Here is a 43,040-nt window from a genome sequence, read left to right as displayed (position 1 = left end):
TGCCCTGGCTCGCCGAACCGCCCGCATGGCTGGGGCGCCGCGCCCTGGCTGCCGTTCGCGCCCGATGCCGAGGCGCTGGCCGTCGAACGCCAGTACCGCACCGCCGACTCCACCTTCGCCCTCTATCGCCGACTGATCGCTGCGCGCAAGGCCAGCCCGGCCCTGCGTCACGGGCGCTGGGAAGAGCTGCCGTCGCATCCGGAAGTGCTCGCCTATCGCCGCGAGCTGGGCGACGACTGCCGCATCGTCTGCATCAATTTCGCCGAGCAGGCCCATGCCTGTCCGCTCAACGGCGCCTGGCAGCTCCAGGTCGCCAGCGACGGCCAGGGCGAAGGCCGGCCCTATTCCGGCGAACTGGCTCCCGGCCAGGCCGTGCTCCTCTGCCCGAAGGAAACCTGAAGATGCGCCCACTCTGGTATCGCAACGCGGTGATCTATCAGATCGACCCCTCGCTGTTTCGCGACAGCAACGCCGACGGCTGCGGCGACCTGCCCGGCGTCACCGAACGCCTCGACTACGTGCGCGGCCTCGGCGCCACCGCGGTCTGGCTGATGCCCTTCTATCGCTCGCCGTTCCGCGATGCCGGCTACGATGTCAGCGACCACCTGCAGGTCGACCCGCGCTTCGGCGACCTGGCCGACGTGGTCAGCCTGCTGGAGAAGGCCGAGGAACTCGGCCTGCATGTGATCATCGAGCTGGTGGTGCAGCACACCTCGCGCGAGCACCGCTGGTTCCAGCAGGCGCGCAGCGACCGCCACTCACCGTACCGCGACTACTACCTGTGGGCGGACGAGCCGGACGACAGCATCGAGTCGATCTTCCCCACCATCGAGGACAGCGTCTGGACCTGGGACGAGAAGGCCGGGCAGTACTACCGGCACCTGTTCTACAGCCACGAGCCGGACCTCAACCTGGCCAACCCGCGGGTAGTGGAGGAGATCGAGCGGATCATGGCCTTCTGGCTGCGCCTCGGTGTCTCGGGTTTTCGCGTCGACGCCGCCTCGCACCTGATCGAGCAGGCCGGCGCCGGCGACAGCGCCAAGGGCCACTGGCTGCTGGAGCACATGCGCGACTTCGTCACCCTGCGCCGGCCGGAAACCGTACTGCTGGGCGAGGTAGACGTCGAGCCGCAGGAGTACCGCGACTACTTCGGCGAGGGTGACCGGCTGACCCTGCTGCTGAACTTCTGGGCCAACAACCATTTCTTCCTCGCCCTCGCGCGCAACGACGCGCAACCGCTGATGGACGCCCTGAGCCGCCAGCCGGAGCCGCCGGAACGTTCGCAGTACGCCATCTGGCTGCGCAACCACGACGAGCTGGACCTGGAACGGCTCACCGAGGCGGAGCGCGAGGAAGTGATGCAGGCCTTCGCCCCCGATCCGGACATGCGCGCCTATGGCCGCGGCATCCGTCGGCGCCTGGCGCCGATGCTCGACGGCGACGAGCGGCGCCTGGCCATGGCCCATGCCCTGCTGTTCGCCCTGCCCGGCACACCGATCATCCGCTATGGCGAGGAGATCGGCATGGGCGACGACCTGTCACGGCCTGAACGCCTGGCGGTGCGCACACCGATGCAATGGTCCAACGAGCCCAACGCCGGCTTTTCCTGCGCCGAAGCCGAGCAGTTGGCCGCACCGCTGATCGACCAAGGGCCGTTCAGCTACGAACGGCTCAACGTCTATGCGCAGACCCTGCGCGGCGATTCGCTGCTGGCTCGCACCGGCAACATGATCCGCACCCGCATCGGCCTGCGGGAGATCGGCCAGGGCCGGCACACCCCGGTGCAGGTCGGCCCGCCGTCGGTGTTTGCCGTCCGCCACGACGCCGGCTCCACCGTGCTGATGCTGGTCAACCTGTCGCCCGAAGAAGTGACCGTGGAGATCGATGACGAAGACCTGCAGAACATGGTCGACGTGCTCGCCGACAGCGACTACGAACAACCCCGCGGGCATCCGCTGCACCTGCGCCTGGGCGGCTACGGCTATCGCTGGCTGCGGCGCAAGCAGCAGCTGTTCGGCTGAGCGCCGGCTCACCGCCCGTCGACCACCGGCTCCGGCGCAGTTGCCGGTTTTGCACGCGATACGCGATTTGAGCGAGAATGCGCGGCTTTCCAGGCTGCGCGCGAGCGCCAGCGAGCGGATGGCACCGGTGACGAGGCGCGCGAGCCCGGCCCCAGGGCGGTCGCTTGCCGTGCCCGCTGGCGGCCTGGCCCTGGAGTCCGCTTGAGGTAGCGTGTTCGTGGAACAGCTGAAACAGAAAATCCGCCAGCAAGGCATCGTACTTTCCGACCGTGTACTCAAGGTCGACGCATTCCTCAACCACCAGATCGACCCCGCCCTGATGCAGGCCATCGGCCAGGAGTTCGCCCGCCTCTTCCGCGAAGACGGCATCACCAAGATCGTCACCATCGAGGCCTCGGGCATCGCCCCGGCGGTGATGGCCGGGCTGGAGCTGGGCGTACCGGTGATCTTCGCCCGCAAGCATCAGTCGCTGACGCTCACCGACCACCTGCTGACCGCCTCGGTGTATTCCTTCACCAAGCAGGTGGAAAGCACCATCGCGATCTCCACCAACCACCTCTCGGCCAATGACCGGGTGCTGATCATCGACGACTTCCTGGCCAACGGCAAAGCCGCCAAAGGCCTGATCTCGATCATCCAGCAGGCCGGCGCGAGCATCGCCGGGCTCGGCATCGTCATCGAGAAGTCCTTCCAGAATGGCCGCCGGGAGCTGGAAGAAGCCGGTTTCCGGGTCGAGTCGCTGGCCCGGGTGCAGTCGCTGGCCGACGGCCAGGTGCAGTTCATCGACTGAGCGACGCCTCGCGCCATAGCCGCACCAGCGCGCCTTGGGTGCCGGCCAGCGGATCGCTGATCGGCACACCGACCTGCGCGATGCGCTCACGTGCGGCATCGTGGCCAGCCTCATCGGGGCGCAGCAGGTCGTAGTGCTGGCCCGCCGGGTACCCCGCGACGACCTGGAAATCCGCGCTCGCCTGCATGCAGCAATGGCCGGTGCCGGCCGGCAGCACCAGCGCATCGCCGGCGCGCAGCTCGACTTCGCGCCCCCGCTCGCCACCCAGCATCACCCGCGCCCAGCCACGGCACACACCGAGCACCTCGTGCGCGGTGGAGTGATAGTGCTGGTAATCGTAGATCGACCCGCGCCAGGCAGCCGGCCACAGATGGCTGTCGAACAGGCGCTCGAAGGCGACGGCCAGATCGCCATCGGCCAGCGGCAACTGGCGATAGATCAGCAGCGGATGCGGACTGTTGGGCGTGCGTCCGTCACTGGCGAAACGCAGCTGTTCGGGATGCGGCGCGGAACCGGGCATGACAACCTCTCTGCCTGCGATGACCACGCGGAATGTCGCGTGGAAACAGAATCCGCAACATTCGACCCGGCCCGTCGCGGCTTTGCTCCGCGCAGATACGACAAAGCCGCCCGAAGGCGGCTTTGCAGGTGACGCTCGTGTGCGATCAGAGACCGGACATGTGCTGGATCGCAGCCTTCAGCTCGTCGTCCGAGCAGTCGCCGCAGGTACCCTTCGGCGGCATGGCGTTGATGCCGCTGATGGCATGCTTGAGCAGGCCATCCAGGCCGCCGGCCGCGTCGGCACGGGCGGACCAGGCTGCGGAATCGCCGGTCTTCGGCGAATTGAGCAGGCCGGAACCATGGCAGGCGGTGCAGAACTTGCCATAGATCTCTTCGCCGCTGCGGGCAGCGCCGCCCGCGGCAGCGGCAGCGCCGGCACCCGCCGCTGCGCACTCTTCACCTTGAATACATACTTCACCCACCGGCTTCAGACGCTCGGCGATGGCTTCGTCGGTCGCAGCCTGAGCGCTCATTGCCCACAGGGCCACTACGGCAGTCTGTGCTACCAGGATCTTCTTAATCAGGTTCACCTTACACCCTCATTGTGGCTAGACACGCCCGCGGCCACGGTTACGCAGGCGGGCGGTAGTATAGCGGCAAGCCTTGCTCGCCGAAACAACCGGCTTCGGCCCAAGCGCCAGCAGCGACCCTGTGTCGCATTCCAGCGTGCGCGACCTTTGCTTATGGGGCAGTTGGGATGCCGCCCAGCCCTCGATGAGCGGGCGCCCCGTAGGGTGGCGCTGAGCGGCGCGAAGCCCAACAGATACCAGCCCGAAGGCACTGGTCTCGTCGTGCCCAACCTGGCGCTGCGGATATCACTGCTCAGAAATTCGCCGGCGTCGTTGCGCTGATCAGCCTGGCCGGCTCATCGAACGGATTGCGGAAGCGATGCGGCTTGCTGCTTTCGAAGTAATAGCTGTCGCCGGTTTCCAGCACGTAGATCTGGCCGTTCACGGTCAGCTCCAGGCGCCCGGCCACCAGCATGCCGGCCTCCTCGCCCTGGTGCGCGAGCATCTCCTCGCCGGTGTCGGTGCCCGGCGGATAGGTCTCGTCGAGAAAGGCGATGGCCCGGCTCGGATGCGCCTTGCCCACCAGCTTCATGCTCACCGCACCGTCGGAGATATCGATCAGCTCACCGGCCTTGTAGACCACCTGGGTGTCGCCGTCCTGCTCGAAATCCGGCGAGAAGAACTCCACCAGCGACATGGGAATGCCGCCCAGCACCTTCTTCAGCGAGCTGATCGACGGGCTGACGCTGTTCTTCTCGATCATGGAAATGGTGCTGTTGGTGACGCCTGCGCGCTTGGCCAGTTCGCGCTGGGACAAGCCCTTGAGCTTGCGGATGGTTTGCAGTCGAACGCCGACGTCCAATACGGGAGCCCCCTTTCAAGAGCGATGCGATGAGGGCGCTTATGATGGCAATGGCGTTCAGAATTTACAACACGCCGGCGCGATATCTCGGGCGCGGCGGCGTAGGGTGGATAACGCCGCTTGCGGCTTATCCACCACGGTGGACAAGGCTGCGCCGTTGTCCACCCTACGTGGGATTGGAGCTAGAGCACCGGTCCGGCCAGATCGGGCATGGCGGCGACCACGGTGATCTCCACCCGCACCTGCGGCGCGTACATCAAGGCCTGCACCGTGGTGCGCGCCGGCGCGGTGCCCGGGGCGAGCCAGGCATCCCAGATCTCGTTCATCCCGGCATAGTCGCCGGCGATGTCCTTGAGGTGGATGGTCGCCGAGAGCAGCCGCGCCTTGCTGGTGCCGGCCTCCTCCAGCAGGCGCTCGATGCTGGCCAGCGTCTCGCGGGTCTGCTGGCGGATATCGCCGTCGAGGTCGTCGGCCAGTTGCCCGGAGAGATACACCGCGCCGTTGTGGATGACCGCCTCGCTGTAGCGGGTTTCAGTGTGCAGGCGCCGGATGGGCATGCTTGCGGGTCTCCTTGTGCTTGCCGTAGCGGAAGATGTCCAGCCCCTCGGTGCTGATCTGCGGCCGCTTGGATGCCAGCAGATCGGCGAGTACCCGGCCGGAACCGCAGGCCATGGTCCAGCCCAACGTGCCATGACCGGTATTGAGGAACAGGTTGCGATAGGGTGTTGCGCCGATGATCGGCGTGCCGTCCGGCGTCGCCGGTCGCAGGCCGGTCCAGAATACCGCCTCGGCCGGGTCGCCGCCCAGCGGGAAGAGATCGCTGACGACCATCTCCAGCGTTTCGCGGCGGCGCGGATTGAGCGACAGGTCGTGCCCGGCGATCTCGGCCATGCCGCCGACGCGGATGCGCTGGTCGAAACGGGTGATGGCCACCTTGTAGGTTTCGTCGAGCACGGTCGACTGCGGCGCCATCGCCGGGTCGCTGATCGGCACCGTCAGCGAATAGCCCTTGAGCGGATACACCGGCGCGCGAATGCCCAGCGGCTTGAGCATCTGCGCGCTGTAGCTGCCCAGCGCCAGCACGTAGCGGTCGGCGGTTTCCAGCGTGCCGTCGATCCACACGCCCGCGAGTCGGTCGCCGGCGTACTCGAGGCGCTGGATGTTCTGCTCGAAGCGGAACTCGACGCCCAGCTCGCGGGCCATCTCGGCCAGGCGCGTGGTGAACATCTGGCAGTCGCCGGTCTGGTCGTTGGGCAGGCGCAGGGCGCCGCTGAGCTTGTCCGCCACCTTGGCCAGCGCCGGCTCGGCGCGGGCGATGCCGGCGCGGTCGAGCAATTCGTAGGGCACGCCGGAGCGCTCCAGCACGGCGATGTCCTTGGCCGCGGCGTCGAGCTGCGCCTGGGTACGGAACAGCTGGGTGGTGCCGAGCTGGCGCCCCTCGTAGGCGATGCCGGTCTCGGCGCGCAACTCGTCGAGGCAGTCGCGGCTGTATTCGGACAGCCGCACCATGCGCTCCTTGTTCACCGCATAGCGCGCGGCGGTACAGTTGCGCAGCATCTGCGCCATCCACAGGTACTGCTCGACGTCCCCGGTGAGCTTGATCGCCAGCGGCGCGTGGCGCTGCAGCAGCCATTTGATCGCTTTCAGCGGCACCCCCGGCGCGGCCCATGGCGAGGCATAGCCGGGCGAAACCTGGCCGGCGTTGGCGAAGCTGGTTTCCATGGCCACCGCCGGCTGGCGGTCGACCACCACCACCTCGAACCCGGCCCGGGCCAGATAGTAGGCGCTGGCCGTACCGACCACACCGCTACCCAGTACCAGTACACGCATGACATGCCCTCCCGCCCGTTTCGACCGGGCTTTCACGGATCACTATTGAGGGCAGTATAAAAAGGCCTGAGCAGTGATATTCACTATATAAAAAGCTAAATTTGCCGTTTATTAACGCCATCCTGGCTTTTTATGGAGGGTATTTCCCCATGAGAACCAAGCACCAGACTCGTCGTGAGCTGGACAAGATCGACCGCCAGATCCTGCGCATCCTGCAGGCCGAAGGGCGCCTGCCGTTCACCGAGCTGGGCGAGCGCGTCGGATTGTCCACCACCCCCTGTACCGAGCGCGTGCGTCGGCTGGAGCGCGAGGGCATCATCATGGGCTACTCGGCCCGCCTGAACCCGCAGCATCTCAAGGCCGGCCTGCTGGTCTTCGTCGAGATCAGCCTGGCCTACAAGTCCGGCGACATCTTCGAGGAGTTCCGCCGCGCGGTACTCAAGCTGCCGCATGTGCTGGAGTGCCACCTGGTCTCCGGCGACTTCGACTACCTGGTCAAGGCGCGCATCTCCGAGATGGCCTCCTACCGCAAATTATTGGGCGACATTCTCCTGAAGCTGCCGCACGTGCGCGAATCGAAGAGCTACATCGTGATGGAAGAACTCAAGGAGTCGCTGGACCTGCCGGTACCGGAGTAGAGCATTGCGCACCCCGGCCATGCGACCGTCGACGCCCACCGGGCGCCGCCGTCGGTCAGGCTGGCCTTTGCCCGGCGGTGCCGCTCCGGTCTACCCTAGGCACATGCCTATAGCCAATGACTCTTCGATGAATAGCCGTACATCCGCGCCGAACGCCGGCGTTCATGTCCCTTCCTACTATGCCGCCAGCGTCAATCGCGAGCTCCAGTTCCCACCTCTGCAGGACGAGCAGCAGGCCGATGTCTGTATCGTCGGCGGCGGCTTCTCCGGCCTGAACACCGCCATCGAACTCGCCGAGCGCGGGCTCTCGGTGATCCTGCTGGAGGCCCGGCGCATCGGCTGGGGCGCCAGCGGACGCAACGGCGGGCAGTTGATCCGCGGCGTCGGCCACGATGTCGAGCAGTTCGCGCCGATCCTCGGCGAGGAGGGCGTGGACGAACTCAAGCGCATGGGCTTCGAGGCCGTCGACATCGTCCGCCAGCGCATCGAACGGCATGCGATCGATTGCGACCTGACCTGGGGCTACTGCGACCTGGCGACCAAGCCGCGCCATCTGAAGGGCTTCGACGAGGAATACGCCGACCTGCTGCGCCTCGGCTATCCGCATCCGCTGCAGCGCATCTCGCGGCCGAACATCGGTTCGGTGGTCGGCTCGCAGCGCTACCTCGGCGGCCTGGTCGACATGGGTTCGGGGCACCTGCATCCGCTGAATCTGGCGCTCGGCGAGGCGGCCGCCGCGCAGGCGCTGGGCGTGCGGCTGTACGAGCAGTCCAGCGTCGAGCGCATCGACTACGGGCCACACTTGCGGGTACACACCGCGCAAGGCGTGGTGCGGGCCGACAACCTGGTGCTGGCCTGCAACGCCTACCTGAACGACCTGCAGCCGCAGCTGGCCGGCAAGATACTGCCGGCGGGCAGCTACATCATCGCCACCGAGCGCCTGCCCGAACCGCTGTGCAAGGAGCTGCTGCCGCAGAACATGGCGGTCTGCGACCAGCGCGTGGCGCTCGATTACTTCCGTCTCTCGGCCGATGGCCGGCTGCTGTTCGGCGGCGCCTGCCACTACTCGGGGCGCGATCCGAAGGACATCGCCGCCTACATGCAACCGAAGATGCTTCAGGTGTTCCCACAGCTGATCGGCATCGGCATCGACTACCAGTGGGGCGGCATGATCGGCATCGGCGCCAACCGCCTGCCGCAGATCGGCCGGCTGCCGGAGCAGCCCAACGTGTTCTACGCCCAGGCCTATTCCGGCCACGGCCTGAACGCCACTCACCTGGCCGGCCGACTGCTCGCCGAGGCCATCGCCGGGCAGCACGGCGGCCGTTTCGAGCTGTTCGCCCAGGTCCCGCACCCGACTTTCCCCGGCGGCCGCGCGCTGCGCTCGCCGCTGCTGGCGCTGGGTATGCTGTGGTACCGGCTCAAGGACCGATTCTGAATTCCAAGCCAAGCGCAGCGTCCAAGTTCAGGTAACCAGACGCGTACCGGAGTGACCTTGCGCGCTTATCTGCTGCCCCTGCTGATCCTGGCACTCGCGGGTTGTGCCAGCCAACCGACACCGAGCGAATCGTTCTCGGTGGCGCCGGCCGAATCGCCCCTGGGGCGCCAGGTGCAGCAACTCGCCGCCGCGCAACCCGCCGGCCATTCGGGCTTCCGGCTGCTGCCGGAGAGCACCGAGGCGTTCGCCGCCCGCGCCGAGATGATCCGTGCCGCCCGGCTCAGCCTGGATATCCAGTACTACATCGTGCACGACGGCCTGACCACCCGCGTCCTGGTGGACGAGCTGCTGCAGGCCGCCGATCGCGGCGTGCGCGTACGCCTGCTGCTGGACGACACCACCAGCGACGGCCAGGACTACCGCATCGCCACGCTGGCCGCCCACCCGAACATCCAGATTCGCGTCTTCAATCCCCTGCATCTCGGCCGCAGCACCGGCATCACCCGGGCGATGGGACGGCTGTTGCACCTCTCGCTGCAGCATCGGCGCATGCACAACAAATTGATGCTGGTCGATAGCAGCCTGGCCATCGTCGGCGGCCGCAACCTGGGCGATGAGTATTTCGACGCCAACCAGAAATTCAATTTCACCGATATCGATCTGCTCGGCGCGGGGCCCGTAGCCGAACAGCTCGCGCAGAGCTTCGACCAGTACTGGAACAACCAGCTGAGCGTTCCCATTCAGCATTTCCTCTGGCGCAAGCCGCAGCAGGCCGACCTGGGCAAGGCGCGCCAGCAGCTGCAGGAGTACCTGGCCCGGGCCCAGCGTGAGAATGGCGAGCAGTACCGACGGTTGCTCGCCTACCGGCAGCACTCGCAGTTGCAGCAGTGGCTGGAGCAATTGACCTGGGCCGCGGGCGAAGCGCTGTGGGATGCCCCGGAAAAACTGCTCGCCGACGGCACGCCGGCACCGGCGCTGCTGCTGACCACCCAGCTGGCGCCGACCATGCAGCAGGTGCGCCGCGAACTGACGCTGGTCTCGGCCTATTTCATCCCCACCGACAGCGGCGTCGAATACCTCGCCGGGCGCGCCGATGCCGGCGTGACCATCCGCGTGCTCACCAACTCCCTGGAAGCCACCGACGTGCCCGCCGTGCATGGCGGCTACGCGCCCTACCGACAGCGGCTGCTCGCGCTGGGCACGCGCCTGTTCGAACTGCGCCGGCAACCCGAGGAGCAGACCTCCTACAGCTTCTTCGGCGAGTCGGAATCGAGCCTGCACAGCAAGGCCGCGGTGTTCGACCAGGAGAAGGTCTTCATCGGCTCGCTCAACCTCGACCCCCGCTCGGTGCTGTGGAACAGCGAGGTGGGCATCCTGGTGGAAAGCCCGGCGCTCGCCCGGGAAGTCCAGCGCCTGACCCTGGAAGGCATGGCGCCAGCGATCAGCTACGAGGTGCGCCTGGAAGAACGCGATGGCAGCCCGCGCATGGTCTGGATCGCCGAAGACAACGGCCAGTTGCGCACCCTGGACAAGGAGCCGGGCGGGCTCTGGCGCCGCTTCAATGCCTGGATAGCCGACGTGATCGGCCTGGAGCACATGCTCTAGGGGCTGTTCGGTTAGTCAAGCGGACACTTCGGCCAAGCCTGGCCGCCAATCGGCCCCATGGGGCGAAATCACTCCTTGGGGTGATACCACTTGGCCACGAGTCCGCTAGGGTCTATGGCCACGGGCTGCCGCACCGCTTCTATAAAAACAACAAAGGAGCACGACTATGCATCGTCATACCCGCTTCTGGCTGCTGTTCCTGCTTCTCGGCCTGCTTCCCGGTCTGGTGGAGACGGCCCAGGGCCAACCGTTGACGCCCCTGGAAAGCCTGCAGATCCATGCCAACCGCGCCACCAGCAGCCTCCTGCTCTACCGCGGCGAAGGTTTCAGAAGGCCCATCTGCTGCGCCTGGAAAACGACCTCCTCGCATTGGACGCCGCATTGCAGGGCATTCCCGCTCCGACCACGGCACTGCGCGAAAGCCATCGGCAATTGCAGGAGCGGCTGCGCGAAGGCGCCGGCTTCGGCCGCACAGAAGACGACATGCCCTGGGGCTGGCCGCTGCAGATGAGCAAGGCGCTGCGCGACTTCCTCACCGAGGTGCGCGCCCAGCAGGCCAGTGCCGGCGCGCAGGCCGAGCTGCCGGCGAAGGTCGAGTACCTGGCGGTGCAATACCTCAGCCGCGCCTACATCGGCTCCTTCGAGATCGCCCGCGAGCAACCGGACACCTACCTGGGGCAGGACGAGCGCCAGCTCGTGCCGGCCATCGATGCCCAGATGGCGGCGCTGGACGGCAAACGCGATCCGGCGCTGGCGAGGCTGAAGACCCGCTGGGGCTTCCTCAAGGTGGCCCTGGAGGACATGAACAGCGGCAGCAACAACTTCACCACGGCCTCGGGCCGCCCTTTCGCCCCGATCATGGTCGACCGCCACGCACGCAGCCTCAGCGAGCAATGGATGGCCGTGGCGCCCTGATCGCTGATCGCAGTCGGCAACGGCCGCGCGGTTATGCCTCCGGCCGATAGCCCAGGCGCAGGCCGCCCCAGTGCCGGCCGCGCACCATGATCGGCACCGACAGGTCATGCATCAGCTCGCCGGTGTCGCGGCTGTAGGTCTGCAGCAGCACCTTGCGCTGGTGGCTGCCACAACGGCCGCCCGTACGGTCGTTGAACAGGCGCTTGCTGCGGCTCTTGACCCGGTCGATCTGCGGGTCGCCCACCGGCGGCTGGCTGAATGCGCGGTTGTGGGTCGGCACGTAGCCCTCCGGCGTGGTGGCGATGGCATAGACCACGGCCGAGTGCTTCTCCAGCAGCGGTTCCTGGATCGCCGGCAGCACCTCGTCGGCGTAACGGTCGAAGCGGGTGTGGTACTTCTGCGGATCGGTCCCGGGCTGCGCCTGGTAGTTGCGGTCGAACAGATCGTCCAGGCTGACCCGCCCCGCCTCGATATCGGCCTCGAAGCGCGCGCCGATCGCCGCCGCACCCTCACGGGCGAGGTCGAAGATGAACTGGTGATAGTCGTCGAGCTGCACCTCGGCCAGTTGCTCGCTGGCGCTCTCGGCCTGCGCCACCAGGCGCTCGGCGGCCTGCTCGAGCTGGCGGGTCTGCTGCTCGCTGCCCAGGGCGTCGGCACGCAACTGGTCGAGGGCGACGAACTGCCCGGTGAGGCGTTCGTGATTGCTGGCGGTCCCCGAGCTGATCTGCGCCACCTGGCTCTCGACGTTACCGGCCAGCCCGGCGATGCCGCTGAGCTGCTCGCCGGTGGTGGCGATCTGCCCGGCGGCGGCATCGAGCTCGTCGGCCTGTTTCTGGATGTGGCTCACCACCGCTTCGCTCTGCTGGCGGATGTCGGCGACCATGCGCCCGACTTCCTCGGTGGCGCTGGAAGTGCGCGCGGCGAGGTTGCGTACCTCGTCGGCGACCACCGCGAAGCCGCGCCCGGCCTCGCCAGCACGCGCCGCCTCGATGGCGGCGTTCAACGCGAGCAGGTTGGTCTGGCTGGCGATGGACTGGATTACATCGGTGATCTGGCGGATTTCCTCGGTGCGCAGCGACAACCCGTCGATCAGCGTGCGGCTGGCCTGGGTCTGTGCGCTCAGTTGCTGCATGCGCTCGATCGCCTGCTGCAGTTCGGCCTGCCCGGCATCGCTGCGACGGCGCACGGCTTCGGCCGCCTCCAGCGCCTGGCGCGCCCGCTCGGCGCTTTCCTGTTCGGTGGCGGCGATGCCCTCGGCACCACCGGCGATCTCGCTCACCGCCTGCAGCTGGGACTGCAGGCGGCTGGCCAATTGCTCGGCGCTGTAGGCCACCTGCGCCGCGGCAAGGGCGTTATGGCAGGTGTTGCGCGAAAGGTTCTTGCTGAAGTCGGTGAACGCCTGCTGGCCACCCTCGGCGCTTGCGGCGACGTCACTCGTCGCCGGCCAGCGGACGAACCAAGGCCACAGCGATGCCCCCAGCCACAGCAAGGCCATCACGGGCAACGGCGGCACCAGCCAGTGCTGAAGCAGCAGCAGGCCGATGATCAGCAGCCCCTGGAACAGGACGATCCCGGGCTGACGGCGAAAGGCGGGCTCATGTGCGGCCTCTTGTTCTTGTCGAACGGACAGAGTGTTTTACCTATCCCCGCCACGAAACACAGTAGTTCCTTAGTAGCAACTGGCCTTCATGCGGGACCTTACAGGCTAGCGGCAGGCCCGCCGCAAACTGAAGACCCGCCGGCAGCGCCGTTCGTCCCGGCGGGCGCTCGCGCCGGAGTCGATTCAGGCGCCGGGACGATCGGGCGTGGCCAGCGGTAGCCCCAGCTGCACGCGCCGGCGCAGCCACGGGCTGGGCCGATAGCGCGGCTCCCCGCCGTAGCACAGCTGCAGGCCCTGCAGGATGGTGAGAATCCGCGCCGCGCCGTAGTGCTCGGCGAAACCCAGCGGGCCTTTCGGGTAGCCGAGGGCGAGCTGGACGGCGCGCTCCAGCGTCTGCGGCTCGGCGATGCCCTTCTGCGCGATCTCACAGCCGAGGTTGACGATGCTGGCGATCACCCGCTGGCTGACGAAGCCCGGCGAGTCGTTGATCACTTCGACGGGAACGCCGTCGCCCCCCAGCGCCTGGCACGCCTGTGCCTCCAGCGCCGGGTCGAGGGCCGGCTGGCGCATCAGCACGCGGCGCCTGTCGAAGTCGCTGAACGGGTCGAGGGCGATGCAGCGCGCCGCCGGCAACGCCAGCCGCGCGATCATGCTGCTGGCATCCTCGCCCAGCGGGGTGAGGAGGCAGATGGCCCGCGCCGAAGGCTCCGCATCCGGTTCCAGCAACGCGCCGGCTCCGTGCAGAAGCGCGGCGACACGTCCGCGCAGTTCGGGGTCGCGGCTGTCCAGCCAGAACGGCCGGTCGACAGCGACCGCCTCGCGCTGCGGCGGCGCCGGGCGGATCTGCTGGCTATTTTCGTAGCGGTAGTAGCCCTGGCCGCTCTTGCGCCCGAGCAGGCCGGCGGCGACGCGCTGGGCCGCCTGGTAGGACGGCGTGTAGCGCGGGTCCTGGTAGAACTGCCCGTGGACCGACTCCATCACCGCATGGGAAATGTCCAGCCCGGTCAGGTCGAACAGCTCGAACGGCCCCATGCGAAAACCCGGACCGTCGCGCAGGATGCGGTCGATCTGCTCGGCGCTGGCGATCCCCTCGCTGAGGATGCGCAGGGCCTCGGTGCCGTAGGCGCGGCCGGCATGGTTGACCAGGAAGCCGGGGGTATCCGGGGTGACCGCCGGGAAGTGCCCGGCCTGCTCGGCGAGCCGCACCAGCCGCTCGATCACCTGCGCAGCGGTGCGTTCGCCGCGCACCACCTCGACCAGTTTCATCAGCGGCACCGGGTTGAAGAAATGAAAGCCCGCCACCCGCTCCGGACGGCGGCAGGCGGCGGCGATGCGCGTCACCGAGAGCGACGAGGTATTGCTGGCGAGCACCGCCTCCGCGCCGACCAGCCCTTCCAGCTCGACGAACAGCGCCTGCTTGGCCTCGAGGTTTTCCACGATCGCCTCGATCAGCAGGTCGCAGCCCGCCAGTTCGGCCAGGGCGTGCGCCGGCTGCATGCGCACGAGCGTGGCGGCGAGCTGCTCGGCCGTCATGCGCTCCTTGGCGACGTTGCGCTCGAGCAGCTCGCGGTTGAATGCCAGCGCCTCGGCGACGGCCTCGGGGCGCGCGTCGTACAGCCAGACCTGCTGGCCGGCGGCGGCGAAGAGCTGGGCGATGCCGCGCCCCATGGCGCCGGCGCCGATGATGCCGATACGGGAAAACATGCGGACCTCCTCGATCGCTCTTATTTTTATTTCGCACAGCGGAATGACATTCCACACGATTGACCGAAAGCCTAAAGACTGCCAGGCTGCCGCGCAAGCCATCCGCGAACACAGCCATGCCCGACACTCATTATTCCGACGCCACGCTGCGCCAGGTGGAAGCCACCGTCACCGGCTTCTTCCAGGACCTCGGCTGCCGCCTTGTCGACTACGCGCCCGACCTTGCGGTGGTCGAACTGCTCCTGCTGCCACGCCACCTGAACAATGCCAGCAACCTGCACGGCGGGGTCAGCGCGACGCTGCTCGACGTGGCCATGGGCCTGTGCGGCACCTGGGCCGAGCAGCCGGAGCGGCGCCGCGTCGCCACCACGCTGTCGATGAACGTCAATTTCAGTGCGCCGGCCGCGGCCGGCAGCCGCATCCGCGCGGTGGCCCGCTGCCGCTCCAGCGGCCACAAGGTGTTCATGGCCAGCTGCGACCTGCTCGACGAACAGCAGCGCCTGATCGCCTTCGGCGAGGGCGTCTACAAGCGCGGCCCGTTGCGCAGCGAACTGCCCTGACGCCATGACCGCCCTGCTGCCGCTGGCATTGCTCTGCGAACTGCTGGCCCTGGTGACCCGGCTGCAACCGCTCAGCGTGGCCAGCGGGCTGCTGCTGGGGCTGTTCTTCGCCTGGCACTGGCGCTCGCTGATGCCCTATCCGCGCCGGCTCGGGCTGGTCACCCTGGGTCTGCTCGGCTACTGGCTGCTGCGCGGCGACGCCAGTTGGGTGCAAGGCCAGCGGATGCTCGCCTCGGCGGCGTACTACGGCGCCTTCATCGGCGCGCTGGGCTGATGCACTGCCTGGTCAAGCGCCTGCACCAGCTCGGCGAACTGCACCGGCTGCTGCTCGCCGGGCCGCGCGCGAGCCTCTATCCGAGCTACCTGTTGAGCACCTTCGCGATCAGCTCGATTCTCAGCTTCGGCATGCTCAACCTGGTCTGCGGCTCGCTGGATCGCCATCTGCAGCGCCACCGCTACAGCGAAGCCCAGCGCCGCGAGGGCAGCCGCGGGGTGATGGTGACCGCCCTGCGCGGTTTCGCCCTGGTACCCCTGCTGGCGCCGACCAGCGTGGCGGTGGCGATCCTCACCCGCGAACTGCCGGGGCTGAGCTGGGCCGCGCTACTGCCGTTCGGCCTGCTCGCCGCGGCGATCCTGCTGCTGGTCGGCTGGCCGCTGGAGAATCGCCGGCTGCAACAGCTGCACGGCATGGACGCGTCCGGCACGCTCACGGACGAAGCGCCGCCGGCCGAATTCCGCGGCCTGCTGCTGGGCAGCCTGATCGGTATCCTGTTGATCGCCCTGCTGGCGGCGCTGACCTGGCTGTCGGCGACCCAGGCGGCGATGCTGCTGGTACCGCTGGCGGTGATCGGCCTCCTGTTCCGGCAGGGCGAAAAACCTCGCGCGGTCTACACGGAAGTGCGCGAAACCCTCGCCGGCATGCGCAACGAGACCTTCATCTTCGCCTGCTCGGCGCTGCTCGGCGGACTGACCGCCGCGCTGGTACCGGTGGACACCCTGGCCACCCATTTCAGCGCCACGCCGCTGGCGCTGTTCGGCCTCGGCAGCGCCGGCCTGCTCGCCATCATCGGCCTGGCCCTGCTCGGCGTCGCGCCGATCATCTCGCTGAGCCTGTGCGCCGCGCTGCTGGCGCAACTGGCCGGGCATGGCGTGGCGGTCATGCAGCCGGCGGTGGCGCTGCTCGCCGGCTTCTCGCTGGCGATGCTGCTTTCGCCCTACGGCCCCTCGGCACTGATGCTGGCGCGCCAGGCGCAGCTCTCGCCATGGCGCATCGCCTTCGGCTGGAATGGGCGCTTCGTGCTTCTGGTGCTCGGGCCGTTATTGCTGGTGCCGTTGTTGGCCTAGCTGAGCGAAGCCTGGTCTTGAATAGGCAGGATTGAATATGGGGTGGAAGTCCCGCTTCATGATCGAGGCCGAAGGCCCCAGGCCAATCTCCCTCACACCCACCCATACTCCGCCATCGACAACGGCTCCCCCTCGCCGACGATGAAATGATCCAGCACCCGCACGTCGATCAGCGCCAGCGCCTCCTTCAGACGCAGGGTCAGCCGGCGATCGGCCTCGCTCGGTTCGGCCACGCCGGAGGGATGATTGTGGGTGAGGATCACCGCCGCCGCGTTTTGCGCCAGCGCGCGCTTGACCACCTGCCGCGGGTAGACGCTGGCGCCGTCGATGGTGCCATGGAACAGCACCTCGAAGGCCAGCACGCGATGCTTGGCATCGAGGAACAGGCAGCCGAACAGTTCGTGCGGCTCGTGGCGCAGGCGCGCCTTGAGGTAGTCGCGCACCGCCTGCGGGCTTTCCAGCGCCGAGTCGCGGCGCAGGCGCTCGGCCAGGTGTCGCCGCGCCATCTCCAGCACCGCCTGCAGCTGAGCGAACTTGGCGGGGCCGAGCCCCAGGTGCGCGCCGAATTCGGCGAGATCGGCTTCCAGCAGTGCGCGCAGGCTGCCGAATTCGCTGAGCAGATGCCGCGCCAGATCCACCGCACTCTTGCCGGCCACGCCGGTGCGCAGGAATATCGCCAGCAATTCGGCGTCGGAAAGCGCGGCCGCGCCCTGTTCGAGTAGCTTCTCCCGCGGCCGTTCCGCCGCCGGCCAGTCACGAATGCTCATGTCACCTCCCTGTCGAGCGGGCCCACTTCTCCGCTGTGGGCGCTGTGCTATCTTAGCCCGTCATTTTTTCCGGGGGTCCGGGCAAGTTCCGACGCAGTTCTCACCCCGGCAATTCTTACAAGATAGAAGGCAGGCCTATGCAGCGGCTGTATCGTAAACGCATCGTCCTGGGCGTCGGCGGCGGCATCGCCGCCTACAAGAGCGCCGAACTGGTCCGCCGCCTGCGCGACCACGGCGCCGAGGTCCGGGTGGTGATGACCCAGGGCGGGCGTGAATTCATCACCCCGCTCACCCTGCAGGCGCTGTCCGGCCATCCGGTACATCTGGACCTGCTCGATCCCGCCGCCGAAGCGGCCATGGGGCATATCGAACTGGCCCGCTGGGCCGACCTGGTGCTGGTCGCCCCGGCCACCGCCGACCTCATGGCGCGCCTGGCCCAGGGCACCGCCAACGACCTGCTGACCACCCTGGTGCTGGCGACCAATGCCCCCGTGGCTCTGGCGCCGGCGATGAACCAGGCGATGTGGGCCGACCCGGCGACCCAGGCCAACCGCGAACTGCTGCTCGAACGCGGCATCCGCCTGTTCGGCCCCGGCTCCGGCAGCCAGGCCTGCGGCGACGTCGGCATGGGCCGCATGCTCGAGGCCGAGGAGCTGGCGCAGGCGGCTGCCGACTGCTTCGCCACCGGCACGCTGACCGGCCTGCACCTGCTGATCACCGCCGGGCCGACCCAGGAAAACATCGACCCGGTGCGCTACATCACCAACCACAGCTCGGGCAAGATGGGCTTCGCCCTGGCCGAGGCCGCCGCCGAGGCCGGCGCACGGGTGACGCTGGTCACCGGCCCGGTGTTCCTGCCGACCCCCGATCGCGTGCAGCGCATCGACGTGGTCAGCGCCCGCGACATGCTCGCCGCCTGCGAAGCGGCGATGCCCTGCGACCTGCTGGTCGCCGCCGCCGCGGTGGCCGACTACCGCCCGGAAGTGGTCGCACCGCACAAACTGAAGAAAGACCCCAACAGCGGTGACGGCCTGCTGCTCCAGATGGTGCGCAATCCGGATATCCTCGCCACCCTGGCCAGCCGCCCGGATCGTCCGTTCTGCGTCGGCTTCGCCGCCGAAACCGAGAACCTGCTGGAATACGCCACGCGCAAGCTGCGCGACAAGAACCTCGACCTGATCGTCGCCAATGACGTGGCCAACCCCAGCATCGGCTTCAACAGCGAAGACAACGCCGTCAGCGTGATCGACCGCCAGCAGCACGAAACCCGCTTCGGCCAGGCCAGCAAGGGGCACATTGCCCGCGAGCTGGTGGCCTTCATCGCCGACCGCTACCAGAAACAGGCCTGACCCAACCATGCACGCACTCCAAGCGAAGATTCTCGACCCGCGCCTCGGCCGGGACTTCCCGCTCCCCGAATACGCCACCCCGGGCTCGGCCGGGCTCGACCTGCGCGCCATGCTGCAGAGCGACACCGTCCTACAACCGGGCGAGACCCTGCTGATTCCCACCGGGCTGGCGATCCACATCGCCGATCCGGGCCTCGCGGCGCTGGTGCTGCCACGCTCGGGCCTGGGCCACAAGCACGGCATCGTGCTCGGCAACCTGGTCGGCCTGATCGATTCGGATTACCAGGGCGAACTGATGGTGTCCTGCTGGAACCGCGGCCAGAGCGCCTTTTCCATCGCCGTCGGCGAGCGCATCGCGCAGTTGGTGCTGGTGCCGGTGGTACAGGCCCGCTTCGAGCTGGTCGCCGATTTTGACAGCAGCGACCGCGGCGCCGGCGGCTTCGGGCATTCCGGCAGCCACTGAGCCACTGCCCGCCTTTCAGGATGATTCGAGGAGCTTCATGGCACTCTTCAAACGCACAGCCAAGGATTCAGGCGTACTGAACCCGGCCGCTCCCCGCACCAAGCGCAGCGGCACGACCAGCCTCAAGCCGCTGCTGGCCGGCCTGACGACCAGCCTGATCGGCCTCGGCGCCGCCGCCGCGCTGCTCTGGTTCGGGCTGCAGAACGCGCAGCAACAGCAACAGGCGCTGCTCGCCAATGCCTGGGGCCAGAGCCAGGCGAGCGCCCTGCAGCAGGCACTGCGCCAGTTGCAGGACGATACCCAGGCCAGCGTTGCCCGGCTGCGCCTGCTGGACGCGTTGGACGACGCGCAGCAGATCGACGAGGCCGAGCGCAGCCTGCGCGAGCAGCCGGGCGTGGTCGATGCCTACCTCAACCCACTTGGCCGGATCAGGCCCGACAACAATCGCCCGGGCCCGATGAATTTCGCCGCGATGGATTTGCTGCAGCGCGCCGTGAACGGCCAGACGCCGGCGGCGGAAGCCTACAAGATAGGCAATCGCTGGCTGCTCTACAGCGCCACCGCGCTGCGCGCCGATCCGCAACAGCCGATACGCGGCACGCTGCTGCTGGTGATCGAGCTCGAGCGGCTGCTCGCCGCGTTGCCCAGACTGCCCGCCGAGGCCGGTCAGTTGCGCCTGAGCCAACAGTTCTCCGGCGCACCGGCCCAACTGCTCATCGAGCGCGGCACAGGCGCCCGCGCAGCAACGACGCTGAACCTGTCCGTCGGCAACCCCAACTGGAAGCTGAGTTTCCAGCCGGGCAGCGCCGCCGGCAGCGCGACGATCCCGCCGCTGACGCTGCTGGCCGCCGCGCTGCTGGCGCTGGCCGGCGTGCTGATCGGCCTGCAGCTGGTGCTCGGCGCCCAGCAGCGGCGGCTGCGCGAGGATGTGTTGCAGATCAATCGGCTGCTGCAGGAACTCTCCACCGGCAAGACCATCCAAATACCGGCCTTGAGCCTGCCGGCGCTCGATGCGCTGGCCCGGAACATGGTCCGTCTGCCCATCCGCACCGCCGGATCGGCTCCGACTCACGCATCCGCTGCGGCGGCGCCCGCCGTCCGGCAAGCCAAATCCAGCGAGTACGTCGATCCGCGCGTGCCGGACACCGATATTCTCGACATCGATATTCTCGACGAGGACCAGGATCTTTTCGGCCTCGACAGCAAGGAGCGAGAAAACGCAATGAGCAGCGCCAAAGCCCCGAACTTGCCCGCCAGCATCTTCCGCGCCTACGACATCCGTGGCGTCGTCGGCGACAGCCTGACCAACGAAACCGCCTACTGGGTGGGCCGCGCGATCGGCTCGGAAAGCCTCGCCAAGGGCGAGCCCAACGTTTCCGTGGGCCGCGACGGCCGCCTCTCCGGTCCGGAACTGGTGCAACAGCTGATCCAGGGCCTGCTCGACAGCGGCTGCACTGTCAGCGACATCGGCATGGTGCCGACCCCGGTGCTCTACTACGCGGCCAACATCCTCGCCGGCAAGTCCGGGGTGATGCTCACCGGCAGCCACAACCCGCCGGACTACAACGGCTTCAAGATCGTCATCGCCGGCGACACGCTGGCCAACGAGCAGATTCAGGCGCTGCGCCGGCGCATCGAAACCAACGACCTGGCCGAAGGCGTCGGCAGCGTCGAGCAGGTCGACGTGCTCGAACGCTACTTCCAGCAGATTCGCGGCGACATCGCCATGGCCAAGCCGATGAAGGTGGTGGTCGATTGCGGCAACGGCGTGGCCGGCGTCATCGCCCCCCAACTGATCGAAGCGCTGGGCTGCAAGGTCATCCCACTGTACTGCGAGGTCGACGGCCACTTCCCCAACCACCACCCGGACCCGGGCAAGCCGGAAAACCTGGTCGACCTGATCGCCAAGGTGAAAGCGGAAAAGGCCGACCTGGGCCTGGCCTTCGACGGCGACGGCGACCGCGTCGGCGTGGTGACCAACGCCGGCAGCATGATCTACCCCGACCGCCTGCTGATGCTGTTCGCCAAGGACGTGGTCTCACGCAACCCGGGCGCCGATATCATCTTCGACGTCAAGTGCACCCGCCGCCTCACCCCGTTGATCAGCGGCTACGGCGGCCGCCCGGTGATGTGGAAGACCGGCCACTCGCTGATCAAGAAGAAGATGAAGGAATCCGGCGCACTGCTGGCCGGCGAGATGAGCGGCCACATCTTCTTCAAGGAGCGCTGGTTCGGCTTCGACGATGGCATCTACAGCGCCGCGCGCCTGCTGGAGATCCTCAGCCAGGACAAGCGCGATGCCGAACAGGTATTCGCCGCCTTCCCCGCCGATATCTCCACGCCGGAAATCAACATCACGGTGACAGAAGAAAGCAAATTCACCATCATTGACGCCCTGCAACGCGACGCCCAGTGGGGCGAGGCGAACCTGATCACGCTCGATGGCGTGCGGGTCGACTATCCCAAGGGCTGGGGCCTGATCCGCGCCTCCAACACCACGCCGGTGCTGGTGCTGCGCTTCGAGGCCGACAGCGAGGACGAGCTGAAGCGCATCCAGGGCGTCTTCCGCACCCAGCTGCACAGCGTTGCACCCGACCTCAAACTGCCGTTCTGAATTCTGCGGAGCCCTGCATGACCCTCAGCCGTGAAGCTGCCACCCAATTCGCCCAGGTTCTGTCCGAGGCGCTGCCCTACATCCGCCGCTTCGTCGGCAAGACGCTGGTGATCAAGTACGGCGGCAACGCGATGGAGAGCGAGGAGCTGAAGACCGGCTTCGCCCGCGACATCGTGCTGATGAAGGCGGTGGGCATCAACCCGGTGGTGGTGCACGGCGGCGGCCCGCAGATCGGCGACCTGCTCAAGCGGCTGAACATCGAGAGCCACTTCATCGACGGCATGCGGGTGACCGACAGCCAGACCATGGACGTGGTGGAGATGGTCCTCGGCGGCCAGGTCAACAAGAGCATCGTCAGCCTGATCAACCAGCACGGCGGCAGCGCCATCGGCCTGACCGGCAAGGACGCTGGCTGATCCGCGCGAAGAAGCTCAAGGCCACGCGGCAGACGCCGGAAATGACCAAGCCGGAAATCATCGACATCGGCCACGTCGGCGAAGTCACCGGGGTCAACAGCGAGCTGCTGGAGATGCTGGTGCACGGCGACTTCATTCCGGTGATCGCGCCCATCGGCGTCGGCGCCAACGGCGAGTCGTACAACATCAACGCCGACCTGGTGGCCGGCAAGGTGGCCGAGGCGCTGAAGGCCGAGAAGCTGATGCTGCTGACCAACATCGCCGGCCTGATGGACAAGCAGGGCAACGTGCTCACCGGCCTGTCCACCGCCCAGGTCGATGCACTGATCGCCGACGGCACCATCTACGGCGGCATGCTGCCAAAGATCCGCTGCGCACTGGAGGCGGTGCAGGGTGGGGTCAACAGCGCGCACATCATCGATGGCCGGGTGCCCAACGCGGTGCTGCTGGAAATCTTCACCGACGTCGGCGTCGGCACGCTGATCACCAACAGCCAGCGCTGAATCCGGCGCAACGCAAAAAGGGGAGCCGCGGCTCCCCTTTTTCATGCCCGTCGCCTCAGAGGTCGATGCGCAAGGATTCGAACAGCGCCGGGATGCCCGGGAACATGCCGATACCCAGCATCACGCCGCAGAGCACGACGAACACGATCGTCGGGATCACCCAGCGATGCAGATGGCTCAGCGACTGGCCGCGCTCCTTGTCGCCGATCAGCCCCAGGTTGTCCAGCAGCACCGTCAGCGACCAGCCGAATACCGGGTTCACCAGCGCCGAGGAGAAGATCACGATGGCCGCCGACTGCGAGGTCTTGCCTTCGCGGGTCATCTGCATGCCGGCCTCCAGCAACGGCAGGAACACCCCGACCATCAGCGCCACACTGAGCACCGGCGGCCAGATAGCCAGGTCCATCGGGTAGCCCCACAGCGCCGCCACCACGCAGAGCAGTCCGGTCAGCAGCGCGCCCGCCGGAATCGGCCGCTTGGCGATCGCCGCCGGCACCATGAAGGTCCCCCAGGACGAAGCCAGGTTGCCGCCCCCCAGCGAGGTACCGACGATCTGCCGCGCAGCCGCGATGCACATGGTGTCGTCGATGTTCATCAGCACTTTCTTCGCTTTCGGCGGATAGTTCAGCTGCTGGAATACCCGGTGGCCGAGAAAGTCCGGCGACCACATCGCCACCGCCAGCACGGCGAACGGCGCGACAGCGATGAAGTGATGCAGCTCCGGCAGGCCGAGCTGCCAGCCGGTGGTCTCGCCCCACCAGTACATCGGGTTGAGGTTGGGGATGCCCGGCTCGGTGTTGAACTCGAACGGGGCGCCCATCAGGAAGGCGATCAGCGCGGCCAGTCCGGACCCCAGCGGTATCGCCAGCCAGCGCATGCGGATATGTTCCAGGTAGGCATACATCACGATGGTGGCGAATACCACGACGAAGGCGATGTAGCCCATGTCGAAGCCATCGGCCCAGCCGAACAGCTTCTTGATCTGCGACGTGACGCCGATGAAGCCAGGTAGAGCAGCAAGCCCCCGCACACCCCGTCGCTGGTCAGGCGCGCCAGCAGGCTGCCACCCTTGAACACGCCGAGGGTGAAGCCCAGCACGCCGACCATGATCCCCAGCGCCATCGGGTGCCCGCCCGAAGCGACGATCAGCGGAATCAACGGAATCAACGGCCCATGGGTGCCGGCGAGGTTGGCGGTCGGATTGAGGAAGCCGGAAAACACCACCACGAACAGCAGCGCGGCGATCAGCATCTCGTAGCGGGCGTTCTCGATGACGAACTCGTTGGATAACCCCATCGGCCCGGCGAAAGCGGCGACGACAGCCGCCACCATGACGATCTTGCCGATGGTCGCCGCCATCGCCGGCACCCAGTCCTCGTATTCGAAGCGGTAGTCGCGAAACGGCAGGTTCACCCCCCAGCGTTTCGGCGCCATGATCTCCAGTTCATGCTCGAGATAATCCGAGCGAGTCGCGAAATCTCCCTTTGGCTTGTGAAGCTCCTGGTAACTGCGTAGGTCCCTACCATTCATGACGATCAGCCATACCCAAAAAATTCGCGCCACGGTACAGACTGACCTGCGACAACTCATCACTACCTTGAAACTATTGAGTTAGAGCGGTCTTTGTGATAGCAAGCAAGCTATGCATTAACGCCAACACGACGCCCCAGGGCTGGGCGTGGCCATCGGAAGGCAAGTGAAGGGGTGGCAACGGATCGGACTATTCCGTTCGCCCGAGCAGCTCGGCGATCCGCTGGCGATCCCCGGCGAAACTGACCTCGCGTCGGCCCGCGCCTTCTCGTAGCGCTTGAGGTCCCGCAGCAGGCTGGCCTGCTCCCTTTCGAGGTTGGCGATCTGCGCCAGCAGGTTATCCGGAACCTGGCGCCCCGCCCTTTCGTGGTTGGCGGCCTGCTTCTGCAAAGCGTCGCGCTGGTTGCGCAACGCTTGCAGGTTGCCCTGCGCCAGGCCGATCACGCTGTCCAGCTCGGCGAGCTTGCGCGCCTCGGCCCGTTCCACATCCTCGACACTGGTGTACAGCCGAAGCAACTGGGCATCCGAGGCGGCACGGCGTTTCTGCGCCTGCAGCCGTTCGAACTCCTCGGCGGTCGGTGCCGGCGGGACTTCGCGGATGACGCGCCCTTGCTCGTTGAGCACCTGGTAGCCGCGACCGATGTGCTGCGGCGGTACGCCATGGCGGTCGAGCACCACTACGCCGCGATCGTCGACGTAGCGATACAACTCGGCAGCCATGGCCACGCCCGGGAGCAGGACGCCCAGCATGAACATCGTTCGAATGGCTGCCGATTTGCGCATGGCGGAACACCTATCCCGGGTCAGATTCCATATTGCTCGCGGTAGGCTTGCACCGCGGGCAGGTACTGCTTCAGTTGAATATCGTCGGCGAGATATTCCAGCACTTGCTCGAGGGACACAATACTGATTACCGGCATTCGATAATCACGTTCAACTTCCTGGATCGCCGACAGCTCGCCCTGGCCACGTTCCTGGCGATTGAGCGCGATCAGCACCCCCGCCGCCTCGGCGTTCTGCGCCTGGATGATCTGCATCACCTCGCGGATCGCGGTACCGGCGGTGATCACATCGTCGACGATCAGCACCCGCCCGGCCAGCGGCGCCCCCACCAGGGTGCCGCCCTCGCCATGGTCCTTGGCCTCCTTGCGGTTGAAGCACCAGGGCAGGTCGCGCTGGTGCCGTTCGGCCAAGGCGATGGCGGTCGCCGCGGCGAGTGGGATGCCCTTGTAGGCGGGGCCGAAGATGACCTCGAAATCGAGACCGCTTTCCACCACGGCCGCGGCATAGAAGCGGCCCAATTGGGCCAGGGCGCTGCCGCTGTTGAACAGGCCGGCATTGAAGAAGTACGGACTGGTACGCCCGGATTTCAGAGTGAACTCACCGAAGCGCAGAACCCCGCGCTCGATGGCGAAGCGAATGAACTCGCGCTGGTACGCCTGCATGAAGAAATTTCCCGGAAAGGCACGGATTTAGCTAATTGCGAAGAGCTTGGGTTATCATACACGCACGTGTTTTTAGGGGCCATTTATGCGGATCATCAGCGTCAACGTGAATGGCATTCAAGCGGCGGCACAGCGAGGATTGCTCAGCTGGCTGCAAGCGCAGAATGCCGATGTCATCTGCCTGCAGGATACCCGCGCCTCTGCCTTGGAACTCGACGAGCCCGCCTATCAGCTGGACGGCTACTTCCTCTATGCCTGCGACGCCGAAATCCCCGAACAGGGCGGTGTGGCGCTCTATTCCAGGCTGCAGCCGAAAGCCGTGATCGCCGGGCTGGGCTTCGAGACGGCAGATCGCTACGGGCGCTATCTACAGGCGGACTTCGACAAGGTCAGCATCGCCAGCCTGCTGCTGCCCTCCGGCCAGGGCGGCGACGCCAACCTGAACCAGAAGCTCAAGTTCATGGACGATTTCGCCCACTACCTGGACAAGCAGCGCCGCAAGCGCCGCGAGTACGTGTACTGCGGCTCGCTGTACGTCGCCCATCAGAAGCTGGATGTGAAGAACTGGCGCGATTGCCAGCAGGACCCGGGCTTCCTGGCGCCGGAGCGTGCCTGGCTGGACGAGATCTTCGGCAACATGGGCTACGTCGACGCACTGCGCGAAGTCAACCGCGAGGGGGACCTGTTCAGCTGGTGGCCAGACACCGAGCAGGCGGAAATGCTCAATCTCGGCTGGCGCTTCGACTACCAGATCCTCACCTCCGGCCTGCGCCGTTTCGTGCGCGGCGCCCGCCTGCCACGCCAGCCGCGCTTCTCGCAACATGCGCCGCTGATCGTGGATTACGACTGGACGCTGAGCCTGTAAATCAGCGGTTCGCAACGGCGGCCGGCGCGAACATCGCCGGCCGCCGCTCAGCTATCGACCGAAGATCGAAGCCGCCCTATTTGACCAGCCGCCAGCAGAACGGATAGCGGTAAGGCTTGCCCTCGTTGGCACGGATGCCGGCGATCACCACCAGCACCAGCGCCACCAGGCTGATCAGCACCATCAGCGGAAAGCCGATGAGAATCCAGGCGAGCACGCCGCAGATCATCATCAGGATGCTGAAGGTGATCTGGAAATTCAGCGCCTCCTTGCCCTGCTGATCGACGAAAGGATCGAGGTCCTTCTTCAGCTGCCAGACGATCAGCGGGCCGATGACATTGCCGATCATCGGCGCAAGGAACCAGAAGAACGCCGAATAGTGGCAGAACATGGCCCACTGGCGCGCCTCGCGGCCGGGCAACGGGGCCAGCTGCTGATCACTCATGCGCGCCCCCGCTCAGTCGGCTAGCGCCGCACGCTGCAGTTCGAACAACTGGCGCACGCCATCGTGCGCCAGGGCCAGCATGGCGTTGAGCTCGTCGGGATGGAACGGCGCGCCTTCGGCAGTGCCCTGCACCTCGATGAAGCCGCCAGCATCGGTCATCACCACGTTGAGGTCGGTCTCGGCGGCCGAATCCTCCAGGTAATCCAGGTCCAGTACCGGTTCACCCTGGTAGATGCCGACGGAAACCGCCGCCACCATCTGCTTGACCGGATCGCCAGCCTTGAGACCGCCGCGCTTCTTCAGCAGCTTCAGGGCATCGACCAGCGCGACCATCGCGCCGGTGATGGAAGCCGTGCGGGTACCGCCGTCGGCCTGGATCACGTCGCAATCGATGAACAGCGTGTTCTCGCCGAGCTTGCTCATATCCAGCGCCGCACGCAGCGAACGGCCGATCAGCCGCTGGATCTCCAGGGTCCGTCCGCCTTGCTTGCCGCGGGTCGCCTCGCGCTGGTTACGCTCGCCGGTAGCGCGCGGCAGCATGCCGTATTCCGCAGTCAGCCAGCCCTGGCCCTGGCCCTTGAGGAAGCGCGGCACACCGGTTTCGATGCTGGCGGTGCAGATCACCTTGGTATCGCCGAACTCGACCAGCACCGATCCCTCGGCATGCTTGGTGTAGTTGCGGGTGATCCGGATCGGGCGCAGCTGATCGGCGGCACGGCCACTGGGTCGTTTCATGGGGTGAACGTCCTGCTTGAGAAGAGAGTTGCCCGGCATTATAGAGGCCCCGGGCGGAAAAGGGGCCGGCCGGGCCGATACCGCTCACCGAATACGGGCATCCGGCCGGGAGCCATGCGGGAGCCAGCCGCGTCCACGCGTCGCGCGCATGGCGCGCTCTCAGCGCGCGCTCGACCGACATTGGCCGGCGGCCGCCTGCAGCCGGAGCCCTTTTCCTTTACAATCCTCCGCCTTTCGCAACCGCACCGAGAGGTATCCCCGATGGTCCACAGCATGACGGCCTTTGCCCGCAGCGAACAGGCCGGCACCCATGGCACCCTCAGCTGGGAAATCCGCTCGGTCAACCACCGCTACCTGGAGCCGCACCTGCGCCTGCCGGAAGCGTTCCGCGACCTCGAGGGCGCGGTGCGCGACGCCCTGCGCAAAGGCCTGTCGCGCGGCAAGGTGGAGTGCACCCTGCGCTTCGCCGAAGCCAACGAGCGCACCACGCTGCAGGTCGACCATGATCGCGCCAGCCAGTTGATCGCCGCCGCGAGAGCATCGCCGCATTGATCGCGCAGCCGGCGCCGATCGATCCACTGCAGGTGCTCGGCTGGCCCGGTGTGCTGGTGGGCGACGCGGTCGATCCGCAGGCACTCAACCAGAGCGCGCTGGAGCTGTTCCACCAAGCCCTCGAGCAGCTCAAGGACGGCCGCCGGCGCGAAGGCGACGAGCTGGCCAAGCTGCTCGGCGAGCGCCTGGACAGCATCCTCCAGGAAGTCGCCACGCTGCGCGAACAGGTTCCGCAGATGCTGGCCGCCCAGCGCCAGAAGCTCATCGATCGCTTCGCCGAGATACGGGCCGAACTCGACCCGCAGCGCCTGGAACAGGAAATGGTGCTGCTGGCGCAGAAAAGCGACGTCGCCGAGGAACTCGACCGCCTGAGCACCCACGTGACCGAGGTGCGCCGCGTGCTCAAGGCCGGCGGCGCCGCCGGGCGCCGTCTCGACTTCCTCATGCAGGAACTCAACCGCGAAGCCAACACGCTCGGCTCGAAGGCCTTCGACCCACGCAGCACGCAGGCGGCGGTCAATCTCAAGGTACTGATCGAGCAGATGCGCGAACAGGTGCAGAACATCGAATAACCGCCGGCCGCACGAGCGGCTGGTCTACCTTCTCTAATCAGCAACCACAGCGCTTCCAGGAACCCGTAATGTCCGCCACCACCGGTACGCTCTATATCGTTTCCGCACCTTCCGGGGCCGGCAAGACCAGCCTGGTCAAGGCCCTGATCGATGCACAACCGCAGGTGCGGGTCTCGGTTTCGCACACCACGCGCGCCATGCGCCCGGGCGAGGTCGACGGGGTCAACTACCACTTCGTCAGCCGCGAGGATTTTCTCCAGCGCCTGGAACGCGACGAATTTCTCGAGCATGCCGAGGTGTTCGGCAACCTCTACGGCACCTCGCAGCGCTGGCTGGAAGAAACCCTGGCCGAGGGTTACGACCTGATCCTGGAGATCGACTGGCAGGGTGCCCAGCAAGTGCGCCGGCTGATGCCCCACGCCAAGTCGATCTTCATCCTGCCGCCGACCCAGGAAGCCCTGCGCCAGCGCCTCAACAACCGCGGCCAGGACAGCGACGAGATCATCGAGAAACGCATGCGCGAGGCAGTCAGCGAGATGAGCCACTACGTCGAGTACGACTACCTGGTGATCAACGACGATTTCGCCCACGCGCTGATCGACCTGCAGTCGATCTTCCGCGCCAACCAGCTCAAGCAGCGTACCCAGCAGCAGCGCCACGCCCGCCTGCTCGGCGAGTTGCTGGCGTAGGTTGGGTTGAGGAGCGAAGCGACGAAGCCCAACATGAGCATGCAACCGGCAACGCCTGGGAGTCGTCGTGTTGGGCTTCGCTACGCTCAACCCAACCTACGCTCAACCGACCACGCGCCGCGAAGAAACAGCGCTTCCATTAAGGCTGGTGATTTTTTAAACTAATCCGTCCGCTCGCCCATCCGGGCATGCTCCATCGCTATTGAATCAGAGGAACACCATGGCCCGCGTTACCGTTGAAGACTGCCTGGACAACGTCGATAACCGCTTCGAGCTGGTCATGCTCGCCACCAAGCGCGCGCGCCAGCTGGCTACCGGCGGCAAGGAGCCGAAAGTGGGCTGGGAAAACGACAAGCCGACCGTCGTCGCGCTGCGTGAAATCGCTTCCGGGCTGGTCGACTACGATGTCATTGCCCAGGACGAAATCGTCGATGACGAACCGCTCTTCACCCAGTACGAGGAAGAGCCGAACGAGGCCATCTAACTAAATGCCAGGTCGAAGTCGAACCGCGAACATCGAAGCCCGCCGGCAAGGAGCGCTACCTTGCCAGCCATAGACGCTCTTGCGGATCGCCTGTCGACCTACCTCGCCCCGACCAGGTCAACCTGGTCCGCCGTGCCTATTTCTACGCCGAGCAGGCCCATGACGGCCAGCGCCGGCGCAGCGGCGAAGCCTACGTCACCCACCCCCTGGCAGTCGCCAACATCCTCGCCGACATGCACATGGACCATCAGAGCCTGATGGCCGCGATGCTGCATGACGTCATCGAGGACACCGGCATTCCCAAGGACGCACTGATCGCGCAGTTCGGCGAAACCGTTGCCGAGCTGGTCGACGGGGTCAGCAAGCTGACCCAGATGAACTTCGAGACCAAGGCCGAGGCCCAGGCCGAGAACTTCCAGAAGATGGCCATGGCCATGGCCCGCGATATCCGCGTGATCCTGGTCAAGCTCGCCGACCGCCTGCACAACATGCGCACCCTGGAAGTACTGGCCGGCGAGAAGCGCCGGCGTATCGCCAAGGAAACCCTGGAAATCTACGCGCCCATCGCCAACCGCCTGGGCATGCACTCGATGCGCGTGGAATTCGAGGACCTGGGCTTCAAGGCGATGTATCCGATGCGCTCCGAGCGCATCCGCGCCGCGGTGCGGCGTGCGCGCGGCAACCGCAACGAGATCGTCGAGAAGATCGAGCAGTCGCTGATCCACTGCCTCGAGCGCGAAGGCCTCGAAGGCGAGGTGATGGGCCGCGAGAAACACCTGTACAGCATCTACAAGAAGATGCGCGGCAAGCGCAAGGCGTTCAACGAGATCATGGACGTCTATGCCTTCCGCATCGTGGTGGACAAGGCCGACACCTGCTATCGCGTGCTCGGCGCCGTGCACAGCCTGTACAAGCCGCTGCCGGGCCGCTTCAAGGACTACATCGCGATTCCCAAGGCCAACGGCTACCAGTCGCTGCACACCACGCTGTTCGGCATGCACGGCGTGCCCATCGAAATCCAGATCCGCACCCGCGAAATGGAAGAGATGGCCAACAACGGTATCGCCGCGCACTGGCTGTACAAGTCCGAAGAAGACGAGGTGCCCAAGGGCACCCACGCTCGCGCACGCCAGTGGGTCAAGGGCGTGCTGGAACTGCAGCAACGCGCCGGCAATTCGCTGGAATTCATCGAGAGCGTCAAGATCGACCTGTTCCCCGACGAGGTCTACGTCTTCACTCCCAAGGGCCGCATCATGGAGATGCCCAAGGGCTCGACCGCCGTCGATTTCGCCTACGCGGTGCACACCGACGTCGGCAATACCTGCATCGCCTGTCGCGTCAACCGCCGCCTGGCGCCGCTGTCGCAGCCGCTGGAAAGCGGCTCGACGGTGGAGATCGTCACCGCGCCGGGCGCCCGGCCGAACCCGGCCTGGCTCAACTTCGTCGTCACCGGCAAGGCACGCACGCACATCCGCCACGCGCTCAAGCTGCAGCGCCGCTCGGAGTCGATCAACCTCGGCGAGCGCCTGCTGAGCAAGGCGCTCAGCGGCTTCGAGACCAGCCTCGAGAAGATCGACCCCGAACGTATCCGCCAGGTCCTCACCGAATACCACATGGAATACGTCGAGGACCTGCTGGAGGACATCGGCCTGGGCAACCGCATGGCCTACGTCATCGCCCGCCGCCTGGTCTCGCGTGACGGCGAGCAGGCGCCGGCGCTCGAAGGCCCGCTGGCGATCCGCGGCACCGAGGGCTGGTGCTCAACTACGCCAAGTGCTGCACGCCGATTCCCGGCGACCCGATCGTCGGCCATCTGTCCGCCGGCAAGGGCATGGTGGTGCACCTGGAAAGCTGCCGGAACATCAGCGAGATCCGCCACAACCCGGACAAGTGCATCCAGCTGTCCTGGTCCAAGGATGTCACCGGCGAGTTCAACGTCGAACTGCGCGTCGAGCTGGAACACCAGCGCGGCCTGATCGCCCTGCTCGCCGGCAGCGTCAACGCCGCCGACGGCAACATCGAGAAGATCGGCATGGACGAGCGCGACGGGCGCATCAGCGTAGTCCAGCTGGTGGTCAGCGTGCACGACCGCGTGCATCTGGCGCGGGTGATCAAGAAGCTGCGGGCGATCAAGGGCGTGACGCGGATCACCCGGGTCAAGGCGTAACCGCGGCTGCAACCTGCAAGAAAAGCCCCGCCGGTGAAGACCGTGCGGGGCTTTTTTACACTCCGCTATCGTGCAAGTTCTGGCGCAACCGGCGCCCAGCCGCGAACCAGCCCATAAAAAACCAAACGCCATTTGCACTCACCGCTGCCCATGCGGCAAGGTACCGGCTCGCATACCGATAGGGAGATTGGTCATGTCCGGCAAACCCGCCGCCCGGCTCGGCGACCCCACCGCCTGCCCCAAGACCGGGCATGGGACCAACCCCATCGCCAGCGGCTCGCCCGATGTCTTCTTCGACGGCCTGCCCGCCGCCCGCGCGGGCGACACCACCGGCTGCGGCAGCGCCCTTTCGGGCAACCTCATCCCCAACGTGCTGATCAATGGAAAACCAGCCGCCACCCTGGGCAGCCTCGGCGACCACGGCAGCGTGGTGATCGGCGGCTCGGGCACCGTCATCATCGGCACCTCGCACACCCCGGCGCCCTTCGTGCCGCCCGAGCCGCTGAATGTCGCCAGCGCCGCGGGTGCCATGCCGGCCAGCCCCGCCTTGCCCCAACGGCCGGCCACCCCCATGGCCCGCGCCTGGCAGGAGGAACCCGGCGACCTCGCCACGCCGGGGCTGGAAGAAGAGGACGAAGAGGAAGAACTGGACGAGCAGCCGCAGCAGCAGGTGCGCCAGGCCGTCACCCTGCGCATCGGCGTGTTCTTCGACGGCACCGGCAACAATGCCACCAACAGCGCCATCGGCGCCCAGTGCCGCGCACCGGCACTCGGCCTCGGCGAGCAGGAAGCACTGGCCATGGTCCAGCGCTGCGAAGCCCATCATCTCGCCCCGGACAGCAGCTATGCCAACGATGTAAGCAATATCTGGCGGTTGTATGACCTTTATCGGGATGATTCAGGCCAGGCATTAACCCCGGACAAGAAGAACGCCAATCTACGTGTTTACGTCACCGGTATCGGTACAACCACCGGCCAGCCGGACACCCGCTTTCCTGGCCAGGCCTTCGGTCGCGGCGCGACGGGCTTGCTGGCCAAGATCGATGAAGGCCTGGCCTTGCTGGAAAAAGCGCTGGTTAGCTTCAAGGACGAAAACCCCGAAAGCGCACTGGCCCGGCTGGAACTGGATATCTTCGGCTTCAGCCGCGGCGCAGCGGCGGCCCGGCATTTCGCCAACCAGATGCTCCTGCGCGAACAGGGACCATTGGGCAAGTTGCACCGTAGGCGCAGGCTCGGCCTGGCACCCGGCTTCGACTGGCGGGACGCCGTCGTCATCAACTTCATCGGCCTGTTCGATACCGTGGCCGCCCTCGGCGGCTGGGACGACTGGGGCGATCCCAGCGATGACGTCAACGGCGGTATCGACCTCCATCTGGCGCCCGAGGCGGCCCGCCGGGTGGTGCATCTGGTCGCCCGCGACGAATACCGGCGCAATTTCGCCCTCAACCAGGTTGCCCCGCCGCACCGGGAAATCGTCCTGCCCGGCGCCCATTCGGACCTGGGCGGCGGCTATCCGCCGCTGGACAGCGAGCGGCTCTACCCGATACGCCCGCGCAGCAACTGGGTCAGCCGGGCGACCAGCCCATTCAGCACCCTGGCCTACCAACAGGCGCAACGCGACACCGAATATGCCCGCCAGGCCGACCTGCTCGACCCGCAGGACCGTACCGCGCGGCTGGAAACGGACGTCTGGGAACACTTCACACCCTTCAGCGGCGGGCGCGGCGACCAGATGAAATACGTTTTGGCGGCGCCCTATCTGGAACGCCGGGTCTATGGGCACCTTTCGCGAGTATATCTGCGGGTCATGCATACGCTGGCAGTGGAGGCAGGCGTTTCACTCGACTTCATCGACGAGCAAGACAGTAAGCTCTCCCTACCCGCCGAGCTTGTACCTATCAAGGACAAGCTGCTGGCCTGGGCCAGAAGCGGCAGCGGCGCGCTGGATATGGAAGAGGAACGCCTGCTGCGCCAGCGCTACGTCCATCTGTCGGCCAACTGGAATGCCGCCGCCGGACGCGGCGGCAGCCTGCTCGATGTGGTCTTCGTCAATGCCCCGGCCGAGCGCGGACGGATACGCCATGCCGACAGGCCGCAGGAGAAAAAGCGATGAGAGCACCGCTGCTTGTCCTGTTCCTTCTGCTGCTCGGCGGCTGCGCCAGCGCCGAGAGAAACCCCGGCAGCCTGCCTTACAAATACTGGCGCCTGGGCTTCCTGGCCCCGGACTATATGGAAGTCTGGGTGGAAACCGCCGATGTGGAAGATATCCGCGGACATAGATTCTTCCATGTGGGCAGCGGCATAGTTGCCATTCGTACCCCTCCTGAAGGCCAAGGAAATGCGGCCGGATGGGGCGAACGCTTCGGCTGGGGCGCAGGCCGCCACGTCAACGGCGCCGACCTGCCCCGGCGCATCTACGTGCGCTGGCAATCCCTCGCCGAGCCCCAGACCTACCGGGTCATCCTCGATATCCCCGAACGCGCGCGACAGTTGATGAGCGAGCGGCTCGACCCGCCCTGCCCCGCCAGCGAATACCGTGAAGCCCTCGCCTTGGGCCTCGCCCCTGGCGGCGTGATCAGGGGCTGGGTCATGAGCACTTGCGGCGGGCCCATCGAAGTTCTGCGCGCCCAGGCGGAAATCGAGCCCAAGGGACCGTATGAAGGAACCTCCCAGGGAGGACACCGGCCCCTCTCGGAAACCTCCAGAGCCTATATCGAACAGCACGGTATTCCCTACGGATCATGGTGATCATGACCGCACGCAACCTATCGCTCATCCTGGCCTTACTGCTGCTCGGCGGCTGCGCCGAGAGAAACCCCGGCAGCCTGCCTTACCAATACTGGCGCCTGGGCTTCCTGGCCCCGGACTATATGGAAGTCTGGGTGGAAACCGCCGATGTGGAAGATATCCGCGGACATAGGTTCTTCCATGTGGGCAGCGGCATAGTTGCCGTTCGCACCCCTCCTGAAGGCCAAGGAAATGCGGCCGGATGGGGCGAACGCTTCGGCTGGGGCGCAGGCCGCCACGTCAATGGCGCCGACCTGCCCCGGCGCATCTACGTGCGCTGGCAATCCCTCGCCGAGCCCCAGACCTACCGGGTCATCCTCGATATCCCCGAACGCGCGCGACAGTTGATGAGCGAGCGGCTCGACCCGCCCTGCCCCGCCAGCGAATACCGTGAAGCCCTCGCCTTGGGTCTCGCCCCTGGCGGCGTGGTCAGGGGCTGGGTCATGAGCACCTGCGGCGGGCCCATCGAAGTCCTGCGCGCCCAAGCGGAAATCGAGCCCAAGGGGCCTTATGGCGGGCAATCCGATGGCGAGTATTACTTCCTCTCGGAAACCTCCAGAGCCTATATCGAACAGCACGGTATTCCCTACGGCTCTTGGTGAGCAGGCAGTTGCAAGCCGCAGCCGCTGTTTCCGTGCAAGACCGGGTTAGAATCCTTCCCTCGGCTTTTCGCTCTTCACTTGAAGCTTGCCACTCGAGGCTTGCCGCTATCCCAGAAGGAGATTCCCATGTCCCGCACCGTGATCAACACCGACAAGGCCCCCGCCGCCATCGGCACCTATTCCCAGGCCATCCGGGCCGGCAATACCGTCTACATGTCCGGACAGATCCCCCTGGACCCCAGGACCATGGAGCTGGTGGAAGGCTTCGAGGCGCAAGCCGTGCAGGTCTTCGAGAACCTCAAGGCGGTGGCCGAAGCGGCCGGCGGCTCGCTGAAGGACATCGTCAAACTCAACATCTTCCTCACCGACCTAGGCAATTTCGCCACCGTCAACGAGGTGATGAGCCGCTACTTCCAGTTGCCGTTCCCGGCCCGCGCGGCCATCGGCATCGCCGCCCTGCCCAAGGGTGCGCAGGTAGAAATGGACGCGGTCATGGTGATCGACTGAGCGTCCCCGCCGCCGGCGCGGTGGGCTCGCCGCGCCGGTAACCCGGCCTCAACGCACCAGGACCTCGACCCGCCGGTTGCGCGGCTCGGCGGTTGCATCCGGCGTCGCCACCAGCAGGTTGCGCTCGCCGTGGGACTCCACCCGCAGTTCCATCGCCTCCAGCCCTCTTTTCCTCAGCAGTTCGGCTACGCCTTGTGCGCGCCGCAAGCCGACCTGTTCGTTGGCTGCACGCTGGCCGAGGGTATCGGTATGGCCGATCACCGTGACCACCGGATAGTCGCGCCGGCGCGCCGCCAGCAGTATGCGCTCCAGCGTCTGCTCGGCGGCGCTGCCCAGCCCGCCAGTGGCCTCGATCGGCAGCACGAAGCGCTCCGGCAATGCCGGCTGCGCCGCCAGCGCTGCAGCGAAATCCGCCTTGCGGCGCAGCTCATTGACCGCAAATGGCCGCTCCGCGCCACCGATGGCCATTCCCTGCCCAGGCGTTTCGAGCAGGCGCTGCCCGGCCTCGCCCAGCGCCACGCCGCCCTGCCCGCCCGGATCGTCCGCCAGCGCCACGTAGGATTGCCGCGCACAGCCGCCCAGTGCCGCACTGGCCAGCAGCGCCATACCCATCATTCGCAAGAACCGTTTCACTCGATCACCTTCAGCAACACGTGGCCACCACGCACCTGGACAAGGCCTTCCGGGGTATCGATGGCAATCGCCTGCGGATCGAGGCGCGCCATGTCCCCGGGAATCAGGCTCAGCGTGCCGCGGGTGAGCGTGGCGCGCAGGTGCAGCGCATCCTGCGCCGGGGCGAAGCGATACTCCTCCAGGATCAGCTCGCTGCGCGGACCGAAGGACAACACGCTGCCGTCATTGAGGATCACCCCCAAACCGCCTTCGGCCCCGGTGCTCAGCGCCACCCCCGGCAGCACCGCCTGGCCGACCTTGGCCGCATTGGTATAGCCGCGACTGCTGACATAGGCGGCCCCCATCACCCTGGCGACATGCCCGCTGGGTTCGGGCAGATTCTCCGCCGGAGCCGGCAGCAGCCACATCGCCGGCACGACGCTCAACGCACGCAACAGATTTTTTTTCAGATAGCTCATCGGGGCTCTCGAGTCGACATGCTCGGGGCGGATTCACCGCTAATCCACACCCGCTCACTAAGGCAGCCCAAATCGCCACAAATTCCCGCCGCTTCGTTCAATGGATAGCCGAGCATGTCGACGATCAGCGGTTCCCGGCATCCCGGGTCATTCGTCGCAAACCCGCCGGCCGTTCGTCGCACGACCATTCACAGGGGCCCGCTTGCCGTATCCTCGCCGCTGTCGGCAGTTCAATATCCGACCAGCGGTCTGGCCCATAACGCCCTCCAAATATCGCCAGCGACCGCACTCCGCCTTGGTGCGCATGCGGGCCATTTCACGCCCGTAGCCGAAAACTGTGGTCCGCCTGCGAGGCGGTTGTTTTGTCGATGCGTCGGGTCTCCCGATTGGATGTGAAATGAAGAAACCACGTCTGCTTCAAGGTCGCCGCGGCCTTGCGCTGTCCATTTTCGCGCTGTTGCTGCTCACGGCCCTGGCCGGCTGGCAGTTGAACCCCAGTACTCCGGACGCCCCCCCTGCCGCCGGCTCGGCGGCGGCGATGCTCGCCCAGTTGCAGACCTCCCGAGAGCCCTGGGAAGCCGACCGCGGCGATCTCTCCCGGCTGATGGGCGACCTGCGCGACGGCGCCATCGCCAGCGCCGCCTTGGGCGCCGATGCGGTCTACATCACCGCCGTGGGTGATCGGCGCTACTGGATACCGGACCAGTCCGGGCGCGTCGCCGCGCTGCTGCTCGAACGCTACGCCGACGGCCGCGGCGAGCTGTTCCCCTTGACGCTGTTCCAGACCGATGCCGAAAAACCCTTCTACAAGGCACTGCTGCCCTACTCGCCGATCGCCCTGCTGTTGCTCGCCGCGGCGCTCTACTTCGGCCTGAAGACCCGCCATTTCCAGGTGCAGCGCAAAGGCAGCGGCATCACCTTCGCCGATGTCATCGGCGCCGCCGAGGCCAAGCAGGCGCTGCACGACGTTACCGCCTACCTGCGCGATCCCGCCGCCTATGCCCGGCTCGGTGCCCGCCCGCCCAAGGGCGTGCTGCTGACCGGCGAACCCGGCACCGGCAAGACCCAGCTAGCCAAGGCGCTGGCCAGTGAATCCAACGCCAGCTTCATCCAGGTCACCGGCAGCGATTTCTCCTCGATGTACTTCGGCGTCGGCATCCAGAAGGTCAAGTCGCTGTTCCACACCGCGCGCAAGCAGGCGCCGTGCATCATCTTCATCGACGAGATCGACGGCATCGGCAAGCGCGCCGAGCAGCAGCGCTCCAGCGATGCCGAGAGCAACCGCATCATCAACCAGTTTCTCGCCGAGATGGACGGCTTCGACCCGGCCAGCGGCGTGCTGGTACTGGGCGCGACCAACTTCCCCAACTCGCTCGACCCGGCGCTGGTGCGCGAGGGCCGTTTCGACCGCTCGATCGCCGTCGGCCTGCCGGGCCTGGAGGATCGCGAGGCGCTGTTCCGCCTGTATGCCGGCAAGATCAACGCGGCGCCGGCACTGGATTTCGCCCAGCTGGCGCGCAACACCGTCGGCCTGACGCCAGCGGCCATCGCCTACATCGTCAACCACGCCGCCCTGCTGGCTGCCCGCACCGGCGCCAGGCAGGTCGACATGGCGCGTTTCGTCGATGCCGTCGAGACCTGCCGCATCGGCGAGCAACCCTCCGGCGTGACGCCGATGTCGCCGACCGACCGCAAGCGCATCGCCGTGCACGAGGCCGGCCATGCGCTGGTCGCCGCCGCGCTCAATGTCGGTCGGGTCGAAAAGGTCACCATCCTGCCGCGCGGCCAGGCGCTGGGCGTGACGCTGGTGACGCCGGTCGAGGACAAGCGGCTGCACATGTATTCCGAGCTGCGCAATCGCATCCAGATGCTGCTGGCCGGGCGCGGGGCCGAACAGCTGTACTTCCACGAGGTCTCGTCCGGTGCCGGGCAGGACTTGCAGGAAGCCTCGAAGATCGCGCTGTCCATGGTCGGCGCGCTGGGCATGGGCCCCCGCGGCTCGCTGCTGAGCCTGCAGGCCGTGCGCGAGGCCCATCTGGACAGCGATCCGCGCGAGGCCCTGGAAGCCGCTGACGAGCTCCTGCAGCAACTCAACCAGGATTGCCTCGCGCTGCTGCAGCGGCTCAAGCCGGCGCTCGATCACATCGCCGCGCAGCTGCTCGAATGCGAGACGGTGCCCGGCGAGGAAGTCCTGGCCGCCATCGCCCGGCTTCCGGCCGACCGTGCTCATGGCGTCTCGCCGCTGCACGGCGCGGGCGCGGGCCTGGAACGGGTCGCCGCCTCGGCCTTCGACGACAGCACCGGCGCGCTGTTCGACATGGTCGCCGGTGAGCACGAGACACCGGCGGAACCGGAAGGCCCTGGAATGGCCTGAGGCCTGCGCGCACGGCGCATGTCGCTGCGGCTCCCTTGCCGATATGCTGGGCGCCTATCGCTGACGGAGCCGGAGTATGGATTCCATTCCCTTGTGGTTGCAGGCCGGCTTCTGGGGCCTGCTGGCTGGCTCGGCGCTGCTGCTGGGCGCGGCCGCGGGCTACTGGTTGCCGATCCCCCGGCGGCTGATCGCCGCCATCATGGCCTTCGGCGCCGGCGCACTGATCTCCTCGCTGGCGTTCGAACTGATGGACGAGGCCCTGCGGATCGGCGGGCTGGGTGCCAGCGCGATCGGCTTCATGGGCGGTGCCGCCCTCTACACCGCGGCCAACCGGCTGCTCGCCACGGCCGGCGCCAAGCACCGCAAGCGTTCGGGCGACCTGCAGCCCTCGGAGCGGGACGACAGCGGCAGTGGCCTGGCGATTGCCGTGGGCGCACTGCTCGACGGCATCCCGGAGTCCATCGTCATCGGCCTCGGCCTGATACACGGCGGCGGCGTGGGCCTGGCGGCGGTGGTCGCGGTGTTCCTCTCCAACCTTCCCGAAGGGTTGTCGAGCGCCGCCGGCATGAGGCGGGCCGGGCGCTCGGCGCGCTACATCTTCGGGGTCTGGGGCGGCATCACCCTGGCCTCGGGGATTGCCGCCCTGGTCGGCTACGGTGCCTTCCAGGATCTCGACGGCGAAGCGATCGCCGCCACCACCGCGATCGCCGCCGGCGCGATCCTCGCCATGCTGGCCGATACCATGATCCCCGAGGCGTTCGCCGATACCCAGGACTACGCGGGCTGATCACCGCCCTGGGCTTTCTCACCGCCCTGGCATTTTCCGCCAGCATGCCCTGAACCTAGCGGCGCAGCAGGCTCAAGGCAGCAGCACCAGGCGGTTGGGCAGCTCGTTGCGTGCGTGGGTCTTCGGCACGTGCTGCGCCAGCAACGCGCCGCTGGCCTCGATGCAACCGAGGAAGCCTTCGAGCACCTGGCCCTGTCTCACGCGTTCGGTGAAGGTCGCGACGATCGATTCCCAGGCGGCGTTGTCGATACGGCCGGCGACGCCGCGATCGACGAGGATTTCCACGTAGCGCTCGGCCTCGGCGACGAAGATCAGCACGCCGGTGTCGGCATCGGTGTGGTGCAGGCCCAGTTCGATGAACTGCCGGCGGGCCAGGTTGCCGGTCCGCCAGCGGCGCACCGCGCGCGGGATCAGCCGGCTGGTCAGCGCCGGGCTGCGAAATACCCAGGCCAGCACGACGAAAGTCGCCCATTGCACCAGCAGCAGCTGCCAGGCGCCCAGCCAGCCGCTGAAGAACAGCGCGGCGCCGGGCACCAGCAGCGCGATCAGGCTGGCCCAGAGCAGCGGGATATAGCGATAGTCGTCGGCCTGGGCGGCGAGCACGGTCACCACCTCGGCGTCGGTGCCACGCTCGATCCGCTCGATCGCCGCGGCCACCTGTTGCAGTTCGCTTTCGCTCAGTAAGGTCATTGCGCATCCATCGTCGAATTACCAGCCGCCCGAGGCGCCACCGCCGCCGAAGCCGCCTCCACCGCCGCCGAAACCACCACCACCGAAGCCGCCACCGCCAAAACCGCCACCGCGGCCCATGCCGCCGAGCAGGGCCCCGAGCAGCAGGGCACGACGGCCGCCGCCACGACCACCACCGCCGCCGATGAGGAAGATCGCCACCAGCATCAGGAAAAAGCCCAGTATTCCCAGCCCGCCGGGTTGCTGCTGACCCACCGGCATGACCGGGCGCAGCTCCGGTGGCAGCGGGTCGCCGCCAAGCACGGTGATCATCGCTGACGCCCCCTCGCTGATGCCGGCGGCGAAATCGCCGCGCTGGAACGCCGGGACGATGATGCGGTTGATGATCACCGAGGATTGCGCATCGGTCAGCCGATCCTCCAGCCCGTAGCCGACCTCGATGCGGACCTTGCGGTCGTCACGGGCGACGATCAGCAGCGCACCGTTGTCCTCGCCCGCCTGACCGATGCCCCAGGCACGCCCCAACGTCACACCGAACTCCTCGATGCTGCGCCCCTGCAGATCCGGCACGGTGACCACCACCACCTGCTCACCCGTCGCCTGCTCGTGGGCGGCGAACAACCGGGTCAGGCGCGCCTCGGTCTGCGCGTCGAGCAATTCGGCCCGATCCACCACCCGGCCGCTCAGCGCCGGTAGCGCAGCTTCCTGGGCGACGGTACCGCCGGCGCACAACAGCAGGCCGAGTGCCAGCGCGAGTGCATGGATCATCGGAACTGGACTTGCGGCGCCTGCTCGGCGTTCTCGGCGGTGGCCTCGAAGTTCTCGCGGATCGGCATGTCGCTGTACATCAGCTTGTGCCAGATGCGCCCGGGGAAGGTGCGGATCTCGGTGTTGTAGCGCTCCACCGCGGCGATGAAATCGCGCCGGGCCACGGCGATGCGGTTCTCGGTGCCTTCGAGCTGCGACTGCAGGGCGAGGAAGTTCTGGTTCGATTTCAGGTCCGGATAGCGCTCGGACACCGCCATCAGCCGGCTCAGGGCGCCGGTCAGCTGGTTCTGCGCCTCCTGGAAGCGCTGCAGTTGCTGCGGATCGTCCAGGGTGCTGGCATCGACCTGGATCGAGGTGGCCTTGGCCCGCGCCTCGACCACGGCGGTAAGGGTTTCCTGCTCCTGGCGGGCGAAGCCCTTGACCGTTTCGACCAGGTTGGGGATCAGGTCGGCGCGCCGCTGGTACTGGTTCTCCACCTGCGACCAGGCGGCCTTGACTTGCTCGTCGTAGGTCGGAATGTTGTTGATGCCGCAGCCGGCCAGCAGCCAGGACATGAGAACGACAACCGTCAATTGCCAGGTGTATCGAAAACGCTGCGTTTGCATGATGCGCTTGTCCATTCTGTTAGCCAGTACGCAGATAAGAATAGCCAAGCGCCACAAGAGTTCAGGCCAACGATGAAACTCCCTTCGCCGCGGGCTGCGCCCACGGTGCCTGCGCCAACAGGGCCGCACAACGCGCCTGCAGATGCTCGTGGAGCAGCCGTACCGGCTTGCTCAGCTGGGCCCGATGAGCGCAGAGCAGGCTGAGCGGCGCCGCTTCGCCGAGGCACTCCGGCAACAGCACCCGCAGGCGACCGGCCGTAACGTCATCGGCGATGTCCAGCCACGACTTGTAGGCCAACCCGGCGCCGGCCAGGGCCCAGCGGCGCACCACGTCGGCATCGTCGCTGACCCGGTCGCCCACGACCTGCACGGTGCGCGCACGCTTTGCTTCCTGAAAACACCAGCGGTCATGCACCCGCCCGGCGAGCATGAAGCGCAGGCAGTTGTGCCCGGCCAGTTCGTCCAGCCGCTGCGGCGCGCCGTGGCGCTGCAGGTAGGCCGGCGAAGCGCACAGCACCCGGCGATTGCCAGCCGCCACCGGCAGCGCCACCAGGCTCGAATCCTGCGGCTCGCCGTAACGCAGGACCAGGTCCACCGGCTGCCGGAACAGGTCGGTCAACCCGTCGCCCAGCAGCAGGCGCAGCTGCAACTGCGGATGGCGCGCCTGGAATTCGTCGAGCCAGGGCAGCAGGACGTTGCGACCGAAGTCCGAGGGCGCCGACAGCTGCAGCACGCCGCTGATCGCCTCGCGGCCGCCAGCGAGTGCCTGGCGCCCTCGTGCAGGCTGGCCAGCGCCGCCCGGGCATGCAGCAGATACGCCTCGCCCTCGGCGGTCAGGCGCAGGCTGCGGGTGGAG

General features: G+C 66.9%; 34 protein-coding genes and 9 pseudogenes. 24 read left to right on the top strand and 19 right to left on the bottom strand.

Annotation, left to right across the window (positions count from 1 at the left end; all coding sequences use genetic code 11):
- The 3 genes and pseudogenes from BAY1663_RS11975 to BAY1663_RS11965 form a co-directional block, all read left to right on the top strand.
- Positions 1-399: pseudogene (locus BAY1663_RS11975) on the top strand (DUF3459 domain-containing protein); the annotation flags it as partial.
- Positions 400-401: 2 nt separating this feature from the next.
- Positions 402-2,021 carry an alpha-amylase family protein gene (locus BAY1663_RS11970; protein WP_037041027.1) on the top strand — a complete coding sequence of 540 codons (1,620 nt, stop codon included), beginning with the start codon at positions 402-404 and terminating at the stop codon, positions 2,019-2,021.
- A gap of 217 nt (positions 2,022-2,238) precedes the next feature.
- Positions 2,239-2,811 (top strand): xanthine phosphoribosyltransferase, encoded by a 573-nt coding sequence (locus BAY1663_RS11965; protein ID WP_037041040.1) that lies wholly within the window; start codon positions 2,239-2,241, stop codon positions 2,809-2,811.
- Here the strand turns inward: BAY1663_RS11965 and BAY1663_RS11960 are convergent.
- The 5 genes from BAY1663_RS11960 to dadA form a co-directional block, all read right to left on the bottom strand.
- Positions 2,801-3,331, bottom strand: coding sequence for a cupin domain-containing protein (locus BAY1663_RS11960; RefSeq protein ID WP_037041024.1), 531 nt, complete (start codon positions 3,329-3,331; stop codon positions 2,801-2,803). The genes BAY1663_RS11965 and BAY1663_RS11960 overlap by 11 nt on opposite strands.
- Positions 3,332-3,476: 145 nt before the next feature.
- On the bottom strand, positions 3,477-3,902 hold the full coding sequence (locus tag BAY1663_RS11955; protein WP_037041022.1) for a cytochrome c5 family protein: 426 nt from the start codon (positions 3,900-3,902) through the stop codon (positions 3,477-3,479).
- A 292-nt stretch (positions 3,903-4,194) separates the two neighbouring features.
- Complete coding sequence (locus tag BAY1663_RS11950; protein ID WP_037041019.1) at positions 4,195-4,743, bottom strand: cupin domain-containing protein; 549 nt, start codon at positions 4,741-4,743, stop codon at positions 4,195-4,197.
- 182 nt (positions 4,744-4,925) lie between these two features.
- On the bottom strand, positions 4,926-5,300 hold the full coding sequence (locus tag BAY1663_RS11945; protein WP_037041015.1) for a RidA family protein: 375 nt from the start codon (positions 5,298-5,300) through the stop codon (positions 4,926-4,928).
- The gene (gene dadA, locus BAY1663_RS11940; protein WP_037041012.1) at positions 5,275-6,573 is read right to left on the bottom strand and encodes a D-amino acid dehydrogenase; all 1,299 of its coding nucleotides are present in this window, start codon (positions 6,571-6,573) and stop codon (positions 5,275-5,277) included. Before dadA ends, BAY1663_RS11945 begins: the two co-directional genes overlap by 26 nt.
- A 149-nt stretch (positions 6,574-6,722) precedes the next feature.
- Here dadA and BAY1663_RS11935 point away from each other — a divergent pair, with 149 nt between their 5' ends.
- The 4 genes and pseudogenes from BAY1663_RS11935 to BAY1663_RS11920 all read left to right on the top strand — a co-directional run bounded on the left by BAY1663_RS11935 (position 6,723) and on the right by BAY1663_RS11920 (position 11,169).
- Entirely contained in the window at positions 6,723-7,211 is a 489-nt protein-coding gene (locus BAY1663_RS11935; RefSeq protein WP_037041011.1) for an Lrp/AsnC ligand binding domain-containing protein, read from the top strand.
- 127 nt (positions 7,212-7,338) lie between these two features.
- Positions 7,339-8,649, top strand: a complete 1,311-nt coding sequence (locus tag BAY1663_RS11930) for an FAD-binding oxidoreductase (RefSeq protein ID WP_037041009.1) — start codon at positions 7,339-7,341, stop codon at positions 8,647-8,649.
- Positions 8,650-8,706: 57 nt separating this feature from the next.
- Positions 8,707-10,254, top strand: a complete 1,548-nt coding sequence (locus tag BAY1663_RS11925) for a phospholipase D family protein (RefSeq protein ID WP_037041006.1) — start codon at positions 8,707-8,709, stop codon at positions 10,252-10,254.
- Positions 10,255-10,420: 166 nt separating this feature from the next.
- Positions 10,421-11,169 (top strand): annotated as a pseudogene (locus BAY1663_RS11920) (hypothetical protein).
- A gap of 31 nt (positions 11,170-11,200) precedes the next feature.
- On the opposite strand, the gene BAY1663_RS11915 reads toward BAY1663_RS11920, so the two are convergent.
- Together BAY1663_RS11915 and BAY1663_RS11910 are read right to left on the bottom strand one after the other, a co-directional pair.
- Positions 11,201-12,664, bottom strand: coding sequence for a methyl-accepting chemotaxis protein (locus BAY1663_RS11915; RefSeq protein WP_256046195.1), 1,464 nt, complete (start codon positions 12,662-12,664; stop codon positions 11,201-11,203).
- Between the two features lie 288 nt (positions 12,665-12,952).
- On the bottom strand, positions 12,953-14,473 hold the full coding sequence (locus tag BAY1663_RS11910) for a 3-hydroxyacyl-CoA dehydrogenase (protein ID WP_037041000.1): 1,521 nt from the start codon (positions 14,471-14,473) through the stop codon (positions 12,953-12,955).
- Between the two features lie 116 nt (positions 14,474-14,589).
- Between BAY1663_RS11910 and BAY1663_RS11905 the strand changes: the two genes are divergently transcribed.
- Together BAY1663_RS11905 and BAY1663_RS11900 are read left to right on the top strand one after the other, a co-directional pair.
- Positions 14,590-15,033 carry a PaaI family thioesterase gene (locus BAY1663_RS11905; RefSeq protein ID WP_037040998.1) on the top strand — a complete coding sequence of 148 codons (444 nt, stop codon included), beginning with the start codon at positions 14,590-14,592 and terminating at the stop codon, positions 15,031-15,033.
- Positions 15,034-15,037: 4 nt separating this feature from the next.
- Positions 15,038-16,377, top strand: a pseudogene (locus BAY1663_RS11900) (hypothetical protein).
- A 92-nt stretch (positions 16,378-16,469) separates the two neighbouring features.
- Here the strand turns inward: BAY1663_RS11900 and radC are convergent.
- Entirely contained in the window at positions 16,470-17,144 is a 675-nt protein-coding gene (gene radC / locus BAY1663_RS11895) for a DNA repair protein RadC (protein WP_037040996.1), read from the bottom strand.
- 137 nt (positions 17,145-17,281) lie between these two features.
- On the opposite strand from radC, the gene coaBC reads away from it, so the two are divergent.
- The 4 genes and pseudogenes from coaBC (at position 17,282) to argB (ending at position 22,489) form a co-directional block, all read left to right on the top strand.
- Complete coding sequence (gene coaBC, locus BAY1663_RS11890) at positions 17,282-18,493, top strand: bifunctional phosphopantothenoylcysteine decarboxylase/phosphopantothenate--cysteine ligase CoaBC (protein ID WP_037040994.1); 1,212 nt, start codon at positions 17,282-17,284, stop codon at positions 18,491-18,493.
- 7 nt (positions 18,494-18,500) lie between these two features.
- Positions 18,501-18,956, top strand: a complete 456-nt coding sequence (dut, locus tag BAY1663_RS11885; RefSeq protein ID WP_037040991.1) for a dUTP diphosphatase — start codon at positions 18,501-18,503, stop codon at positions 18,954-18,956.
- Between the two features lie 37 nt (positions 18,957-18,993).
- A complete protein-coding gene (locus BAY1663_RS25990; RefSeq protein ID WP_037040988.1) occupies positions 18,994-21,570 on the top strand; it encodes a phosphomannomutase/phosphoglucomutase in 2,577 nt (858 codons plus the stop codon).
- 17 nt (positions 21,571-21,587) lie between these two features.
- Positions 21,588-22,489, top strand: a pseudogene (argB, locus tag BAY1663_RS11875) (acetylglutamate kinase).
- A gap of 55 nt (positions 22,490-22,544) precedes the next feature.
- On the opposite strand, the pseudogene BAY1663_RS11870 reads toward argB, so the two are convergent.
- From BAY1663_RS11870 to pyrE, 3 genes and pseudogenes are all read right to left on the bottom strand, one after another.
- Positions 22,545-24,019: pseudogene (locus BAY1663_RS11870) on the bottom strand (DUF3360 family protein).
- 190 nt (positions 24,020-24,209) lie between these two features.
- Positions 24,210-24,775, bottom strand: a pseudogene (locus BAY1663_RS11865) (DUF4124 domain-containing protein).
- Between the two features lie 47 nt (positions 24,776-24,822).
- Entirely contained in the window at positions 24,823-25,464 is a 642-nt protein-coding gene (pyrE, locus tag BAY1663_RS11860) for an orotate phosphoribosyltransferase (RefSeq protein ID WP_037040984.1), read from the bottom strand.
- A gap of 85 nt (positions 25,465-25,549) precedes the next feature.
- Here pyrE and BAY1663_RS11855 point away from each other — a divergent pair, with 85 nt between their 5' ends.
- Complete coding sequence (locus BAY1663_RS11855) at positions 25,550-26,329, top strand: exodeoxyribonuclease III (protein ID WP_037040982.1); 780 nt, start codon at positions 25,550-25,552, stop codon at positions 26,327-26,329.
- A gap of 76 nt (positions 26,330-26,405) precedes the next feature.
- Here BAY1663_RS11855 and BAY1663_RS11850 read toward each other — a convergent pair whose 3' ends face one another.
- Both BAY1663_RS11850 and rph read right to left on the bottom strand, forming a co-directional pair.
- Positions 26,406-26,774 carry a DUF4870 domain-containing protein gene (locus tag BAY1663_RS11850; RefSeq protein WP_037040980.1) on the bottom strand — a complete coding sequence of 123 codons (369 nt, stop codon included), beginning with the start codon at positions 26,772-26,774 and terminating at the stop codon, positions 26,406-26,408.
- A 12-nt stretch (positions 26,775-26,786) separates the two neighbouring features.
- A complete protein-coding gene (rph, locus tag BAY1663_RS11845) occupies positions 26,787-27,509 on the bottom strand; it encodes a ribonuclease PH (protein ID WP_037040978.1) in 723 nt (240 codons plus the stop codon).
- Between the two features lie 261 nt (positions 27,510-27,770).
- Between rph and BAY1663_RS11840 the strand changes: the two are divergent.
- The 8 genes and pseudogenes from BAY1663_RS11840 to BAY1663_RS11805 all read left to right on the top strand — a co-directional run bounded on the left by BAY1663_RS11840 (position 27,771) and on the right by BAY1663_RS11805 (position 35,869).
- Positions 27,771-28,633: pseudogene (locus tag BAY1663_RS11840) on the top strand (YicC/YloC family endoribonuclease).
- A gap of 68 nt (positions 28,634-28,701) precedes the next feature.
- Positions 28,702-29,322 carry a guanylate kinase gene (gmk, locus tag BAY1663_RS11835; protein WP_037040976.1) on the top strand — a complete coding sequence of 207 codons (621 nt, stop codon included), beginning with the start codon at positions 28,702-28,704 and terminating at the stop codon, positions 29,320-29,322.
- 220 nt (positions 29,323-29,542) lie between these two features.
- The gene (rpoZ, locus tag BAY1663_RS11830; RefSeq protein WP_037040973.1) at positions 29,543-29,806 is read left to right on the top strand and encodes a DNA-directed RNA polymerase subunit omega; all 264 of its coding nucleotides are present in this window, start codon (positions 29,543-29,545) and stop codon (positions 29,804-29,806) included.
- Between the two features lie 60 nt (positions 29,807-29,866).
- Positions 29,867-31,973 (top strand): annotated as a pseudogene (spoT, locus tag BAY1663_RS11825) (bifunctional GTP diphosphokinase/guanosine-3',5'-bis pyrophosphate 3'-pyrophosphohydrolase).
- A 193-nt stretch (positions 31,974-32,166) separates the two neighbouring features.
- Positions 32,167-34,086, top strand: coding sequence for a PAAR domain-containing protein (locus BAY1663_RS11820; protein WP_037040970.1), 1,920 nt, complete (start codon positions 32,167-32,169; stop codon positions 34,084-34,086).
- On the top strand, positions 34,083-34,721 hold the full coding sequence (locus BAY1663_RS11815; RefSeq protein ID WP_037040967.1) for a DUF2931 family protein: 639 nt from the start codon (positions 34,083-34,085) through the stop codon (positions 34,719-34,721). Before BAY1663_RS11820 ends, BAY1663_RS11815 begins: the two co-directional genes overlap by 4 nt.
- Positions 34,715-35,362, top strand: a complete 648-nt coding sequence (locus tag BAY1663_RS11810; protein WP_256206708.1) for a DUF2931 family protein — start codon at positions 34,715-34,717, stop codon at positions 35,360-35,362. The genes BAY1663_RS11815 and BAY1663_RS11810 overlap by 7 nt, the downstream gene beginning before the upstream one ends.
- 126 nt (positions 35,363-35,488) lie before the next feature.
- Positions 35,489-35,869 carry a RidA family protein gene (locus BAY1663_RS11805; RefSeq protein WP_037040962.1) on the top strand — a complete coding sequence of 127 codons (381 nt, stop codon included), beginning with the start codon at positions 35,489-35,491 and terminating at the stop codon, positions 35,867-35,869.
- Positions 35,870-35,917: 48 nt separating this feature from the next.
- Here BAY1663_RS11805 and BAY1663_RS11800 read toward each other — a convergent pair whose 3' ends face one another.
- On the bottom strand, positions 35,918-36,484 hold the full coding sequence (locus BAY1663_RS11800) for an OmpA family protein (RefSeq protein ID WP_037040959.1): 567 nt from the start codon (positions 36,482-36,484) through the stop codon (positions 35,918-35,920).
- 14 nt (positions 36,485-36,498) lie between these two features.
- On the bottom strand, positions 36,499-36,960 hold the full coding sequence (locus BAY1663_RS11795; protein ID WP_037040956.1) for a FecR domain-containing protein: 462 nt from the start codon (positions 36,958-36,960) through the stop codon (positions 36,499-36,501).
- Between the two features lie 397 nt (positions 36,961-37,357).
- Between BAY1663_RS11795 and BAY1663_RS11790 the strand changes: the two genes are divergently transcribed.
- Together BAY1663_RS11790 and BAY1663_RS11785 are read left to right on the top strand one after the other, a co-directional pair.
- The gene (locus BAY1663_RS11790; protein ID WP_037040953.1) at positions 37,358-39,334 is read left to right on the top strand and encodes an AAA family ATPase; all 1,977 of its coding nucleotides are present in this window, start codon (positions 37,358-37,360) and stop codon (positions 39,332-39,334) included.
- A gap of 76 nt (positions 39,335-39,410) precedes the next feature.
- The gene (locus tag BAY1663_RS11785) at positions 39,411-40,121 is read left to right on the top strand and encodes a ZIP family metal transporter (protein ID WP_218186662.1); all 711 of its coding nucleotides are present in this window, start codon (positions 39,411-39,413) and stop codon (positions 40,119-40,121) included.
- Positions 40,122-40,193: 72 nt separating this feature from the next.
- Here the strand turns inward: BAY1663_RS11785 and BAY1663_RS11780 are convergent, their stop codons facing one another.
- From BAY1663_RS11780 to BAY1663_RS11765, 4 genes and pseudogenes are all read right to left on the bottom strand, one after another.
- Positions 40,194-40,811, bottom strand: a complete 618-nt coding sequence (locus BAY1663_RS11780) for a TPM domain-containing protein (protein ID WP_037040950.1) — start codon at positions 40,809-40,811, stop codon at positions 40,194-40,196.
- 18 nt (positions 40,812-40,829) lie between these two features.
- The gene (locus BAY1663_RS11775) at positions 40,830-41,579 is read right to left on the bottom strand and encodes a YgcG family protein (RefSeq protein ID WP_037040948.1); all 750 of its coding nucleotides are present in this window, start codon (positions 41,577-41,579) and stop codon (positions 40,830-40,832) included.
- A complete protein-coding gene (locus BAY1663_RS11770) occupies positions 41,576-42,199 on the bottom strand; it encodes a LemA family protein (RefSeq protein WP_177325806.1) in 624 nt (207 codons plus the stop codon). The genes BAY1663_RS11775 and BAY1663_RS11770 overlap by 4 nt, the downstream gene beginning before the upstream one ends.
- Before the next feature lie 46 nt (positions 42,200-42,245).
- A pseudogene (locus BAY1663_RS11765) lies at positions 42,246-43,040 on the bottom strand (LysR substrate-binding domain-containing protein); the annotation flags it as partial.

This window comes from Pseudomonas sp. BAY1663 (genome assembly GCF_000582595.1).
GTDB classification, from domain to species: domain Bacteria; phylum Pseudomonadota; class Gammaproteobacteria; order Pseudomonadales; family Pseudomonadaceae; genus Stutzerimonas; species Stutzerimonas stutzeri_AF.
Note: the sequence above shows the minus strand (reverse complement) of the source record. Positions and strands in the feature narration are given on the sequence as shown.

Coding starts and splice junctions, on each gene's coding strand:
- BAY1663_RS11970 (WP_037041027.1), top strand. CDS start 402: ATGCGCCCACTCTGGTATCGCAACGCGGTGATCTATCAGATCGACCCC.
- BAY1663_RS11960 (WP_037041024.1), bottom strand. CDS start 3,331: ATGCCCGGTTCCGCGCCGCATCCCGAACAGCTGCGTTTCGCCAGTGAC.
- BAY1663_RS11945 (WP_037041015.1), bottom strand. CDS start 5,300: ATGCCCATCCGGCGCCTGCACACTGAAACCCGCTACAGCGAGGCGGTC.
- dadA (WP_037041012.1), bottom strand. CDS start 6,573: ATGCGTGTACTGGTACTGGGTAGCGGTGTGGTCGGTACGGCCAGCGCC.
- BAY1663_RS11935 (WP_037041011.1), top strand. CDS start 6,723: ATGAGAACCAAGCACCAGACTCGTCGTGAGCTGGACAAGATCGACCGC.
- BAY1663_RS11930 (WP_037041009.1), top strand. CDS start 7,339: ATGAATAGCCGTACATCCGCGCCGAACGCCGGCGTTCATGTCCCTTCC.
- BAY1663_RS11915 (WP_256046195.1), bottom strand. CDS start 12,664: ATGGCCTTGCTGTGGCTGGGGGCATCGCTGTGGCCTTGGTTCGTCCGC.
- BAY1663_RS11910 (WP_037041000.1), bottom strand. CDS start 14,473: ATGTTTTCCCGTATCGGCATCATCGGCGCCGGCGCCATGGGGCGCGGC.
- BAY1663_RS11905 (WP_037040998.1), top strand. CDS start 14,590: ATGCCCGACACTCATTATTCCGACGCCACGCTGCGCCAGGTGGAAGCC.
- radC (WP_037040996.1), bottom strand. CDS start 17,144: ATGAGCATTCGTGACTGGCCGGCGGCGGAACGGCCGCGGGAGAAGCTA.
- coaBC (WP_037040994.1), top strand. CDS start 17,282: ATGCAGCGGCTGTATCGTAAACGCATCGTCCTGGGCGTCGGCGGCGGC.
- dut (WP_037040991.1), top strand. CDS start 18,501: ATGCACGCACTCCAAGCGAAGATTCTCGACCCGCGCCTCGGCCGGGAC.
- BAY1663_RS25990 (WP_037040988.1), top strand. CDS start 18,994: ATGGCACTCTTCAAACGCACAGCCAAGGATTCAGGCGTACTGAACCCG.
- pyrE (WP_037040984.1), bottom strand. CDS start 25,464: ATGCAGGCGTACCAGCGCGAGTTCATTCGCTTCGCCATCGAGCGCGGG.
- BAY1663_RS11855 (WP_037040982.1), top strand. CDS start 25,550: ATGCGGATCATCAGCGTCAACGTGAATGGCATTCAAGCGGCGGCACAG.
- BAY1663_RS11850 (WP_037040980.1), bottom strand. CDS start 26,774: ATGAGTGATCAGCAGCTGGCCCCGTTGCCCGGCCGCGAGGCGCGCCAG.
- rph (WP_037040978.1), bottom strand. CDS start 27,509: ATGAAACGACCCAGTGGCCGTGCCGCCGATCAGCTGCGCCCGATCCGG.
- gmk (WP_037040976.1), top strand. CDS start 28,702: ATGTCCGCCACCACCGGTACGCTCTATATCGTTTCCGCACCTTCCGGG.
- rpoZ (WP_037040973.1), top strand. CDS start 29,543: ATGGCCCGCGTTACCGTTGAAGACTGCCTGGACAACGTCGATAACCGC.
- BAY1663_RS11820 (WP_037040970.1), top strand. CDS start 32,167: ATGTCCGGCAAACCCGCCGCCCGGCTCGGCGACCCCACCGCCTGCCCC.
- BAY1663_RS11815 (WP_037040967.1), top strand. CDS start 34,083: ATGAGAGCACCGCTGCTTGTCCTGTTCCTTCTGCTGCTCGGCGGCTGC.
- BAY1663_RS11810 (WP_256206708.1), top strand. CDS start 34,715: ATGGTGATCATGACCGCACGCAACCTATCGCTCATCCTGGCCTTACTG.
- BAY1663_RS11805 (WP_037040962.1), top strand. CDS start 35,489: ATGTCCCGCACCGTGATCAACACCGACAAGGCCCCCGCCGCCATCGGC.
- BAY1663_RS11800 (WP_037040959.1), bottom strand. CDS start 36,484: ATGATGGGTATGGCGCTGCTGGCCAGTGCGGCACTGGGCGGCTGTGCG.
- BAY1663_RS11795 (WP_037040956.1), bottom strand. CDS start 36,960: ATGAGCTATCTGAAAAAAAATCTGTTGCGTGCGTTGAGCGTCGTGCCG.
- BAY1663_RS11790 (WP_037040953.1), top strand. CDS start 37,358: ATGAAGAAACCACGTCTGCTTCAAGGTCGCCGCGGCCTTGCGCTGTCC.
- BAY1663_RS11785 (WP_218186662.1), top strand. CDS start 39,411: ATGGATTCCATTCCCTTGTGGTTGCAGGCCGGCTTCTGGGGCCTGCTG.
- BAY1663_RS11780 (WP_037040950.1), bottom strand. CDS start 40,811: ATGACCTTACTGAGCGAAAGCGAACTGCAACAGGTGGCCGCGGCGATC.
- BAY1663_RS11775 (WP_037040948.1), bottom strand. CDS start 41,579: ATGATCCATGCACTCGCGCTGGCACTCGGCCTGCTGTTGTGCGCCGGC.
- BAY1663_RS11770 (WP_177325806.1), bottom strand. CDS start 42,199: ATGGACAAGCGCATCATGCAAACGCAGCGTTTTCGATACACCTGGCAA.